General features: G+C 56.9%; 54 protein-coding genes, 1 tRNA gene, 2 pseudogenes and 1 riboswitch (2 of these 58 running past the window's edge). Of the genes and pseudogenes, 37 read left to right on the top strand and 20 right to left on the bottom strand.

The annotated features are described in order from the left end of the window. A protein-coding gene (gene uvrA / locus M3A44_03185; GenBank protein MEQ6340661.1) for an excinuclease ABC subunit UvrA crosses the window boundary here: on the bottom strand, positions 1-1,512 show its 5' portion. Its footprint begins 1,329 nt before the window's first position; only the first 1,512 of its 2,841 coding nucleotides appear in the window; its start codon is at positions 1,510-1,512; its stop codon lies beyond the left edge, outside the window. A gap of 114 nt (positions 1,513-1,626) precedes the next feature. Between uvrA and M3A44_03180 the strand changes: the two genes are divergently transcribed. The 3 genes from M3A44_03180 to M3A44_03170 all read left to right on the top strand — a co-directional run bounded on the left by M3A44_03180 (position 1,627) and on the right by M3A44_03170 (position 6,266). Further along, complete coding sequence (locus M3A44_03180) at positions 1,627-2,988, top strand: MFS transporter (protein ID MEQ6340660.1); 1,362 nt, start codon at positions 1,627-1,629, stop codon at positions 2,986-2,988. Between the two features lie 67 nt (positions 2,989-3,055). Beyond that, positions 3,056-3,577 carry a single-stranded DNA-binding protein gene (gene ssb, locus M3A44_03175; protein ID MEQ6340659.1) on the top strand — a complete coding sequence of 174 codons (522 nt, stop codon included), beginning with the start codon at positions 3,056-3,058 and terminating at the stop codon, positions 3,575-3,577. A 175-nt stretch (positions 3,578-3,752) separates the two neighbouring features. Beyond that, entirely contained in the window at positions 3,753-6,266 is a 2,514-nt protein-coding gene (locus M3A44_03170) for a glycogen/starch/alpha-glucan phosphorylase (GenBank protein ID MEQ6340658.1), read from the top strand. A gap of 90 nt (positions 6,267-6,356) precedes the next feature. Here M3A44_03170 and rho read toward each other — a convergent pair whose 3' ends face one another. Together rho and trxA are read right to left on the bottom strand one after the other, a co-directional pair. Continuing rightward, on the bottom strand, positions 6,357-7,613 hold the full coding sequence (rho, locus tag M3A44_03165) for a transcription termination factor Rho (protein ID MEQ6340657.1): 1,257 nt from the start codon (positions 7,611-7,613) through the stop codon (positions 6,357-6,359). Between the two features lie 253 nt (positions 7,614-7,866). Further along, on the bottom strand, positions 7,867-8,193 hold the full coding sequence (gene trxA, locus M3A44_03160) for a thioredoxin TrxA (protein MEQ6340656.1): 327 nt from the start codon (positions 8,191-8,193) through the stop codon (positions 7,867-7,869). Between the two features lie 170 nt (positions 8,194-8,363). Here trxA and rhlB point away from each other — a divergent pair, with 170 nt between their 5' ends. The 3 genes from rhlB to mtnB are packed head-to-tail and all read left to right on the top strand — an operon-like array spanning position 8,364 to position 10,905. Next, positions 8,364-9,668 carry an ATP-dependent RNA helicase RhlB gene (gene rhlB, locus M3A44_03155; protein MEQ6340655.1) on the top strand — a complete coding sequence of 435 codons (1,305 nt, stop codon included), beginning with the start codon at positions 8,364-8,366 and terminating at the stop codon, positions 9,666-9,668. 37 nt (positions 9,669-9,705) lie between these two features. Beyond that, complete coding sequence (locus tag M3A44_03150) at positions 9,706-10,248, top strand: cupin domain-containing protein (protein ID MEQ6340654.1); 543 nt, start codon at positions 9,706-9,708, stop codon at positions 10,246-10,248. Positions 10,249-10,275: 27 nt separating this feature from the next. After that, entirely contained in the window at positions 10,276-10,905 is a 630-nt protein-coding gene (mtnB, locus tag M3A44_03145) for a methylthioribulose 1-phosphate dehydratase (GenBank protein MEQ6340653.1), read from the top strand. 2 nt (positions 10,906-10,907) lie between these two features. Here mtnB and M3A44_03140 read toward each other — a convergent pair whose 3' ends face one another. Next, a complete protein-coding gene (locus M3A44_03140) occupies positions 10,908-11,144 on the bottom strand; it encodes a DUF2892 domain-containing protein (GenBank protein MEQ6340652.1) in 237 nt (78 codons plus the stop codon). Positions 11,145-11,435: 291 nt separating this feature from the next. Here M3A44_03140 and M3A44_03135 point away from each other — a divergent pair, with 291 nt between their 5' ends. Beyond that, positions 11,436-12,068: a YchE family NAAT transporter gene (locus M3A44_03135; protein MEQ6340651.1), complete on the top strand. Its 633-nt coding sequence runs from the start codon at positions 11,436-11,438 to the stop codon at positions 12,066-12,068. An 87-nt stretch (positions 12,069-12,155) separates the two neighbouring features. Here M3A44_03135 and rsmI read toward each other — a convergent pair whose 3' ends face one another. Then, positions 12,156-13,010, bottom strand: a complete 855-nt coding sequence (gene rsmI, locus M3A44_03130) for a 16S rRNA (cytidine(1402)-2'-O)-methyltransferase (GenBank protein ID MEQ6340650.1) — start codon at positions 13,008-13,010, stop codon at positions 12,156-12,158. A 46-nt stretch (positions 13,011-13,056) separates the two neighbouring features. Between rsmI and M3A44_03125 the strand changes: the two genes are divergently transcribed. The 4 genes from M3A44_03125 to M3A44_03110 all read left to right on the top strand — a co-directional run bounded on the left by M3A44_03125 (position 13,057) and on the right by M3A44_03110 (position 16,719). Beyond that, entirely contained in the window at positions 13,057-14,217 is a 1,161-nt protein-coding gene (locus M3A44_03125; protein MEQ6340649.1) for a penicillin-binding protein activator, read from the top strand. A 5-nt stretch (positions 14,218-14,222) separates the two neighbouring features. Continuing rightward, positions 14,223-14,597 (top strand): YraN family protein, encoded by a 375-nt coding sequence (locus tag M3A44_03120; GenBank protein MEQ6340648.1) that lies wholly within the window; start codon positions 14,223-14,225, stop codon positions 14,595-14,597. A 26-nt stretch (positions 14,598-14,623) separates the two neighbouring features. Next, complete coding sequence (gene dolP, locus M3A44_03115; GenBank protein ID MEQ6340647.1) at positions 14,624-15,205, top strand: division/outer membrane stress-associated lipid-binding lipoprotein; 582 nt, start codon at positions 14,624-14,626, stop codon at positions 15,203-15,205. 131 nt (positions 15,206-15,336) lie between these two features. Continuing rightward, entirely contained in the window at positions 15,337-16,719 is a 1,383-nt protein-coding gene (locus M3A44_03110; protein ID MEQ6340646.1) for an FAD-binding protein, read from the top strand. A gap of 66 nt (positions 16,720-16,785) precedes the next feature. Here M3A44_03110 and M3A44_03105 read toward each other — a convergent pair whose 3' ends face one another. After that, positions 16,786-17,136, bottom strand: coding sequence for a type II toxin-antitoxin system PemK/MazF family toxin (locus tag M3A44_03105; protein ID MEQ6340645.1), 351 nt, complete (start codon positions 17,134-17,136; stop codon positions 16,786-16,788). Further along, on the bottom strand, positions 17,129-17,365 hold the full coding sequence (locus M3A44_03100; protein ID MEQ6340644.1) for a ribbon-helix-helix protein, CopG family: 237 nt from the start codon (positions 17,363-17,365) through the stop codon (positions 17,129-17,131). The genes M3A44_03105 and M3A44_03100 overlap by 8 nt, the downstream gene beginning before the upstream one ends. Positions 17,366-17,691: 326 nt before the next feature. Here M3A44_03100 and M3A44_03095 point away from each other — a divergent pair, with 326 nt between their 5' ends. The 10 genes from M3A44_03095 (at position 17,692) to minE (ending at position 28,528) form a co-directional block, all read left to right on the top strand. Beyond that, positions 17,692-18,753: a sorbosone dehydrogenase family protein gene (locus tag M3A44_03095; GenBank protein MEQ6340643.1), complete on the top strand. Its 1,062-nt coding sequence runs from the start codon at positions 17,692-17,694 to the stop codon at positions 18,751-18,753. A gap of 230 nt (positions 18,754-18,983) precedes the next feature. Beyond that, the gene (tkt, locus tag M3A44_03090) at positions 18,984-20,978 is read left to right on the top strand and encodes a transketolase (GenBank protein ID MEQ6340642.1); all 1,995 of its coding nucleotides are present in this window, start codon (positions 18,984-18,986) and stop codon (positions 20,976-20,978) included. A gap of 176 nt (positions 20,979-21,154) precedes the next feature. Then, a complete protein-coding gene (gap, locus tag M3A44_03085) occupies positions 21,155-22,159 on the top strand; it encodes a type I glyceraldehyde-3-phosphate dehydrogenase (protein MEQ6340641.1) in 1,005 nt (334 codons plus the stop codon). A 115-nt stretch (positions 22,160-22,274) separates the two neighbouring features. After that, positions 22,275-23,456, top strand: coding sequence for a phosphoglycerate kinase (locus tag M3A44_03080; protein ID MEQ6340640.1), 1,182 nt, complete (start codon positions 22,275-22,277; stop codon positions 23,454-23,456). A gap of 136 nt (positions 23,457-23,592) precedes the next feature. Beyond that, positions 23,593-25,038 carry a pyruvate kinase gene (pyk, locus tag M3A44_03075; protein MEQ6340639.1) on the top strand — a complete coding sequence of 482 codons (1,446 nt, stop codon included), beginning with the start codon at positions 23,593-23,595 and terminating at the stop codon, positions 25,036-25,038. Positions 25,039-25,108: 70 nt separating this feature from the next. After that, a complete protein-coding gene (fba, locus tag M3A44_03070) occupies positions 25,109-26,173 on the top strand; it encodes a fructose-bisphosphate aldolase class II (GenBank protein MEQ6340638.1) in 1,065 nt (354 codons plus the stop codon). 129 nt (positions 26,174-26,302) lie between these two features. After that, positions 26,303-26,378 (top strand) — tRNA-Lys (locus M3A44_03065). 241 nt (positions 26,379-26,619) lie between these two features. After that, complete coding sequence (gene minC / locus M3A44_03060; protein MEQ6340637.1) at positions 26,620-27,417, top strand: septum site-determining protein MinC; 798 nt, start codon at positions 26,620-26,622, stop codon at positions 27,415-27,417. 19 nt (positions 27,418-27,436) lie between these two features. Continuing rightward, entirely contained in the window at positions 27,437-28,246 is an 810-nt protein-coding gene (gene minD, locus M3A44_03055) for a septum site-determining protein MinD (protein ID MEQ6340636.1), read from the top strand. A 3-nt stretch (positions 28,247-28,249) separates the two neighbouring features. Further along, on the top strand, positions 28,250-28,528 hold the full coding sequence (gene minE, locus M3A44_03050) for a cell division topological specificity factor MinE (GenBank protein ID MEQ6340635.1): 279 nt from the start codon (positions 28,250-28,252) through the stop codon (positions 28,526-28,528). Between the two features lie 150 nt (positions 28,529-28,678). On the opposite strand, the gene M3A44_03045 is transcribed toward minE, so the two are convergent. Continuing rightward, positions 28,679-29,878, bottom strand: coding sequence for an IS4 family transposase (locus tag M3A44_03045; GenBank protein MEQ6340634.1), 1,200 nt, complete (start codon positions 29,876-29,878; stop codon positions 28,679-28,681). Between the two features lie 612 nt (positions 29,879-30,490). On the opposite strand from M3A44_03045, the gene M3A44_03040 reads away from it, so the two are divergent. Further along, complete coding sequence (locus tag M3A44_03040; protein MEQ6340633.1) at positions 30,491-31,414, top strand: energy transducer TonB; 924 nt, start codon at positions 30,491-30,493, stop codon at positions 31,412-31,414. A gap of 1 nt (position 31,415) precedes the next feature. Here M3A44_03040 and M3A44_03035 read toward each other — a convergent pair whose 3' ends face one another. Beyond that, a complete protein-coding gene (locus M3A44_03035; GenBank protein MEQ6340632.1) occupies positions 31,416-32,582 on the bottom strand; it encodes an IS4 family transposase in 1,167 nt (388 codons plus the stop codon). A gap of 161 nt (positions 32,583-32,743) precedes the next feature. On the opposite strand from M3A44_03035, the gene M3A44_03030 reads away from it, so the two are divergent. The 6 genes from M3A44_03030 (at position 32,744) to clpB (ending at position 40,323) form a co-directional block, all read left to right on the top strand. Continuing rightward, on the top strand, positions 32,744-33,505 hold the full coding sequence (locus M3A44_03030; GenBank protein MEQ6340631.1) for a MotA/TolQ/ExbB proton channel family protein: 762 nt from the start codon (positions 32,744-32,746) through the stop codon (positions 33,503-33,505). A 12-nt stretch (positions 33,506-33,517) separates the two neighbouring features. Further along, positions 33,518-33,937 carry a biopolymer transporter ExbD gene (locus M3A44_03025; protein ID MEQ6340630.1) on the top strand — a complete coding sequence of 140 codons (420 nt, stop codon included), beginning with the start codon at positions 33,518-33,520 and terminating at the stop codon, positions 33,935-33,937. A gap of 226 nt (positions 33,938-34,163) precedes the next feature. Beyond that, complete coding sequence (locus tag M3A44_03020) at positions 34,164-36,401, top strand: TonB-dependent siderophore receptor (GenBank protein MEQ6340629.1); 2,238 nt, start codon at positions 34,164-34,166, stop codon at positions 36,399-36,401. A 155-nt stretch (positions 36,402-36,556) separates the two neighbouring features. Beyond that, positions 36,557-37,237, top strand: a complete 681-nt coding sequence (locus M3A44_03015) for a Fe2+-dependent dioxygenase (GenBank protein MEQ6340628.1) — start codon at positions 36,557-36,559, stop codon at positions 37,235-37,237. A 90-nt stretch (positions 37,238-37,327) separates the two neighbouring features. Continuing rightward, a complete protein-coding gene (locus M3A44_03010) occupies positions 37,328-37,516 on the top strand; it encodes a hemin uptake protein HemP (GenBank protein MEQ6340627.1) in 189 nt (62 codons plus the stop codon). A 206-nt stretch (positions 37,517-37,722) separates the two neighbouring features. Next, positions 37,723-40,323 carry an ATP-dependent chaperone ClpB gene (gene clpB, locus M3A44_03005; GenBank protein ID MEQ6340626.1) on the top strand — a complete coding sequence of 867 codons (2,601 nt, stop codon included), beginning with the start codon at positions 37,723-37,725 and terminating at the stop codon, positions 40,321-40,323. Here clpB and M3A44_03000 read toward each other — a convergent pair. From M3A44_03000 to metK, 8 genes are all read right to left on the bottom strand, one after another. Then, positions 40,320-41,519, bottom strand: a complete 1,200-nt coding sequence (locus M3A44_03000; GenBank protein MEQ6340625.1) for an IS4 family transposase — start codon at positions 41,517-41,519, stop codon at positions 40,320-40,322. The two genes, clpB and M3A44_03000, sit on opposite strands and share 4 nt — an antisense overlap. Before the next feature lie 470 nt (positions 41,520-41,989). Next, complete coding sequence (locus M3A44_02995; protein ID MEQ6340624.1) at positions 41,990-43,069, bottom strand: nucleotidyltransferase family protein; 1,080 nt, start codon at positions 43,067-43,069, stop codon at positions 41,990-41,992. Then, a complete protein-coding gene (locus M3A44_02990) occupies positions 43,066-43,986 on the bottom strand; it encodes an HprK-related kinase A (GenBank protein MEQ6340623.1) in 921 nt (306 codons plus the stop codon). The genes M3A44_02995 and M3A44_02990 overlap by 4 nt, the downstream gene beginning before the upstream one ends. Beyond that, positions 43,974-44,240, bottom strand: a complete 267-nt coding sequence (locus M3A44_02985) for a hypothetical protein (GenBank protein MEQ6340622.1) — start codon at positions 44,238-44,240, stop codon at positions 43,974-43,976. The genes M3A44_02990 and M3A44_02985 overlap by 13 nt, the downstream gene beginning before the upstream one ends. Continuing rightward, positions 44,240-44,854: a hypothetical protein gene (locus tag M3A44_02980; protein MEQ6340621.1), complete on the bottom strand. Its 615-nt coding sequence runs from the start codon at positions 44,852-44,854 to the stop codon at positions 44,240-44,242. Before M3A44_02980 ends, M3A44_02985 begins: the two co-directional genes overlap by 1 nt. 521 nt (positions 44,855-45,375) lie before the next feature. Beyond that, the gene (gene metF / locus M3A44_02975; GenBank protein ID MEQ6340620.1) at positions 45,376-46,239 is read right to left on the bottom strand and encodes a methylenetetrahydrofolate reductase [NAD(P)H]; all 864 of its coding nucleotides are present in this window, start codon (positions 46,237-46,239) and stop codon (positions 45,376-45,378) included. 94 nt (positions 46,240-46,333) lie between these two features. Beyond that, positions 46,334-47,749 carry an adenosylhomocysteinase gene (gene ahcY / locus M3A44_02970; GenBank protein ID MEQ6340619.1) on the bottom strand — a complete coding sequence of 472 codons (1,416 nt, stop codon included), beginning with the start codon at positions 47,747-47,749 and terminating at the stop codon, positions 46,334-46,336. 16 nt (positions 47,750-47,765) lie between these two features. Beyond that, a riboswitch (S-adenosyl-L-homocysteine riboswitch) is annotated at positions 47,766-47,846 on the bottom strand. A 50-nt stretch (positions 47,847-47,896) separates the two neighbouring features. Next, positions 47,897-49,060: a methionine adenosyltransferase gene (gene metK, locus M3A44_02965; GenBank protein ID MEQ6340618.1), complete on the bottom strand. Its 1,164-nt coding sequence runs from the start codon at positions 49,058-49,060 to the stop codon at positions 47,897-47,899. 128 nt (positions 49,061-49,188) lie between these two features. Between metK and M3A44_02960 the strand changes: the two genes are divergently transcribed. Together M3A44_02960 and M3A44_02955 are read left to right on the top strand one after the other, a co-directional pair. Beyond that, positions 49,189-49,746 carry a thioredoxin family protein gene (locus M3A44_02960; protein ID MEQ6340617.1) on the top strand — a complete coding sequence of 186 codons (558 nt, stop codon included), beginning with the start codon at positions 49,189-49,191 and terminating at the stop codon, positions 49,744-49,746. Between the two features lie 7 nt (positions 49,747-49,753). Further along, positions 49,754-50,284 (top strand): gamma carbonic anhydrase family protein, encoded by a 531-nt coding sequence (locus tag M3A44_02955; GenBank protein ID MEQ6340616.1) that lies wholly within the window; start codon positions 49,754-49,756, stop codon positions 50,282-50,284. Positions 50,285-50,355: 71 nt separating this feature from the next. On the opposite strand, the gene M3A44_02950 is transcribed toward M3A44_02955, so the two are convergent. Then, on the bottom strand, positions 50,356-50,502 hold the full coding sequence (locus M3A44_02950) for a hypothetical protein (protein MEQ6340615.1): 147 nt from the start codon (positions 50,500-50,502) through the stop codon (positions 50,356-50,358). Positions 50,503-50,769: 267 nt separating this feature from the next. Here M3A44_02950 and M3A44_02945 point away from each other — a divergent pair, with 267 nt between their 5' ends. From M3A44_02945 to M3A44_02920, 6 genes and pseudogenes are all read left to right on the top strand, one after another. Continuing rightward, positions 50,770-51,651 (top strand): flippase-like domain-containing protein, encoded by an 882-nt coding sequence (locus tag M3A44_02945; protein ID MEQ6340614.1) that lies wholly within the window; start codon positions 50,770-50,772, stop codon positions 51,649-51,651. Then, positions 51,644-52,243 (top strand): phosphatase PAP2 family protein, encoded by a 600-nt coding sequence (locus M3A44_02940; GenBank protein MEQ6340613.1) that lies wholly within the window; start codon positions 51,644-51,646, stop codon positions 52,241-52,243. The genes M3A44_02945 and M3A44_02940 overlap by 8 nt, the downstream gene beginning before the upstream one ends. After that, a complete protein-coding gene (locus tag M3A44_02935) occupies positions 52,230-53,261 on the top strand; it encodes a glycosyltransferase family 2 protein (GenBank protein ID MEQ6340612.1) in 1,032 nt (343 codons plus the stop codon). The genes M3A44_02940 and M3A44_02935 overlap by 14 nt, the downstream gene beginning before the upstream one ends. A 2-nt stretch (positions 53,262-53,263) precedes the next feature. Then, a complete protein-coding gene (locus tag M3A44_02930; protein MEQ6340611.1) occupies positions 53,264-54,721 on the top strand; it encodes a glycosyltransferase family 39 protein in 1,458 nt (485 codons plus the stop codon). A 271-nt stretch (positions 54,722-54,992) separates the two neighbouring features. After that, positions 54,993-55,129 (top strand): annotated as a pseudogene (locus tag M3A44_02925) (hypothetical protein). A gap of 31 nt (positions 55,130-55,160) precedes the next feature. Next, positions 55,161-55,607: pseudogene (locus M3A44_02920) on the top strand (sel1 repeat family protein). A gap of 39 nt (positions 55,608-55,646) precedes the next feature. Here M3A44_02920 and M3A44_02915 read toward each other — a convergent pair. Both M3A44_02915 and M3A44_02910 read right to left on the bottom strand, forming a co-directional pair. Next, a complete protein-coding gene (locus M3A44_02915; GenBank protein MEQ6340610.1) occupies positions 55,647-55,964 on the bottom strand; it encodes a pyrimidine/purine nucleoside phosphorylase in 318 nt (105 codons plus the stop codon). 50 nt (positions 55,965-56,014) lie between these two features. Further along, the gene (locus tag M3A44_02910; GenBank protein MEQ6340609.1) at positions 56,015-57,229 is read right to left on the bottom strand and encodes an argininosuccinate synthase; all 1,215 of its coding nucleotides are present in this window, start codon (positions 57,227-57,229) and stop codon (positions 56,015-56,017) included. Positions 57,230-57,431: 202 nt separating this feature from the next. Here M3A44_02910 and M3A44_02905 point away from each other — a divergent pair, with 202 nt between their 5' ends. Beyond that, positions 57,432-57,671: the start of an AAA family ATPase gene (locus M3A44_02905; protein ID MEQ6340608.1), read on the top strand. 2,193 nt of this gene lie beyond the right edge of the window; only the first 240 of its 2,433 coding nucleotides appear in the window; the start codon lies at positions 57,432-57,434; its stop codon lies off the right edge, out of view.

Genomic DNA, 57,671 nt, shown 5'->3' with positions numbered 1-57,671 from the left:
CCCCGCGCCGATCTGGCTGGCGAGCCGGATGCGCTGTGCCTCACCGCCCGACAGGCTATCGGCGCTGCGGTTCAGCGTCAGGTAGTCCAGCCCGACGTTGACCAGAAAATCCAGCCGCTGGCCGACTTCCTTGACGATCTTGGCGGCGATTTCACCGCGCCAGCCGGGCAGTATCAGCCCGCCGAAAAACTCCCGTGCCCGTCCTACCGGCATGGCGACCGTTTCGGGCAGGGTTTTGCCACCCACAAACACATTACGTGCCTCACGCCGCAGCCGGGCGCCCTGGCAGTCGGGGCAGGGCTGGGTGCTCAGGTATTTGGATAGCTCCTCGCGCACCGCGCCGGATTCGGTCTCGCGGTGGCGGCGTGTCATGTTGGGGATGACACCTTCAAACGGGTGGGCGCGCCGGGCGGGTACGCCGCGATCGTTGTAATAATCAAATTCGATTTCTTCCTTGCCGCTGCCGAACAGAATGATGTCGCGCACGCGTTGCGGCAGCTCCTGGAAGGGAGTCTCGACATCGAATCCGTAATGCCCGGCCAGCGCGCCGATCATCTGAAAGTAGTAGGCATTGCGGCGATCCCAGCCGCGCACCGCCCCGCCCGCCAGGCTCAGTTCGGGATTGGATACTACGCGTGCCGGGTCGAAGAACTGCTTGATCCCTAAACCATCACATCCAGGGCAGGCCCCCGCCGGGTTATTGAACGAGAACAGGCGTGGCTCCAGCTCGGTGATGCTGTAGCCACATTGTGGACAGGCGAATTTGGCGGAAAACACCACGTCATCGTGCTCGGGATCGTCCATGAACGCCACGCGTGCCAGACCGTCGGCCAGGCGCAACGCCGTCTCGAACGATTCCGCCAGGCGCTGCTGCACCTCAGGGCGCACCTTGAAACGGTCCACCACCACCTCGATGGTGTGTTTTTTGCGCAGATCGAGCTTGGGCGCCTGATCCAGCTCCACCACTGTGCCGTCGATGCGTGCCCGCACGTAACCTTGCGCACGCAGCTCCTCCAGCACCTCGGTGTACTCGCCCTTACGCCCCTCCACCACCGGCGCGAGCAGCATCAGCCGCGTTTCGGCGGGCAGCGCCAGCACATGATCGACCATCTGGCTGACGGTCTGGGCATCGAGCACCACACCGTGTTCCGGGCAGCGCGGCTCACCGGCGCGGGCATACAGCAGGCGCAGGTAATCGTAGATTTCGGTAACGGTACCGACCGTGGAACGCGGGTTGTGCGAGGTGGATTTCTGCTCGATGGAGATCGCGGGCGATAGGCCCTCGATGTGGTCCACGTCCGGCTTTTCCATGATCGCCAGAAACTGGCGCGCATAGCTCGACAGCGACTCCACGTAACGCCGCTGTCCCTCGGCATAGATGGTGTCGAAGGCCAGTGATGACTTGCCGGAGCCGGACAGGCCGGTGATCACGATCAGCTTGCCGCGTGGCAGGTCAAGGTCAATATTTTGTAAATTATGAGTACGGGCGCCGCGGATGCGGATGGTTTCCATGCGACTACCTACTACCTGACTAGGTCTGCTAGTATACGCCCTTTTACCCTCATCAGGCAAAGAGCAGAGCACACCGTGGTTCGACGAACAAAACAACACGCAAATCAACAGGGCATGAATCCGGGGGAACGCAAGGCCGCGTTTTCGCTTTCCAGTATCTATGCGCTACGCATGATGGGATTGTTCATGATCCTGCCAGTGTTTTCGCTCTACGCGCACGATCATCTGAGTGGCGCCACGCCCATGCTGATCGGCCTGGCGATTGGGATTTACGGTCTCGCCAATGCCGTTTTCCAGATCCCCTTCGGCATGCTGTCCGACCGTTTCGGGCGCAAGCCCATCATCGCATTCGGCTTGGTGATCTTCGCCATCGGCAGCGTGGTGGCCGCGCTGGCCGACTCAATCACTGGCGTCATCATTGGCCGTGCCTTGCAGGGTGGCGGGGCCATCGCCGCCGCCGTCATGGCGCTGGCCGCCGATCTCACCCGCGAGGAACACCGCCTCAAAATCATGGCCGTGATCGGCATGACCATCGGCCTGTCATTCTCCCTGTCATTCGTCATCGGGCCTGTCCTCAACGGCTGGATCGGCGTGCCCGGCATTTTCTGGCTCACCGCCGTGCTGGCGCTGAGCGGCATCGCCGTGTTGCATTTCGGCGTGCCGCAACCGGAGCACAGCACATTCCATCGCGATGCCGAGGCCGTCCCGGCGCAATTCAAGGATATTCTTGCGGATAAAGAGTTGCTGCGCCTGAATTTCGGCATCTTCGCGCTGCACATGATTTTGATGGCGAGCTTTGTGGTGGTGCCGGTGGCACTGCGTGACCATGCCGGGCTTGATGCCGGTCAGCACTGGATGGTTTATCTGGGCGTGCAACTGATTTCGATGGTGGCGATGGTGCCGCTCATTATCCAGGCCGAAAAGCACCGCCGCATGAAACAGGTGTTCGTAGGATCGGTCATAGCGGTAGCGCTGAGTCAAGCCGGACTGACCTTCGCCCATGATTCGCTGGTAGGCATCTCGTTGTTGCTGGTGCTGTTTTTTATGGCGTTTAATGTGCTGGAAGCCACGCTGCCCTCACTGATCGCAAAGACCGCGCCTTCTCATAAAAAGGGCACGGCGATGGGCGTCTACTCCACCACCCAGTTTTTGGGGGCCTTTTGCGGCGGTACTTTGGGCGGCTGGTTATACGGCGCCTTCGGCCTGGGAAGCGTATTTTTGCTGTGCGCCATTATCGCGGCGGCCTGGGCGGGGCTGGCGGCAACCATGAGATCGCCACGTTACCTGAGCAATCATATGGTGAATGTCGGCATGGTCGACGAGGGGCAGGCGCGCGAACTGGCCGCGCGCATGGCGCAAGTCAAAGGGGTGGCCGAAGTTACGGTCATTGCCGAAGACGGCGTCGCCTACCTCAAGGTTGATCCGCATATTTTGGATAATGACGCACTACGTGAATTTTCGGCGGTGAAGGCGTAAGATAGTTGTTACAAATCTCCAGCTTGTTAAGTACCCCTGAAACCCGAAATCTATTAAGAGGCCCCCTATGGCAAGAGGCATTAACAAAGTCATTCTGATCGGCAACCTCGGCAAAGACCCGGAAGTGCGCTATATGCCCTCCGGATCCGCCGTAGCCAACATAACCGTCGCCACCGCCGATAGCTGGAAGGATAAGCAGACCGGCGAAAAGAAGGAAAGTACCGAGTGGCACAACGTAGTATTTTTCAACCGCCTCGCGGAGATCGCGGGCGAATATCTCAAAAAAGGCTCGAAGGTGTATATCGAGGGCTCGCTCAAGACGGAGAAATACCAGGATAAAACCACGGGCGCTGACCGCTATATCACCAAAATTGTGGCCAGCGAGATGCAAATGCTTGATGGTCGCGCTGGTGGCGGGGGGGATTTCTCCTCTGAAGGATCGCGCGCAGCCTCCTCTCAGGGGGATAGACCGTCTTCGCAGGGAGGTGGGCGCAGCTCAAATACCCAGAACGAAGGACAGAAAGGTTCAGGGTCACAACCGGCACCTGGCGGGAATTTTGATGATTTTGACGATGACATCCCGTTTTGAAGCCTGAGTCCAAAAGGTACAAGTAATAGGCGCCCTTCGGGGTGAAAGATGGCCCCGCTCGATGCGGGGTTTTCTTTTTGTGGGTCAACCCGAATGTTTAGAAATAAATCAGTTGTCCGATAACTAAGGGACACCACTGCTGGAATTTATCACTAAGGGAGAATGGAATATGCCGATGAAAAGTACCATGCGTTCCTTCAAGTACGATTACATGGGTCTGGACGCCGAGTCCATCAAATACTCAATGGCCAATCGACTTGAATACGAAGTAGGCAAGGATCTTCATACCGCCACTGATCGCGACTGGTACAACGTCACGGCCTACGCGGTGCGTGACCGCCTCATGGAGCGCTGGATGGAAACCATGCGCACCTATTACCGCGAAGACGCCAAGCGTGTCTATTACCTCTCCCTGGAATTCCTGATTGGCCGCACACTGAGCAACAGCCTGCTTAACGTAGGGATTCAGGGAGAATGTGAACAGGCCTTGCATGACATCGGGCTTAATCTGGAGGAGATCCGCGAACTGGAGCCGGATGCGGCATTGGGTAATGGCGGTCTGGGGCGGCTGGCGGCGTGTTTTCTTGATTCCATGGCGACGCTTGGCATACCGTCGTATGGCTATGGCATCCGTTATGAATATGGCATGTTCACTCAACGTATCGAGAATGGCCATCAGGTTGAACACCCTGAGAATTGGCTGCGCTACGGCAATCCCTGGGAGTTCTCGCGTCCCGAAGTACTCTATCCCGTGAAATTTCATGGCCGGGTCGTGGAATATCCTGATGAAACAGGCCAGAAGCGCTACCACTGGGTTGATGCAGATGAGGTCATGGCGATGGCCTATGACACACCGATCCCAGGCTATAACACCAACACCGTGAACAATATGCGCCTGTGGTCTGCCAAGGCGACGCGCGATTTTAATTTGAAATATTTCAACGAAGGCAATTACATTAAGGCCCTGGAGGATAAAAATGAATCTGAAAATCTCTCCAAGGTACTCTATCCCGATGACACCACCGCGATGGGCCGAGAGCTGCGGCTAAAACAGCAATATTTCTTTGTCAGCGCATCATTGCAAGACATTCTGCGCCGCTTCCAGAAGGCTCATTTCCACTTCGACAAGCTGCCGGACAAGGTGGCCATTCAGCTTAACGATACCCATCCGGTACTGGCTATTCCCGAATTGATGCGGATATTGATGGATCTCCATGGCCTGTCGTGGGCGCGTGCCTGGAATATCACGGTGCGTACCTTCTCATACACCAATCACACGCTGCTGCCCGAGGCGCTGGAAACCTGGCCGGTGAAGTTGTTTGAGGAAATGTTACCGCGCCATCTGCAGATTATTTATGAAATCAACCACCACTTCCTGAAAGATGTTATGCATCAATATCCCGGCAATTTCGATTTGCTGCGGCACATGTCGATTGTCGATGAGAATAATGGGAAGCGCATTCGCATGGGGCACCTGGCCGTAGTCGGCAGCCATAAAGTGAACGGTGTCGCGGCGCTACATACCCTCTTGATGAAGTCGTCCACCTTTGCCGACTTTGACCGCTTTTACCCCGGCAAGATCGTCAACAAAACCAACGGTATCACGCCACGGCGCTGGTTGCATCATGCCAACCCACTATTGTCCGATCTTATTACCTCGCGTATTGGCGACGCGTGGACAGCAAATCTTGATGAGCTGAAGAAGCTGGCTCCACTGGCCGATGATCCCGTTTTCAGAGATGAGTTTCGTGCTGTCAAGCGCGCCAATAAGGAGCGGGTTACCGGCTTGGTCAAGAAACACCTAGGCATAGACGTGAATCCTGATGCGATGTTTGATGTGCATATTAAACGCATTCATGAATATAAGCGCCAGTTGCTAAACGTGCTGCATATCATTACGGTGTACAACCGCATCCGGTTCAATACCGGCACGCATGTCGTGCCACGCCTGGTGATTTTTGCCGGCAAGGCGGCACCGGGTTATGCCATGGCCAAACTTATTATCAAACTCATCAATGACGTTGCCGACATCGTGAATAACGATCCGGCCATTGGCAGTCGCCTGAAGGTGTTGTTTGTTCCCAACTACAATGTCTCCACGGCGGAAGATCTCATCCCGGCCAGCGATCTCTCGCAACAGATATCCACAGCGGGCACAGAGGCTTCCGGCACAGGCAATATGAAACTCGCGCTTAACGGTGCCCTTACCATCGGCACGCTGGACGGAGCGAATGTTGAAATCCGCGAAGAGGTGGGTGAGGATAATATTTTCATCTTTGGGCTGACGGCCCAGCAGGCCGAGGAAGTGCGCAGAAATGGCTATAACCCGTGGGATTACTACCATGCAAACCACGAGTTGAAGCAAGTGCTCGACATGATCAGCTCGGGCTATTTCTCGCCCGACGAACCTGATCTGTTCAAGCCCATCATTGACGCTTTGACGCATGGTGGCGATCATTACCTGCTGCTTGCCGATTATGCTTCATATATATCTGCGCAAGAACGGGTTGCCGAGCTTTATGCCGATCCTCAGGAATGGACACGCAAGGCCATTCTCAACGTGGCGCACATGGGGAAATTCTCCAGTGACCGCACCATCCGTGAATACGCGGAGGAAATATGGGATGTCAAACCGGTAAAGATCACGCTGGAACAGCGGACGGAGAGTAAGAAGGTTAAGCAGAAATAATAACGGGCGGACATAAAGTCCGCCCGTTATTATTGGCAGCATAGTCTGTAGGCCGGGGTGTTGTTAACGCACCCTGACCTACAAAAACCGTCACCGCCTCATTGAATCAAAAAACTCTGAATTGGTCTTGGTCGCCTTGAGTTTGTCGAGCAAAAACTCCATCGCAGCCAGATCTTCCATGGGGTGCAACAGCTTGCGCAGAATCCACATCTTTTGCAACTCGTCCGGGTGCGTCAGCAGTTCTTCGCGGCGCGTGCCGGAGCGGTTGATGTTGATGGAGGGGTAAATGCGCCGCTCGGCGATCTTCCGGTCCAGGTGGACTTCCATGTTGCCGGTACCTTTGAACTCTTCGTAGATCACGTCGTCCATGCGCGAGCCGGTATCGATCAAGGCGGTGGCGATGATGGTCAGGCTGCCGCCTTCCTCAATGTTGCGTGCCGCGCCAAAGAAGCGCTTCGGGCGGTGCAGTGCGTTGGCATCGACACCACCGGTGAGCACTTTGCCCGACGAAGGGATTACAGTGTTGTAGGCGCGTGCCAGACGGGTAACGGAATCAAGCAGGATCACCACGTCGCGCTTGTGTTCGACCAGGCGCTTGGCTTTTTCAATCACCATTTCAGCGACCTGCACATGGCGGCTGGCAGGCTCATCAAAGGTGCTGGAGACTACCTCGCCACGTACCGAGCGCGCCATCTCTGTCACTTCTTCCGGGCGCTCGTCAATCAGCAGCACGATCAGGTAACATTCGGGGTGCTTGGCGGCGATGGACTGGGCGATATGTTGCAGCATCATGGTCTTACCGGCCTTGGGCGGCGATACGATCATGCCGCGCTGGCCTTTCCCGATGGGCGCTACCAGATCAATGACGCGTGCGGTCAGGTCTTCTGTGCTGCCATTGCCGATTTCCATGGTAAGCCGTTCGTTGGCGAACAGCGGCGTCAGGTTCTCGAACAGCACCTTGTTCTTAGCGTTCTCGGGTGCCTCGAAGTTGATCTCGCTTACCTTCAGCAGCGCGAAGTAACGCTCCCCTTCTTTTGGAGGGCGGATCTTGCCGGAAATGGTGTCGCCGGTGCGCAGATTGAAGCGCCGGATCTGGCTGGGCGAGACATAGATATCATCCGGGCCGGCCAGATAAGAGCTGTCCGCCGAGCGCAGGAAGCCGAAGCCATCCTGCAGGATCTCCAGAACGCCGTCGCCGGAGATGTCTTCGCCTTTGTGCGCATGGCCCTTGAGAATGGCGAAGATCACGTCTTGCTTGCGTGACCGGGCCATGCCCTCGATGCCCATGGATTGCGCGAGGTCGATCAATTCAGAGGGTGATTTTTGTTTAAGTTCAGTCAGGTTCATGATGGATGATCGTCAGGTTTTGGAATGGGTGTGCAGATGAAGTTAAAGAAACGAATGGCCCTGTATGTAGGGACGCCCGTATGTTTCTCGTGCCGCTGATGTGTTGCTGGGGGAGGTTCCGCTGTTGCCAGAAATACTGGCACTGCTCGAATAAATTATTTGCGATTTTTGTAAAGCTACCACTAAAATGGGGCCACGTCTAGCCCCCCGCGGATTAAATTGCGAGAGGCTATTGTAGGGCGCACGATACAGATTAAAGATTGCTATCAATAAACGCCGTCAATTGAGACTTGGATACGGCGCCCACCTTGGTGGCTTCAACATTGCCATTTTTAAACAGCATGAGGGTGGGGATGCCGCGTATGCCGTATTGAGACGGCGTCGCTGGATTTTCGTCAATGTTGAGCTTGGCGACCTTAACTCTGCCCGCATATTCTTCAGATATTTCGTCCAGAATCGGGGCGATCATCTTGCAGGGGCCGCACCATTCGGCCCAGAAATCGACCAGTACCGGCGTATCGCTTTTAAGCACCTCGTTGTCGAAGGTGGCGTCGGTGACATAAATGATGTTTTTGCTCACGTTAATGCGTCTCCGATTGATTGATGTGGGTTTGAGAGCCCTGTTTTTATTGTTATATGGCCTCTTACAGAGGTTTGATATTTATATTAAGGTTTATTTTCTCACATTCAAGCCTAATCTGCTGCATATTTCAAGTCCAATCGCCCGGCAATTCTGTTATTCTTTGATTTATGAACGATCATTTGTCAGATATCTCATTCTCCAGTTTTGATTTTCCCGATTCCTTGAGGCAAGGAATCGAAGACGCGGGGTTTTCCCGTTGTACGCCGATCCAGGCTGCAACCCTGCCGCTGGCGCTGTCGGGCAAGGATGTTGCGGGACAGGCGCAAACCGGCACCGGCAAAACAGCTGCTTTCCTGCTGGCGGTGATGAATCACCTGCTGACGGTGCCCGCCTCTCCAAAGCGGCGGCCCAACCAGCCGCGCGCCGTGATATTGGCGCCGACCCGCGAATTGGCGATCCAGATTCACAAAGACGCACTCCTTTTAGGCAGCCATGCCGGCCTCACTCTAGGATTGGTCTACGGAGGGACAGGCTACGAAGCGCAGCGCGCCATGTTCGATGATGGTGTGGACATCCTGATCGGCACGCCGGGCCGCATCATTGATTACTTCAGGCAGGGCGTGTTTGACTTGAAGGCTGTGCAGGTGGCGGTGCTGGATGAGGCTGACCGTATGCTTGACCTTGGTTTCATCAAGGATATCCGTTTCCTGCTGCGCCAGCTGCCCAAGCCCGACAAGCGTCTCAGCATGTTGTTTTCGGCGACCCTGTCGCTGCGCGTCACCGAGCTTGCCTACGAGCACATGAATAACCCCCAGCTCGTGAAAATCGAGAGCGATAAGGTGACGGCTGACAATGTCTCACAGATCATTTATCACACCGCTAGCGAAGAAAAAATACCTGCGCTGATCGGTCTGCTGAAACATATGGATCCCAAACGCACCATTGTTTTCGTCAACACCAAGCGCGCGGCCGACCAGGTGTGGGCTCATCTTGAAAGTAATGGCTTCAAAGCTGCCATATTGTCGGGCGATGTGCCGCAGAACAAGCGCATGTCGTTGCTGGAGCAATTCCAGCAAGGCGAGCTGCCCGTGCTGGTCGCCACCGATGTCGCGGCGCGCGGCCTGCATATTTCCGAAGTCAGTCATGTGTTCAACTTCGATCTCCCGCAGGATGCCGAGGATTATGTGCATCGCATTGGCCGCACTGCGCGTGCCGGTGCAAGCGGCGATGCGATCAGCTTTGCCTGTGAGGAATATGCCTTTTCGATTCCTGAGATCGAAGAATACATCGGCCACAAAATCCCGGTAGGCCGCCTCAGCGACGACGTGCTGGCTACGCCTGTGACGCCTGCCGTCGTGGCTGGGCGGCATAGCGGGGCGGGGGACCGCATGCGTAGTCGACCCACCCCCTCCGGCCAGAAGCGCCACGGGAGTTCGGCTTCAAGACCGGCGCACAGGCCGAGAAAAGCATAAGTTCAGGAAATCATTTTGTGAAATTAAGGAGCGAAACATGGCGCGCATGATCTTTCCCGACCAGACCGACACGCGGGATTTGTCCGTTATCCAAGCCAAGTTGACGACGATAGGCATCACACTGCGCCATTGGCCGGCGCCTGCTCAGTTACGCAGCCTGGAGTTGATGGGGAAGGCGGTGCTGGATGACACCGAAAAGCAGGAACTGCTCGCTGTCGTGGATGACCGCTTTGAGGAGCTAAAGCGCGAGGCGGGATATGTCACACGCGACATGATCGTGATTCATGAAAACATCCCCGGCCTTGCCGAAATGCTCGCCAAATTTGAAAAAATCCACTACCACACCGACGATGAGGTGCGGTACATCCTGGCAGGCAAGGGGTATTTCGGTTTTGTAGAGCCCGATGGCAAGCAGTTCATGCTTGAAGTGACTGCGGGTGATTATATTAATGTCCCCGCCAACACTGAGCACTGGTTCATTCTGGGTGATTCCAAACGCATCAAGGCGGTGCGTTACTTTATCGACACCAGCGGCTGGACACCCGTTTATACCGGGCGCCCTTTACAATTCACTGCCTGAGCGGCGAACCTTCCCAGGAGAGCGGCTTTGGCAATCACCCTAGACCAGCTTGCGCCACGCGCAGCCCTTGTCGAAATCGCGCGCGACTTTCATGCGCGCGGCTGGATGGCCGGCACGGCGGGTAACCTTAGCATCCGCGCGGACGACAGCAGCTTCTGGATCACCGCCAGTGGCCTACCCAAGGGACGCTTGGAAGAAACGGATTTTCTGCGGATGCGCATTCAGGATGGGGATGTTGTAGAGCGATTACACGCTAACGCCAAACCCTCTGCCGAGTGTTCCATCCATCAAGTGGTCTACCAACATTTTCCCGATGCGGGTGCTTGCCTGCATGTGCATTCCGTGGACGCTTGCCTGGCGTGCGAAGACATCCCTTCAGACGTACAGGAAATGCCATTACCGCCCTTGGAGATGGTGAAGGGCCTAGGGATATGGGAGCAGCTTCCCAGTGTCGCATTGCCGTTGTTCGACAATCTGCTCGATGTTGCGCGCATAGCGGTGGCTATTGACCAGCGCTTCCAGGTTACTGCACCGCGCATCCCCGCGCTGATGATACGCGGGCACGGCATCACCGTGTGGGGCGGCGATGCGCAGGAGGCCTACAACCGCGTAGAGATTGTTGAATTCATCATGAGTTATCTCGCGCGGCGCAGATAAACTTACGCGGTCTTGCGGCCTGATGAGCAGGGGGCCGTGGCGGGCACGCCCAACTTCGTCAGGATCATGTCCATCAGGCACCAGTTGGTGATGCCGCTCTGGAACAAATTCGCCCCGACAAATGCCGTGAACCATAGCCAGTTCACGTTATGAAATACCGGGCTGGCCTCAACACCCAATGCCAAGGACAGCAAGATAAAAAAACCGGCGATGATGCGGACAGTGCGATTGATAGTCATGGCGTGGCCCTTTAGTTTATTAGATAACGCTAATATACATGCGCGCGCAGTATATTTCAATCTGTGAAACGGCGATTGGACATTGTGCCCTTCACCGTAAAGGCATTGCGCTCTTTACGGGTGTGACAATGTCGCGGGTACCGGGTGGGTGTGGGTTTCGGGGTGCAGGGCTTACCCTGGCACTGAAAGTCGTGCAGCTTGCACCATGTCCCGATGAAAAAGGATGACGCTCCTTTTTCTATTTTAAAATTTTCCGAGGGGCGCTGAAAGTGTGTGGAGAAGAGGGCGATCATGACTGACTGGGGCCATTACGCGAAGGTTTTTACTGCCATCTTCGTCATTGTCAACCCGCTTGGCGCTGTCCCTTTATTTCTGAGTCTCACGGCTGACCGCTCTATCAGGGAACGCCATCGTATGCCACGCATCACGGCGCTATCGGTGGCCATCGTGTTGGCCGTGGCATGCCTGGCGGGCGACACGATTTTGGGTTTCTTCGGCATCAGCATCGCCTCGTTTCGCGTGGGCGGCGGCATTCTTATCCTGTTGATGGCCGTTGCCATGATGAATGCCTCCACCGTGGCCGCCAAACATACGCCAGAGGAGGCGGCAGAGGCGGCAGACAGGCAGAGCGCCGCGGTTGTCCCGCTGGCGATCCCGATACTCGCCGGCCCCGGCGCCATCAGTACCGTAATCATATATGCCCATCAGGAAGCAAACTGGCTGGGGGTGGCGTTGGTCATCGTGAGTTGCACGGTTGTCGCGCTCACAGTGTGGGCGGCCCTGCGCATGGCGCTCCCATTGAGCACGATGCTCGGACGAACCGGCATCAATATTGTCACGCGCCTTATGGGGCTGCTGCTTGCCGCTATATCAGTGGAGTTTATCGTGGACGGGTTACGTCAACTGCTTCCAGGGTTAAGTTAGCTGACGTACGCTGTGCGCACGTCAAAGGTAACGAATAGCTAATGACCAGGGTATTCCCCTCCCGTAAAAGCTAACCCTTGCACTCAACTATTCGCTACCGATTATTGTGACCGCCAGATCATATAAAAAGTTCTTTTTCTGCCCAGTAAGTTTTGCAGCCAGCAAGGCGGCCTGCTTTACCGGCAGTTCGCTTAGCAGGATGCGCAGTACTCGTTCCGCTTCGGCGCTGCCTTCCGTTTCGTCGCGTGGCGCGGCGCCATGGACAAGGACGACAAACTCGCCCTTTTGCTGATGAGCGTCGGCGCCCATCCAATCGCACAGCGCCCCCAGCGTATCGCCATGAATAGTCTCGAACATCTTGGTCAGTTCACGTGCCACCACCGCCCTCCGGTCCGCGCCGAACACCTGCGCCATGTCGTTCAGGGAGTCGAGGATGCGGTGGGATGACTCAAAAAACGCTATGGTACGAGTGTCATTGGCAAGTTCAGTCAGCCGGTGGCGGCGGGCCGCCGACTTGGCAGGTAAAAAGCCTTCAAAGATGAAGTGGTCTGTCGGTAGGCCAGAGGCCGATAGCGCGCTGATCAGGGCGCTGGGGCCGGGGATCGGTATGACACGTATCCCCTGTTCGCGTGCCGCGCGTACCAGATGATAGCCGGGGTCGCTAACCAGCGGTGTGCCTGCGTCGCTGATCAGTGCAATTGATTCGCCAGCCTGCAAGCGACCTACCAGTTCGGCACAACGCTCGCGCTCATTGTGTTCGTGGACGGCGATGCACGGTGTTTTGATGCCGAAATGTCGAAGTAGCGGCAGGCTGTGGCGGGTGTCCTCGGCGGCAATCACGTCGGCCGCTGACAGCGCCCCCACCGCGCGCGGTGACATGTCGCCAAGATTGCCGATAGGCGTCGCCACGACGTAAAGCACACCCTTATTGTTGTTTGACACTGCTTGAGATCCTCAAAAACCACCGGACATGGCATATAATCATGCCATGCAACCAAGTTTAGTCATAGCCAAATACATATCCTTCCTGCTGCTCGGTGCAACGCTGGTGTGTGCGGGGCGTGCCTTTGCCATCAATCCAGGTGACGTTGTTGCCGCAATACCGGAGCAGTCGCGCCTGGCCGAGCCGCCCGCCAATATCGCGTTGTTGTTGCCTTCCAGTGGCCCGTTTGCAAAAACAGCGGTTGCGCTGCGTGACGGCTTTTTCGCGGCCTATTATCAGCGTCTCAACAAGCTTTATCAGCCCACCATCCGGCTCTATGACGCAGGCACTCAGCCTGCTGCGGTGCTGGCGGCGTATCGGCAGGCATTGGCGGAAGGTGCGAATGTGGTGATTGGGCCGCTGGACAAGGACGGCGTGAAGGCGCTGGCGCGCAGTGCTGATTTGGCCGTACCCACGCTGACACTTAACTATGCCGAGGACGAAAATGCCAAGCCCGGCAATCTTTTCCAGTTCGGTCTGGCGCCGGAGGATGAGGCGCGCGCGGTGGCGGAGCGCGCGTGGCAGGATGGCCGCCGCCAAGCTGTCGCGTTAATCCCCGTGGGGGAGTGGGGCGCGCGGGTGTTTAACACGTTTAAAGCACGGTTTGAGGAGCTTGGCGGCAGCGTGGTTGCGCAACAGACATACGACCCGGCGGGTAGCGATTTCGCAACCCCTGTGCGCACGCTATTCAATATCAGCAGCAAGGAGCGCCGCCGCCGTCAGGATGTGGATGCCTTGTTCATGGTCGCCTTTCCACGTCAGGCGCGCCAGATCCGCCCCCAGCTGAACTTTAACTTTGCGGGCGATGTGCCGGTTTACGCCACCTCGCATGTTTACACAGGGCGGATTGATAAAAATGCCGATACCGATGTAAATGATGTGCTGTTTTGCGATATGCCCTGGGTGCTGGAGGAGGGGCAACAGGCCCTGTCGCGTATCATTTCTCAGCGCTGGCCTCAATCCGCAGACCAGTTCAAGCGTCTCTATGCATTGGGCGTGGACGCTTATAATCTCTTGCCTTACCTGAGCAGAATGCGTGCAGATCCCAGTGAACGTATGGCGGGAGAGACCGGCAACCTGAGTCTGGATAAAGGGCAGCGTATTCACCGGGCATTGGTGTGTGCACGTTTCGTGGATGGCGAGCCGCGTATCATCGCGCAGCCTTGAACGATATGATCCCGCCAAGCGGAAGGCCGCCGGTGCGCGGGGGCGAGGCGGAAGACCTGGCCTGCCGCTACCTGCTGGAGCGCGGCCTGCAACTGGTGGAGCGCAACTACCATTGTCCGTGCGGCGAAATTGATCTGGTCATGCGCCATGCGGGCAGCCTCGTGTTTGTCGAGGTCCGCTACCGGCGCAGTGCGCGCTTTGGCAGCGGCGCGGAGAGCATCGACCGGCGCAAGCAGGCCAAACTTACCGCCACTGCGTTACACTATCTGCAATCGCACAGGGCTGCGGCCAAGTGCCCGGCGCGTTTTGATGTAATCTCGATTTCGCCTGGCGCGCAGCATGACGAAGTGCTCTGGATACAAAATGCGTTTGGGGCATGATGCCATTAATAAAATAGGAGGTTGACGTGAATAGAAAACTGTCTTTACTGATGATCAATGGATTATTGACGGCTGCATTGTTGCAGGGCTGCGCCGGGGCGATTATTGCGGGTGGTGCAACCGGTGCCGCCGTGGCCAGCGACCGCCGCACGGTAGGGGAAGTAGTGGATGATCAGTCTATTGAATTCAAGGCGATGCGGGCGATATTCTCCGATTCGGAATTGTCGGACAAGGCGCGCATCAGCATCACCAGCTTTAACGGTGTAGTGCTGTTAACCGGACAGGCGCCCACCGAGGAACTCCGTACACGCGCTGCCGACAAGGTCAAAGGCATTACAAAAGTGAAACGGGTACATAGCGAAATTACCGTCGGCCAGCCCATCGCATTTCAGACCGCCAGCCGCGATTCCTGGATCACCACCAAGGTCAAAACCATGTTGCTGGGCGCAAAAGAAATCAGCGCCAATGATATCAAGGTGGTCACCGACAGCAGCGTTGTTTACCTGATGGGCGTAGTGACCCGCAAAGAAGCGGATATTGCCAGTGACATCGCCAGCCGCACCGACGGCGTGGAGCGCGTGGTCAGGATTTTTGAATATCTTGACTGAAGACTTAACAACAGAGAGCGCAGAGAACGCGGAGATTTTCCGACGTTATTCCCCTTAACTCCGATGTCTCTGCGATCTTCGCGTGCTCTGTGGTTAAAACGAAATCCTTTTGCGGTAGATATTAGAAGACCATGATACCGCCCGTCTTTCTGGAGCAGCTCACGGCCATTGCCGGAGCAGAAAATGTGCTGAGCGATGCCGCCGACTGCTGGCCGTATGGCTATGACAACAGCCGGCGCCATGCGTTACCCGATGCAGTGGTCTTCGCCACCACGCACGAACAAGTGCGTGACATTGTGCGACTGTGCAATCGCCATGATGTGCCGCTGGTGCCGCGCGGGCGGGGTACCGGCACCACTGGCGCCACCGTGCCATTGCGCGGTGGTCTCGTGATGGCGTTGGAGCGCATGGATCGTATTCTGCGCGTCGACCCGGACAACCGCGTCATGGTAGTGGAGCCGGGCGTCACCAATCAGCAGGTGCAAGACGCCGCCGCCACGCACGGCTTTTTCTGGCCGCCCGACCCCACCAGTGCCGCTTTCTGTACGGTGGGCGGTAATCTGGCCTATAACTCCGCCGGCCCGCGCGCCGTCAAATATGGTACGCCGCGTGAAAATACCCTGGGTTTGCACGCGGTCACCGGTGCGGGCGAGGAAATTCGCACGGGGGTCTACACCACCAAGGGCGTTGTCGGCTACGACCTCACGCGGCTGATCATTGGCTGCGAGGGCACGCTGGCGATCATTACCGAAGCGACGCTGAAACTCACCCCATTGCCGGAGACCAAGCGCACCCTGCGCGCCGTCTACAGCGACATGCGCGCCGCTGCCGCCGCCGTGTCACGCATCATGGCGCAACCCGTCACACCGTGCGCGCTGGAATTCATCGACGGCCGCGCAATCGAGATGATACGCAGCTATTCCAAGGCCGATCTGCCAACAGGGGCAGGGGCGTTGCTGATGATCGAAGTGGACGGTTCGCAGGCCGCGATGGATGATGCGGTTGCGGCAGTGAGCCGCGCGGCGCAAGGCGAAGGGCTGCTGGATCTATGGGCCGCCCGCACCCCTCAGGAAGTCAGCGATTTGTGGGCAACACGCAAGGCGCTGTCCCCCGCCTTGCGCACGATTGCGCCCAAAAAGATCAATGAAGATGTCGTGGTACCGGTATCGCGCATGGCCGAGCTTATCGACGGCCTGGACGTGCTGGCGCGAGAGCACAACATCACCATCGTCAATTTTGGGCACGCCGGCAATGGCAACATCCACGTCAATCTGCTTGTCGACCCCGATGACCCGGTACAGATGCATAATGCCGAACACTGTCTTGATAAGGTTTTCAGCCTCGTGCTGGCGCTGAATGGCACACTCTCCGGTGAACACGGCGTAGGCATCGAAAAGCGCGATTTCGTCAGCCGTGAGATTGACCCACCCACCCTGGCATTGATGAAACGCATCAAGGACCAGTTCGACCCCAAAGGGATACTTAACCCGGACAAAATGTTTCCGGCAGGCTGAGAGGCTGTGAAAAAATCCCCACCTGCTGCTTGAAACTCTCCGAAACGGGTGACGAGAACCCGGAGACTAAACAGATAGGATATCCAGTACTTCTATCAATGCTTGATCCACCCGTCTCATGAATTCTGGGGTGCATTGAAGCAATGGGCCTTGGATCAACTGTTTGTTATCAATGGCACGTAATTGGTCGAGCAGGAGATCTGATTCCTTGTCGAGATCAGATTGGGCGGTGATACGCAAACGCAGTGGTTCGGCATCTTCTATCAAGTGGGTAGTGAGCGGTACAACGAGGGTAGAAGGATGCTCCGCATCCAGTAAGGCTTGGCTTTGCACGATCAGCACAGGCCGGATTTTACCAGGCTCCGTGCCGCGGCCGGGATTGAGATTGGCGAGCCAGATGCTCCCGCGCTTACGCATTAGGAGCGTCTTCTATTATGCTAAATTCGGCGTTGACACGCATGCTTTCCACCCGCACGCGCTGGGAAGCTTTGATCATGCGGTCACGGCGCTGCTGGGAGGTGACCTCTGCATTCAATGTTTCAATTGCCCGGCGGATGTATTCGGCCCGCGGTATTTGCAATTCGTGGGCGTGTTTGTCAGCCTCATTGAGGAGATCATCTGGTAGGCGAACTGAGACTGTAGTCATATGTGTAATCCATATTGTATTTATAAATCAATATATGTAATTCACATCATGAAAGCAATTAAATTTTTAACTAATTGATTATGTATAATTTTTAATTAATTTCCATGACTCTTGAGAAAACAACAACTGTCTTTAAACCTAGAAACGGTAGTCGATCGCTTCTATTGAGTGACCAAGATAGTTGGCGTCCAGTGCGCCCCGGATTACGTTTCACTTCATCCGGGCTACTTGCTTTCCCGGCTATCCGTGGTGATGGCATGGGTGGCGTTGCCGGCAGGAAAAGCCATCGCCAAGCCCGTTTCATCATTCGCCTTATTTTGCTCCTTATGTTGTCGAATGCCGCCTGCAACGCGGCAGACCCGCCACTAGACAGAATCAAACTGCCCCCCGGATTCAAAATCGGCATCTATGCCCAGAATGTAGACGGGGCGCGCTCGATGGCACTCAGCCCCAACGGAACGCTGTTCGTCGGCACACGCAGCGCGGGCAAAGTCTATGCAATTCTCGACCGCAACAAGGACAACAAGGCCGACGAGATCATCACTCTCGCCAGTGGTCTCAACTCACCCAATGGTGTGGCATTCCGCGACGGTGCGTTGTATGTCGCCGAAATCAACCGCGTGCTGCGTTTCGATAACATCGAGACTCGCCTCAAAAACCCACCCGTCCCCGTTGTGGTCAGCGACAGCTTTCCGACGGAACAGCATCACGGCTGGAAATTCATCCGCTTTGGCCCGGATGGCAAGCTCTACGTGCCGGTCGGGGCACCTTGCAATATCTGCGACGAACCGGGGTATGCAGAAATCACGCGCATGGATGCGGATGGCAAGAATCAGGAAACCTATGCCCGCGGCGTGCGCAATACTGTGGGCTTTGACTGGCACCCGACAACCAAGGAGCTGTGGTTCACCGACAATGGCCGCGACTGGCTGGGCGATAATCAGCCGCCCGATGAGCTGAATCATGCGCCGCGCAAGGACATGCACTTCGGCTATCCCTACTGCCATGGCAAGGATATCGCCGATCCCGAATTCGGCAAAGCACGCAAGTGCGACGAGTTCACCCCGCCCGCCATGTCGCTCGGCCCCCATGCCGCCACCCTCGGCATGCGTTTTTACACCGGCACGATGTTCCCCGAAAAATACCGCAACCAGATCTTTATCGCTGAACATGGCTCATGGAACCGCAGCATCAAGATCGGCTACCGCGTCACCATGGTGTACCTCGAAGGCAGCCGAGCCGTGAAATACCAGCCCTTCGCCGAAGGCTGGCTGCAAGGCAACAGCGCCTGGGGCCGGCCGGTGGATGTGCAGGTCATGCCCGATGGGGCGCTGCTGGTATCGGATGATGCCGCCGATGCGATTTACCGCATCGGCTACTCGCCTTGACCGTAAAGGCAGAATCACTTGCACAAATACTTCTGAGTGAGAAATCCGTGATTTCCGACAGTCATCCTCAATAGGGAATATGCGGTAATACCGTGTGCTTTCCACAGCATTTGGACGCCCGCTATTGCCGAATAGTCCAATCTAAGAGAAAATAACATTCTTTGGGTCCTGAAAAGATCGGGTCAACTTTAGATTTAGCGTTGTTTTTTAAAGAGTTAGAGGAAAAATGCATGTCTGCTTCCCGTAAAGATTTAGCCAATGCCATTCGCGCGCTTGCGATGGACGCCGTACAGAAGGCCAACTCTGGGCACCCCGGCGCGCCCATGGGCATGGCGGAAATCGCGGAAGTTTTGTGGAACCACCATTTGCGCCATAACCCGGCCAACCCCAAATGGCCAGACCGCGACCGCTTCGTGCTCTCGAATGGCCATGGCTCGATGCTGTTGTATGCACTGTTGCACCTCACCGGCTATGACCTGCCGATGGAAGAGATCAAGCGCTTCCGCCAGTTGCACTCCAAGACCCCTGGGCATCCTGAATACGGTTACGCGCCTGGTATCGAGACCACCACCGGCCCGTTGGGCCAGGGCATCACCAATGCCGTCGGCATGGCGATTGCCGAAAAGGTGCTGGCTGCCGAGTTTAACAAGCCCGGCCATGAAATCGTCAACCACCACACCTATGTGTTTCTGGGTGACGGCTGCTTGATGGAGGGTATTTCCCACGAGGCCTGTTCGCTGGCCGGCACGCTGGGTCTGGGCAAGCTGATTGCCTTCTACGACGACAACGGCATTTCCATCGACGGTCATGTCGAAGGCTGGTTTACCGATGACACCCCCAAGCGCTTCGAGGCCTACGGCTGGCACGTGATCCCGAACGTTGACGGCCATAATACAGCGGCGATTGAGGCGGCGATTGAGGCCGCCAAGGCCAATACCGACAAGCCCACGATGATCTGCTGCAAAACGGTGATCGGCATGGGCTCACCCAACAAGTCAGGCAGCCATGATTGCCATGGCGCCGCGCTGGGCGACGCGGAAGTGGCCGCAACTCGCGCCAACATCGGCTGGAACTATCCTCCCTTCGAGATCCCCAAGCATGTTTACGAGGGTTGGGATGCTCGCACCAAAGGTGAAGGCCTTGAGAAGCTGTGGAGCAACAAGCTTGCCGAATATGCTGCGATCTATCCCGCCGAGGCTGCCGAGTTCACGCGCCGCATGAGCGGCGAGCTGCCTGCGAATTGGAGTGAGCACGTTGATGCTTTCATAGCCAATGTCAACACCAAAGGCGAGACTATCGCTACACGCAAGGCCTCGCAAAACAGCATCGAAGGCCTCGCGCCCGCGCTGCCAGAACTGCTCGGCGGTTCCGCGGATCTGGCCAGCTCCAACCTGACACTGTGGTCTGGTTCGCGCGGCGTATCCAAAAAGGATGGCGGCAACTACATCTACTACGGCGTGCGCGAGTTCGGCATGGCCGCCGCCATGAATGGCATGGCGTTGCACGGTGGCGTGATTCCTTACGGCGCGACCTTCCTGATGTTCTCCGAATATGCCCGCAATGCCCTGCGCATGGCGGCGTTGATGAAGATTCGTTCAATCTTTGTGTTCACCCATGACTCCATTGGCCTGGGCGAAGACGGCCCGACCCACCAGCCTGTTGAACAGACTGCCACGTTGCGTCTCATCCCCAATATGGATGTGTGGCGCCCCTGCGATACACTGGAGTCCGCTGTTTCCTGGGCGCGCGCCATTGAGCGCAAGGATGGCCCGAGCAGCCTGATCTTCAGCCGCCAGAATCTGCCTTTCCAGAAGCGCGATGCGGCTACCATTGCCAACGTCAGCAAGGGCGGTTATGTTCTCTCCGAGGCCGCAGGCGGCAAGCCTAAGGTTGTGCTGATTGCCACCGGCTCTGAAGTGGCCCTGGCGACAGGTGCGCAACAAGTCTTGGCGGAGCAAGGCATCGCCGCGCGCGTGGTGTCCATGCCTTCCACCAACGTCTTTGACCGTCAGGACCAGGCCTATAAAGACAGCGTACTGCCCAAGGGTATAGTGCGTGTGGCCGTGGAAGCCGGTGTGACCGAGTGCTGGCATAAATATGTCGGCCTTGAGGGCGCAGTGGTCGGTATCGACACTTTCGGCGAATCAGCCCCGGCGGGCGATCTGTTCAAGGAGTTCGGCTTCACCGTGGACAATGTCGTAAAGACTGTCCTGGGCGTTCTCTGACAAATTAAAAATGTAGGGTGTGCCGTGCGCACCGAGCGATATTGCTGAATGATGTCGTGGCGCGTGAGTCGCACCCTGCGTTCTGAAATCAAGAATTATCAGCTTGGGTTGGCCGCTGGAATTGGCTGACCCGGCGAGAAAGATTTTTTTATTTATTAATCGTTGGAGTTAAACCTATGGCTATCAAAATCGGCATCAACGGCTTTGGCCGTATTGGACGTATGGTGTTCCGCGCGGTCACGCAGGAATCCGAATTTAAAGATATCGAGATCGTCGGCATCAACGACCTGCTCGAGCCGGACTACCTGGCCTATATGCTGCAATATGATTCGGTGCATGGCCGTTTCAAGGGCGACATTTCCGTGGACAACAACACCCTGATCGTGAACGGCAAGAAGATCCGTCTTACCGCCGTCAAGGATCCCTCCGAGCTGAAGTGGAACGAAATCGGCGCCGACATCGTCATCGAATCCACCGGCCTGTTCCTGACCAAGGAAACCTGCCAGAAACATGTCGATGCGGGTGCCAAGAAAGTGGTGCAGAGCGCGCCTTCCAAGGATGACACCCCGATGTTCGTCTATGGTGTCAACCACAAGACCTACACCGGTCAAGCGATCGTCTCGGCGGCTTCCTGCACCACCAACTGCCTGGCGCCGGTGGCCAAGGTGCTGAACGACAATTTCGGCATCAAGCGTGGTCTGATGTCCACCGTACATGCCGCGACCGCCACCCAGAAGACTGTCGACGGTCCTTCCACGAAGGATTGGCGCGGTGGCCGTGGTATCCTGGAAAACATCATTCCGTCCTCGACCGGCGCCGCCAAGGCTGTGGGCGTGGTCTTGCCGGAATTGAAGGGCAAGCTGACCGGCATGGCGTTCCGCGTGCCGACTTCTGATGTTTCGGTGGTCGACCTGACCGTTGAGCTGAACAAAGAGGCGACCTACGCCGACATCTGCGCTGCGATGAAGGCTGCCTCTACAGGTGAGCTGAAGGGTGTCCTGGGCTACACTGATGAGAAAGTGGTGTCTACGGACTTCCGTGGCGTCAGCGCTCCCTCCATCTTTGATGCCGAGGCCGGTATCGCCCTGGATAGCACTTTCGTCAAGGTGGTCTCCTGGTACGATAACGAGTACGGCTACACCTGCAACATGATGCGCATGGTGCAGCACGTCGCCAAGTAAAAAATGTTGGGCGGGTTGGCGTATTTTGCCTAACCCGCCCTGTTTTTTACTAAAGAGCTATCAGCCAAGGCGCCTGCCTTCGCTGATGACTTTTAACTTCAGCCAGGAGTAAACCATGCCTGTTATCAAAATGTCCGATCTCGACCTCGCTGGAAAGCGGGTGTTGATCCGTGAAGATCTCAATGTGCCGCTCAAAAATGGTAAGGTGTCCGATGACACCCGCATTCGCGCCTCCCTGCCGACCATCCAGTTGGCGGTAAAGGCGGGCGCCAAGGTGATGGTCATGTCGCATCTGGGCCGCCCTGAAGAAGGCGTTTACAGCGAAGAGAACTCCATGAAGCCCGTCGCGGAGCATCTGTCCGGCCTGCTCGGCAAGCCGGTAAGGGTCGTCAAGGACTATCTTGGCGGCGTCGATGTCGTCCCCGGCGAGGTGGTGGTCTTCGAGAATGTGCGCTTCAACAAGGGCGAGAAGAAGAACTCTGATGACCTTTCCAGACAATATGCCGCGCTGTGCGACATCTATGTGATGGATGCCTTCGGTACCGCGCACCGCGCCGAGGCATCCACCCACGGCGTTGCCAAATTCGCCCCCACAGCCTGCGCCGGTCCGCTGCTGGCCGCCGAGCTGGAAGCGTTGGGCAAAGCGCTGGACAAGCCCGCGCGCCCCATGGTCGCCATTGTTGGCGGCTCGAAAGTGTCGACCAAGCTTACTGTGCTTAAATCATTGTCGAAAATCGTGGATCAACTGATTGTTGGCGGCGGTATCGCCAATACCTTTATCCTGGCGGAAGGCAATAAAGTGGGTAAATCGCTGGCGGAAGCCGATTTGGTGCAGGAAGCCAAAGACATCATTGCCGAGGCCCGCGCCAAAGGCGGTGATGTGCCTGTTCCGGTGGATGTGGTGTGCGGCAAGGAGTTCTCCGAGTCCGCCGTTGCCACATTGAAGGATGTTAAAGACGTGGCCGATGATGACATGATTTTCGACTTCGGCCCCAAGTCCAGCAAACAATTGGAAGAAATCATCGCCAATGCCGGCACCATTGTATGGAACGGCCCGATTGGCGTTTTTGAATTTGATCAGTTCGGCAACGGTACCAAGGCGCTGTCGCTGGCTATCGCCAATTCCAAGGCCTTCTCCATCGCAGGCGGTGGGGACACGTTGGCAGCGGTGGCCAAGTATAATATTGCTGATAAGATTTCCTATATCTCCACCGGTGGTGGCGCCTTCCTTGAGTTTTTGGAAGGAAAGAAGCTGCCTGCTGTGGCGATTTTAGAAGAACGTGCTGCGAAGAAGTGAAAATGTCGCGCAGAGCCGCAAAGAGTTGATGCACAAAAAACCACTGTGACAGGCAAGTGGAACATATAGCAAAGATATCGCATTAAACTGCGCGGTTTTGCGTGAATAATCTGGATTATGCTACGGAGTTATTGATTTGCTAAGACGAACCAAGATTGTTGCAACACTCGGGCCCGCCACCGATGATCCAAAAGTGCTGGATGGCGTTATCGAGGCGGGTGTCGATGTGGTGCGCCTTAATTTTTCTCACGGTTCCTCCGAGGATCACAAGCGGCGCGCCGAGGCAGTGCGCAACCGAGCGGTTGCTTATGGTCGTCAGGTGGGCGTGCTGGTGGACTTGCAGGGTCCCAAGATCAGGATTGACCGTTTCCGTGATGGCAAGATTATTCTCGTTGAGGGCGCGCGGTTTGTCCTGGATGCAAGCTGCGGTGTCAACGACGGCGATCAGGAACGGGTCGGGCTTACCTACAAAGATTTGCCTAATGATGTGAATCGCGGCGATACCCTGTTGCTTGACGACGGTCGTATCGTGCTTTGGGTGGAACAGGTCACAGGTAAGCAAATTATTTGCCAGGTGGTCGTGGGCGGCGCGCTCTCCAATAACAAAGGAATCAACCGCCAGGGCGGTGGTTTGTCCGCAGCGGCCATCACTGATAAAGACCGCGCTGACATCATAACCGCGGCGGAAATCCAGGCGGATTATGTGGCGGTATCCTTTCCGCGCAGCGCGGCTGATGTTAATTATGCCCGCAGCCTGCTGCGCGCCGCTGGTGGCCATGGCAGCATTGTGGCGAAAATTGAGCGCGCCGAGGCCATTGAAGATCTTGAAGAAATCATTGCCGCCACCGATGCGGTGATGGTTGCGCGCGGTGATCTGGGTGTCGAAATTGGCGATGCCGAGTTGCCCGCCGTGCAAAAGCGCATCATCAAGCTGGCTCGCTCCATGAATCGGGTGGTGATCACCGCTACCCAGATGATGGAGTCGATGATTGAAAACCCGATCCCGACCCGCGCCGAAGTTTTCGACGTGGCTAATGCGGTGCTGGATGGCACGGATGCGGTGATGCTCTCGGCGGAGACCGCGAGCGGCAAATACCCCGCCAAAGCGGTGGCCGCGATGCACCGCATCTGTTTCGAGGCGGAAAAACAGCCCTTGGCGACGACTTCCGACCACCGCCTCAATACCCACTTCGGGCGCATTGACGAGGCTATCGCAATGGCGTGCATGTATACTGCGAATCACCTTGGTGTGAAGGCGATCGCGGCGTTGACCGAATCCGGCTCCACGCCTTTGTGGATGTCACGCATCAGCTCCGGCATCCCGATCTATGCCCTGACGCCGCACGTGGCGACGCGTAGAAAAGTGACCCTGTACCGTGGCGTGTATCCCCTCAGCTTTGATGTCAACTCCACCGATCATCCATTGGTGAACAAGGAGGCCATAGATGAGCTGGTGCGGCGTGGCGCGGTGCGTGATGGTGATCTTGTAATTATCACCAAGGGCGATTTGACCGGAGTAGAGGGCGGAACCAACGCCATGAAAATTGTGCGGGTGGGCGATCTTGTTGCTCCCCAAAGTTGACGGATGCGCTCAACTGGTGAATCATTAACAAAGAATTTTTAACCTTCGATAAATCCTAGAGGAGAATACAATGGCTTTAATATCACTGCGCCAGCTTCTGGACCATGCCGCTGAACACGGCTACGGCGTGCCCGCATTTAATGTGAACAATATGGAGCAGATGCACTCCATCATGCAGGCGGCCGACGAAACCGACAGCCCGGTGATCGTGCAGGCTTCTGCAGGTGCCCGTTCCTACGCCGGCGAACCCTTCCTGCGCCACCTGATGTTCGCTGCGGTGGAAATGTACCCCCATATCCCCATTGTTGTGCACCAGGATCATGGCGCTTCCCCCTCCGTGTGCATGCGCTCCATCCAGAGCGGGTTCACCTCGGTGATGATGGACGGCTCCTTGATGGAAGATGCCAAGACCCCGGCCAGCTATGACTACAATGTTGAAGTGACACGCAAAGTGGTCGAGATGGCCCATGCTTGCGGTGTTTCCGTGGAAGGCGAGCTGGGTTGCTTGGGTTCCCTGGAAACCGGCATGGCCGGTGAGGAAGATGGCAGTGGCGCGGAAGGCGTGCTGGATCACTCCATGCTGTTGACAGACCCCGAAGAAGCGGCTCAATTCGTTAAGGCCAGCAAGGTGGATGCACTGGCCATCGCCATCGGTACCAGCCACGGCGCGTACAAGTTTACCCGCCCACCTACCGGCGACATCCTGGCTATCGGCCGCATCAAAGAGATTCATGCCCGCCTCCCCGACACCCATCTGGTGATGCACGGCTCATCCTCCGTACCCCAGGAATGGCTGAAAATCATTGACCAGTTTGGCGGTGACATTGGCGAAACCTACGGTGTGCCGCTGGAAGAGATCCAGGAAGGCATCAAGCACGGCGTGCGCAAGGTTAATATCGACACCGACCTGCGTTTGGCCGCCACCGGCGCGATGCGCAAGGCTATGGGCGAGAACCCCAAGGAGTTCGACCCACGCAAGTTCTTCAAAGCCGCCACCAAGGCAATGAAGGATATCTGCACGATTCGTTATGAAGCCTTCGGCGCCGCCGGTAATGCCTCCAAGCTCAAGGCGATCAATCTGGAAGAAATGTACAAGCGCTACGCCAACGGCTCGCTTGATCCTCGCGTGAAATAAGCCACGCGCCTAACCTGCCCCTTACCCAGTTAATGGAAAGGGGCAGGAATCGGCATTTTTGTCGTGCCAGCATCTTGTTATTTTTCACAAGATCGGTATCATGCACCACCTTATGTATCACTCCTGAACGGGCCGTTAGCTCAGTCGGTAGAGCAGCGGACTTTTAATCCGTTGGTCCTGCGTTCGAATCGCAGACGGCCCACCAATTTTAAGCAAGGCCTTGGATCGATGGTCCGGGGCCTTTTTTGCGTATAGGCCACCCTGGCCAAGTTTGCCCGCCTCTCAGTGGGATGGCGATTCATGGAATGCCGTCTTATATCGCTTCACCCCTATGTCTTGAAACCTCCGAGTTTCTCAGGGGGCACTTTATATTGTTTTGCTTTGGAGCAGGCGAGTTGCGTAAAATAGGACTATTGTATCTAGTGACAGAGTGGGGCAGTTAAATAGTGCAGAGATCACAGCAGGATGTGCGGCAAGCAGGCGGTGCTGAGAAGGACGCTCTGGATATAAAGGGCTCGGTGTTCACCTTGTCCGTATTGTGTTTGAAAAGTAATGATATAGACGCCATGGCGCGGGCCTTGGGAGCGCGCCTGGCGCAGGCGCCGCGATTCTTCCAGAATGCACCGGTGGTGATCGACGTCAAAGCGGTGCGCGATACTGGGTTGGATTTTCACGCGTTAGTCCGTTTGCTGCGTGACAATCAGTTGGTGCCAGTGGGTGTGCGTCACGCCACGCCGGAACAGCTGGAAGTGGCGATTTCTGCCGGGCTGGCGGTCATGCAAGGCGGTTCCAAACCGGAGTCTGTGGATGCGGCATCGGTTAGCCATTCCCCCCAGCCACAACCATCCATTCAGCAGGCACCCGTGCCAGAGGTCGCTGTAGCCAAACCTGTTGCCCATTCCCCCCAGGCTGTAGCGGCGAGAATCGTGCGTCAGCCGGTACGTTCGGGGCAGCAGATTTACGCGCGCGGTGGCGATCTGGTACTGCTCGCGCCGGTCAATGCCGGGGCGGAGGTGTTGGCTGATGGCAATATTCATGTGTACGCGCCGCTACGAGGCCGTGCCCTGGCGGGCGTGAATGGCGACACAAATGCGCGTGTGTTTACGCAGTCGTTGGAGGCGGAATTGGTGTCTGTGGCGGGTCATTACCGCATTTTTGAACAGCAGCCTGCCGCCGATGTGTTCGGCAAGCCCGTCCAGGTGTATCTGGATGGTGAGCGGCTAATCATCGCACCTTTAATTTAAGTCGTTCAAGGAGACAACATTGGCAAAGATTATCGTCGTTACATCCGGTAAGGGTGGCGTGGGCAAAACCACCACCAGTTCCAGCTTCGCCAGCGGCTTGGCGTTGCGCGGCCACAAGACGGCTGTCATTGACTTTGATGTGGGGTTGCGTAATCTTGATTTGATCATGGGCTGCGAGCGCCGCGTGGTGTATGACTTTGTTAATGTCATTAACGGCGAGGCCACATTAAAGCAGGCAATGATCAAGGACAAGAATTGCGACAACCTGTTCGTGCTTCCCGCCTCCCAGACACGGGACAAGGATGCGCTCACCAAGGAAGGGGTCGGCAAGATTCTGGATGAGCTGCGTGAAAGTTATGATTACATTGTTTGTGACTCCCCGGCGGGCATCGAAAAGGGTGCGCTGATGGCGCTGTACTTTGCCGACGAGGCCCTTATCGTGACTAATCCCGAGGTGTCATCGGTGCGCGACTCCGACCGCATCCTGGGCATCCTGGCCGCCAAATCCAGACGCGCCGAAGAAGGGCAGGAGCCGATCAAAGAGCATTTGCTGATTACCCGCTATTCCGCCAAGCGCGCGGATGCGGGTGAAATGTTGAGCGTGAGCGATGTGCAGGAGATCCTGAGCATTCCCTTGCTTGGCGTTATTCCCGAGGCTGAGGCCGTGCTGCAATCCTCCAATGCCGGTGTTCCGGTGATCCACGATGCGGAAAGCACCGCGGGCCAAGCCTACCGCGATGTAGTAGCGCGCTTTTTGGGTGAAGACCTGCCGATGCGTTTTCTGCAGGCCGAGAGAAAAGGCTTTTTCCACCGCTTGTTTGGAGCCTAGGCCATGTCATTCCTCGATTATCTGCTGGGAACACGCAAAAAAACGGCGCACGTGGCCAAGGATCGCTTGCAAATAATCCTCGCCCGCGAACGCGTCGACCGCAAAGGCCCCGACTTCCTGCCCGAGTTGCGCCAGGAGTTGCTCCAGGTGATTTCAAAGTATGTCCAGATTGACCTGGATCAGGTGAAGGTCAACCTGGAACACGATGGCAACTTCGAGGTGCTGGAGTTGAACGTGGTGTTGCCCGATTCGGTTCATGGCATAAGGAAGGCGACGCAGTAGGGGAGCGCTTACACAGGCTGCCAAGCTGGTTAGAGTCTAATGCATAGTAGCCTGCGCACGTGTGTCGAACGCATGACGGTGGGGCCTTGGCCCCGCCATTGGCCCATTAGCAAATCAAATTCCCTGGGGTAAAGCCCCAATGCCGTTGACTTAAGCCTTCCCCATCCGTTTTTGCTTGGCGTTGCGCCATTTATTCTGAGGTGTTTTTGACACGCGCGGCTGCCCAGGTTTCGAGGTCTTGGGTTGGTAATAACGGTGTCGAGCGAACGATGCGGCGAGTCGCTCCAGCAACGCTATGGCGCTATGCCGGCATGCGGTGGTGAGAACATAGAGTTTCTGCGCGAAGGCGGCGACAGCGTTTTTAGACTGTGCGAAGACAATGCATTTATTGGTGACGCGCGGCGGGGCGGCGATGGCCTTGAGCGTTTGCGCCATCACCATCGTAATGGCGGCGGCGAACAGCTCTTGCTTGACGCCGTTAACACTGCGCGAGTGAAAACATTCGATTTTGCAATCGCGCTTTTCGGCGCGGTAGTGATCTTCGATCTTCCAGCGGCGCAGGTAGAGTTTGACGATGGATTGGCGCGAAAACGTTTTTGGGTCGATGAGATTGGTCAGCAAGACCGAGAGATTGCCGTCGGGCGAGCGCAGCCGGATCGCGCGCACGCGCAAGGTGGGAGTCAACTCGAGCATCGCCGATGACTTCCCGCCGCGGATGAACGCCTCAACAGCCGAGAAAGAATTTTTGGCGGGGCAGCGAAACAAAAAATAGCCGTCATAGGATTGCTGGCACTTCAGCAGCATGTCGTAACTGGGGTAACCCTGGTCGAAGACGAGCACCCCGCCGGGCGGTATGTGCGGCAGCAGCGCTTGTGCTTGAATACGCTCATCGGCGTCGGCAATGGACACCACCGCGCGTGCGACCGGCAGCTGCCGAAACACATCATACGCGGTGGACACCAACGCCATCGGATAGTGGCCGCGCCCTGGATTGTCGGGATGCAGGCCGCTATCAGGGTCAAAATGCGCACGAATAGCTACACTCGCGGGCAGCTGATATTTGGAGCCGTCAATGGCGTACACGCTCATGCCTTTCCATTGGTAACAGTCTGCGGCGGGGAACAATGTTTGCGCCAACGCGGCGGTTTGCTTGAGCAAGGTGTCGAATACGCACCACGAAAGCTTAGCGCGGGCCTTGGTCAACGCCGAGGCATGAACGGCGTCCGCCCGTGGCCATGCACCTTGATCGCAGGCGCGCTCCGCGAACTGTTCAAATAGCATCGCCATGCCCTGCTCAGCGCCCGAGGCGGCCAGCGACAAGACAAACGACATCAGCTTGGGCAAGGGCAGTTTGCGATCGCGAATAAAATGCTGGGAATGGTGGTCGGGATGATCGGGAAGGAGACGAGGGATAAGAGCAGAAAATTGTTTCCAGAATGCGTCGAGTTGGCATGGTTTTTCAAGGCAATGTGTGTGCCATGATGGACTCCTTTGCGTTGGTCTTTGTAGCTGAATTGATAGCCTTTTTCATCGGTTTATTCTAACAGCCACGTCACTTGACGGCTATGAAAAAAATGGCTTGCGATGCTTAAGTCAACGGCATTGGGGTAAAGCCCCCCCGGCTCCAGCCTTTTCCCCCGGACGTTCAACGCAAAGCAGAAATGCCCTGCATTGCATGACGTTTTTCAGATGTTCCCTAAATATCAAATGCACCATTTGCCATGGCAGGTGCGAAAACATCTTGCCTGCTATTGCGTAGTTAATACTCCCTCTATATAATCGGTAATGATTCTCATTTAGATATATTTCGGTGCTGGGCCGTTAGAGGCCGCACCTTGTAGCCAGCCAGAGGCGTCTGCCTCGTTAGCCAGCCAATGATGTTTCGACCGGAATTGCCCTGACAGCCGCATCCAGCGGCTTACAGGTCAACGGTCACGACTTTTTGGACGATTGGCGATGACAATGGCAGACGCTGCTACGGAACCTTTTGATCTTCGGCAGCGCAATCACCTCGGGCACCGCACTGGTGGCGCTGGCGGTTCTTGCACATCCTGCGACGTGCATGGAAGCGCTAGTGTCGCGGGAGACAGGGATGCCGAGAGCGACCGCTCACCGCACTTGGACATCCTCGGCAACGGCGCCCTGCGTTGCCCTACCTCCGATGCACAGGGAGGTGCGAGTGCCGCAGGCGCAGGATGTGCAGGAGTGGCCTGCATCCATGCAGTCGTGCCCGGCGCGCGCCTGCGATTCGTGTCCGCACTCGCTGTTGTGGGCTTGCATATGGTAGCTGGCTATGCGTTGCTACGAATCGAAGCGGTCCGTCAGGTCGTACAAGAAGCAGCGCCGCTCTTCGTGGAGTTCGTCCGCCCTGCCGCTGCGCCGTCTGCGTCACCAGCATTGGTACCCAAGGTGGTTGTGCCGCCTAAACCTAAGGCGCCGCTGCCCCTTATCGCTACCCCGACCCCTGGCTTGACGCCAGCGACCTTCGACGCGCCTCCGCTAGCTCCTGCATCGGTCTCTCCCGCTCTGGAAGCGCCCGTTGCCTCTGTTGCTGCAATTATAATTCCACCTGCGCCACTGGCACCGCCTACTCCGCAACCCAAGCTGGTCTCGGGCGTGGAGTATGTGCGGCCGCCTCAGCCCGGGTATCCGATGATCTCGCGCCGTATGAATGAAGAAGGCAAGGTCATCGTGCGCGTGTTGATCAACCCCCAAGGCAGGCCTGAGCAGGCGCTGGCTCACCTTTCGTCGGGTTCCTCGCGATTGGACCAGGCGGCCATCAACGCGGTGCTCGCCGCCCTCTTCAAACCCTATACCGAAAATGGCATTGCGCTGCATGCATATGCCCTCATCCCAATCATGTTTGAACTCAGAAGTGTCCGGTAATTTAATTGAATAGATTCAATTGGTTATTGTCTTTCTGCATGCTCATTTGCGTCTCCGCATTTTTAAGTAATTGATCGAGTGGCGTTTTCTCGAAAAGAGTCAGGCTCAAAATCTGTAGGATTGTGTAAAGCGAAGCCTCGGTATTGAGCCGCTTTTTCACGATGGCGACCACGACGTAAACCGCGATGGCGATCCATATTTGCGTCTTGACTGCATTCTCGGTGGTGCCATAGAACCGCTTGATTCGAAGATGCTGTTTGATCCACTTGAAGAATAGCTCGACCTGCCAGCGGCAACGATAAAGCTGAGCGATGGTCAGCGCAGGCAGGTCGAAGTTGTTGGTCAGAAAGACCAGAAACCTGTCGTGTTCGGCATCGTAGAACTTGATGCGTCGCAGGTGCTGCGGGTAATCCTTGCTGGCCTTGCGAGCAGTCAATGCAATGGTCTGGTCGCAGCGCAGTCCAGTGGACTTGTCCACGGTGCGAGAGTAGACGCGACGAAAGAGCAGATTGGATTTGCCACGGATGACAAAGAACGCCTGTGCTTGATGCAGGGTGAACCAGCGAGCGAAGTCGGTGAAGCCACGATCCATGATGTAAAAGCTGCCGGCTTCGGGTATCAGGATATCGAGCACATTGACCTCGTGCATCTTGCCATCGCTGATGTGGATGAAGGTTGGAATGTTGCCGCGCAGGTCGAGCAGCGTATGCATCTTGACGGCAGCTTTGGTGGAGCGGAAGCGTGCCCACGGAAAGACGCTCAAGCACAGGTCGATGGTCGTGGTATCGAGTGCGTAGACCGTCTGTTCCAGTTCGACCGCAAAGCTGTCGCTGGCGTAAAGCTTTCTGGCGGTCTGGATTAAGCTCATCGCGAAATCCGCGTAGATGCGACAGTCGCGTTGCTCGTTGGCATCGGCCAGCGTGCTCTTGGCGATGTTGCCTCGTATGCCCAAGTGATAGAGCTTGGCTTGGTGGGCGCGCAGACAGGTTTCGATGTCGCGCAGGCTTTCGCGGTAAGTCAGCTGCGCGAACGCCATGCAGAGAAATTGATCGAGATGCGAAAAAGTCTTGGTGGGATATTTGGAAGGGTAGCGCTGCACGCAGCGACGGAATGTGTGAAGGGGCAAATGCTCCATGAGTTGTGCGAACACCAACTGGCCTGAATACATGACGGAAACTCCTGGGGGGAAAGCCCCAGTTTCCCAAAAAATTCACGTTCAAGTCGGTGACACCCCTAAACACACACTTTCCTATTCAACATCATCATGTTATATAGCCGTCTTTGCGAAATTGCCGGACACTTCTGGTTTGAACTATAAAAGGAGTAGTCATGGAAATTCAGGTTGCGTCCCAAACACTTGGTTTTGCCCACTTCATCTCCCAAGTCGATGGACTGAGCAAGACGCTGTTGGCGATCTTGTTGGTGATGTCGATCGCGTCGTGGTATCTGGTCATCACCAAGGCGCTCGCCCATCTCTTTGTCAAGCGCCGCAGCACCAAATTCATTGATGCTTTTTGGAACGCCTCGTCGCTGGAGGCGGTGGCGCATGAGATCAATGCCTACGGCACCAACGATCCGTTCTCCCACCTGACGAGCCACGCGATGTTCGCACGCGAGCATCACGCCAAGTTCGGCGCAAGCAAGCTGGAAGAGGCCGGCAGTGCAGCCGAGTTTCTAACGCGTGCGATACGCAAGGTCCTAGACGAAGAAACCGCCCGGATGGAACGTGGCCTGACCGTGCTTGCGTCGGTGGGCGCAACCGCCCCCTTCGTTGGGTTGTTCGGCACGGTATGGGGCGTATATCACGCGCTGGTCGCGATCGGCATGAGCGGAGCCGGTACCCTCGACAAAGTGGCAGGTCCAGTGGGCGAGGCCCTGATCATGACTGGCTTGGGGCTGGCAGTCGCGATCCCGGCGGTGCTGGGCTATAACGCACTGGTGCGCAGCAACCGTGTGACTCTCGCGCATTTGGATGCCTTTGCCTATGACCTGTTCGCATTTCTCGTCACCGGCCAGCAGATAAATACCGATGGCAACGTGCGGCCACTGAAACCGGTCGCTCCTATCATAGCCAAGCCGGCAGCAGCCTAAGAGGAGTGAGACATGGCATTTGGGGGATTCAACAACCGATCGAATAATGAACCTATGGCAGAGATCAACATGATCCCGCTGATCGACGTGATGCTGGTACTGCTCGTGATCTTCATCGTGACTGCGCCGTTGCTCACGCATGCGGTCAAGATTGATCTGCCCAAAGTCTCATCATCAATCAGCCTGGACAAGCCAGGCAAGATCGAACTTGCGATTGATGATAGAGGCACGCTCTACTGGAATGGCGAGGCAATTGACAAGGATGCTGTCATTGCGCGTTTTGCTGGTGAAGCCCGCAAAACGCCCCAGCCGGAGTTGCACCTGCGCGTCGACAAGAATACGCGCTACCAGGTGTTGGCCGAAGTGATGGCGGAGGCAACCAAGGTCGGCCTTTCAAAGATCGGGTTCGTGAGTGAACCTGAGAAAAACTGACGACTCTATGCATGCAGGCCACTCCTGCGCATCCTGCTCCTGCGGCACTCGCATATCCCTGTGCATCGGATGTAGGGCAATGCAGGGCAGAGAGAAGTTGCCGAGGATGCCCTGACTATTTAGAAGTTTACTGAGACGAGTACAGCCAGCCAGAGGTCTATCTAATCCGATTAGGATTCTCCAGCCAGCATTAAACATTGATAACAACGACGGAGAATGCCTGATAATGAAGCACCTGATTCGCGACGCTTTTTGCTGTACACAACCAGATGTACAGAAAAAAAACATACTAACCAGCAAGCGCCATCCGCAGCAACTCGGCCGACTTCTGCCACTGGGGGCCGTCATGGCCGGTGTCGGCATCACCATGACACTGGCCGCAAACCCTGTGTTTGCGCAGTCTGAATCCAATGCTGGCCAAGCAGCAGCCGCGCAGTCGAAAGAGGAGAGATTGCCCGAAGTAAAGGTCAAGGCGGAACGCGATAGCGAGGCCAAGGGATACCAGGGCGACACGACCAGCGTCGGCAAGTTGCAACAATTGCCGCGCGATATTCCGCAGTCGGTCACTGTCGTCACGGAGCAATTGATGAAGGACCGCAATGCCACTACATTTAAAGAGGCACTACGCAATGTTGCTGGTCTCACCTTCAACGCCGGTGAAGGCGGGCGCATTGGCGACAATATCACGATACGCGGTTACTCGGCGGTGGGGGATCTGTATCTGGACGGCATGCGTGACGTCGCCCAGTACAACCGCGAAGTGTTTAACCTCCAGCAGCTCGATATCCTGCGTGGCTCCGCATCGATGCTGTTTGGTCGCGGCTCCACCGGCGGCATCATCAATCAGGTCAGCAAGCAGCCTTTCCTGGCTGACCGCAACGAAGCGGCTCTCACGCTGGGTTCGTTCGACTACAAGCGCCTGACTGCTGATTTTAACAAGGTGGTGGGCCAGGATGCCGCGGTACGTCTCAACCTCATGAAGACCGATACCGACAGCTTCCGCGATGCAGTTCACCAAGAGCGCTGGGGCGTTGCACCTTCGGTGCGTTGGGGGATAGGGACCCGCAACGAATTCCAGCTGTCATACTATTATCTGGCGGAGGACAATATCCCGGATTATGGTGTGCCCTATTTCCAGGGCCGGCCTCTCGACGTTCCAGTCACCCGATTCTACGGCATGGCCAATGCCGATTACGAGCGCAACAAAACCGGCATCGCTACTGCAAGTTACATCCACCGGTTTGACCACGACACATCGATTCGCACCGTACTGCGCGTGGCCGATTACGAGCGTGATTTGCGGGCCGTGGCGCCACGGCTGGCGGGTAACCCGAGCGCAATCACCGACGCGACCGTGATCAACCGGAACCGCCAGGCGCGCGGTGGCGACGAAGACACCATCACCAGCCAGACCGACTTCACCACGAAGCTGAATACGGGCGGCATCAAGCATCAATTGCTGGCTGGCCTTGAACTGGTGCAGGAAAAGGCGCATCGCTGGAATTATGTGAACACGGGGGCGAATCCGACCACCACGGTCGGCAATCCCGATCCGAATCCACCGCTCCCTCCCGGATTTCTGGACAGGACGCCCACGGGCGACGTTACCTACAAGGCGCATACCGTCGGACTCTACGCGCAAGATGTCATGGAGCTGATTCCCTCATGGAAACTGGTGCTGGGCGCGCGCCATGATCAGCTCAAGGCAGACTATGCCCGTCCCGCCCCGGCGGGTGACCTGTCGCGCATGGACAATGTGTGGAGTTATCGCGCAGGGCTGATGTACCAGCCCGATCTCACTACTTATTATGTTTCTTACGGCACCTCGTTCAATCCCTCGGCCGAGCTTTACCAGCTTGACGACCGTTCCACCAACACGCCGCCAGAAAAAAGCCGCAATATCGAAGCGGGCGCGAAATGGGATTTGCGAGACGGGAATCTGTCGTTGCGCACCGCCATTTTCCGCTCCGAAAAGACCAACGAGCGCAATACTGATCTGGCCAGCACCCAATATCTGCTTTCGGGTAAACGCCACACGGATGGCGTCGAGTTCGAAGGTGTCGGGCGCATCACCCCCGACTGGGAGGTCTTCGGCGCGCTCGCATTAATGACGGCGAAGATCGATGTCGCCGCTGGGCAGCAGTCCAACACACTCGGCAACACGCCGCTCAATACGCCCAGGCACACGGCCAATCTGTGGAGTACTTATAAGCTGGGCGGTGGCTGGAAGATTGGCGGCGGCGTGGAAGGCGCGGGGCTGCGCTATGCCAACAACACCAATACCAATGCAGTGCCGAGCTACTGGCGATGGGATGCGATGGCCCAATATGGCTGGGACAGATACTCGGTCAAGCTGAACGTCCTGAACCTGCTTGACAAAGACTATTATGAGGGCGTGTATGCAGGGCATACCATACCGGGAACCAAGCGTGCCGTGCAGCTCACGTTCGGGGCGAAGTTTTAATTGGGCGTGGGATGGGAAAAATTCCATGGGTGAGCTGTAAGGCAGCGAACGAGTTTGCCAAGGATGGCAAATCTTGCCATCCAAGCGGAGCAGGGTTGCGCAGCGCAGGATGGAATTTTTTAAGATTTCCCGTAAATTTTCCACAAGGAGGTCTCATGTTAATCCATGTTCCCGAAGTCTTGACGGCCGGCGAGCTTGCGCAAGTACATACCTTGCTCGCATCGGCGCCGTGGGCCGATGGCCGCATCACCGCCGGCACCCAGTCGGCCCAGGCCAAACACAACCTGCAGTTGCCAGAGGACTGCGAAGCCACGCGTATCGCCGGTCGCATCGTGCTGGCGGCGCTCGAACGCAGTGCTCTGTTCTTCACGGCGGCGCTGCCCAAGCATATCTTTCCGCCGCTCTTCAACCGCTACGAGGGCGGCATGAGTTTTGGTAATCACGTCGACAACGCGATCCGTCGCATCGCCGTCAGCGGAACGCGCGTGCGTACCGATCTCTCAGCCACGCTATTTCTGGACGATCCCGAGTCCTATGATGGCGGCGAACTGGTGATCGAAGACACCTTCGGCGAGCAGCGGGTCAAATTGCCTGCTGGAGATCTGATTTTGTATCCGGGCACAAGCGTGCATCGGGTCGAGCCCGTCACGCACGGTACTCGTCTCGCCTCCTTTTTCTGGATTGAAAGCATGGTGCGTGAGGATGACCGGCGGCGCCTGCTGTTTGATCTGGATATGGCAATTCTTCGGGTACGCGAAGTCCAGGGTGACACTGAAGCCTCGGTTGCGCTTGCCGGCTGTTATCACAACCTGTTGCGGATGTGGGCGGACGTGTGACTGAATGAAAACACATTATACTAAAAATCCACTTGACAAAAGTAACAATGAAAATGATAATCATTCGCATTAGAGGGGATGATTATATTCATGGCTGAACACAATCCGAATCCAGGCACAAGAACACCGCCGGCGCGTGAAGTCCCACGCAGATCTGCTTTACAGCGTGTTTCCAGCTGTGATCTGCTCAAGGACGCGCGCGAGATGGTCATTGAGCATGCCGGTGAGGAATACCGCCTGCGTCTGACCAGTAAGGGAAAATTAATTCTGACAAAGTAACGCAGGCCGCGGCCACGATAACAGCGCCGCCGTGTATCCTTCATCCCTCAAACAGTGGATTCCGGCCGCCCCATTGAGGGAATGACGGATATTCAGAGCATGTGCATTATCTATGATCTATAACAGTAGGCCCGCCCCCCGGTTGAATCCCCGCTAGACCATCCCCATCATCTAACCATCAATATCTTCTAACATGAGGTAACCCGATGCGTATGGACAAACTGACCAGCAAGTTCCAGATGGCGCTGGCCGACGCCCAGAGCCTGGCGGTGGGGCGTGATCATCAATTCATTGAGCCGGCGCATGTCATGACCGCCCTGCTCGATCAGCAGGGCGGCGCGGTGCGTTCGTTGCTGACCCAGGCGGATGTCAACGTCAACAGTCTGCGCTCGCAGCTTGGCGAGGCGCTGGAGCGCCTGCCTACGGTGTCGGGTGCGGAGGGCGAGGTGCATGTATCCAATGACTTGAGCCGTCTGTTGAATCTCGCCGACAAGCTGGCCCAGCAGCGCAAGGATCAATATATCTCCAGCGAGTTGTTCGTGCTCGCTGCACTGGAAGACAAGGGCGCGCTGGGGGATCTGCTGCGCAAGGCCGGTGCGGCCAAGGGTTCTCTCCAGCAGGCCATCGAAAAGATGCGCGGTGGTCAGAAGGTGGACGATCCGAATGCCGAGGAGCAGCGCCAGGCGCTGGAAAAATACACTATTGACCTTACCGAGCGCGCCGAGCAGGGCAAGATTGACCCGGTGATTGGGCGCGACGACGAGATCCGCCGCACCATTCAGGTGTTGCAACGCCGTACCAAGAACAATCCGGTGCTGATCGGTGAGCCGGGCGTGGGCAAGACCGCTATCGTGGAGGGCCTGGCGCAGCGTATTGTCAACGGCGAGGTGCCGGAGGGGCTCAAGGGCAGGCGCGTGTTGTCGCTGGATATGGGTGCGTTGATTGCCGGCGCCAAGTTCCGTGGCGAGTTCGAGGAGCGCCTCAAGGCGGTGTTGAACGATCTCGCCAAGCAGGAAGGAAATGTCATCCTGTTTATCGACGAACTGCACACCATGGTCGGCGCGGGCAAGGCGGAAGGCTCGATGGACGCGGGCAACATGCTCAAGCCCGCCCTAGCACGCGGCGAGTTGCACTGCGTGGGCGCCACGACACTGAATGAATACCGTCAATACGTTGAGAAAGACGCCGCGCTGGAACGCCGTTTCCAGAAGGTGCTGGTGGATGAGCCGTCTGTCGAGGATACCATCGCCATCCTGCGTGGCCTGAAGGAAAAATACGAGGCGCACCACGGCGTCGACATCACCGATCCGGCGATTGTCGCAGCGGCCACCCTGTCACACCGCTACATCACCGACCGTAACCTGCCGGACAAGGCCATCGACCTGATTGACGAGGCGGCCAGCCGTATCCGCATGGAAATCGACTCCAAGCCGGAGGAGATGGATCGTCTGGAGCGCCGTCTGATTCAGCTCAAGATCGAACGAGTGGCGTTGAAAAAAGAGGCTGACGAGGCATCCAGAAAGCGTCTGGATACTCTTCAGGTTGAAATCGGCAAACTGGAGCGGGAATTCGCCGACCTGGAGGAGATCTGGAAGGCGGAAAAGGCCGCGATACACGGCACCCAGCATATCAAAGAGGCGCTCGACCAGGCGCGCATCGAACTGGAGACGGCGCGCCGCGCGGGCAACCTCGCGCGCATGTCCGAGCTGCAATATGGACGCATCCCAGAGTTACAGAAGCAGCTCGACATGGCCGCGCAGGCCGAGATGCACGAGATGAAGTTGTTGCGTAACAAGGTGACGGACGAGGAGATCGCCGAGGTGGTCTCCAAATGGACCGGCATCCCGGTGTCGAAGATGCTGGAGGGCGAGCGCGACAAACTGCTGCGTATGGAGGAGGAGCTGGGCAAGCGCGTCGTCGGGCAAACGGAGGCGGTGAAGGCGGTATCCGATGCGATACGTCGTTCGCGCGCTGGCTTGTCCGACCCCAACCGGCCCAATGGTTCGTTCTTGTTCCTCGGCCCTACCGGCGTGGGCAAGACCGAATTGACCAAGGCCTTGGCGGCATTCCTGTTCGACACCGATGATGCCATGGTGCGCATCGACATGTCCGAGTTCATGGAGAAGCATTCCGTGGCACGGCTGATCGGCGCGCCGCCCGGCTACGTGGGTTACGAAGAGGGTGGCTATCTCACCGAGGCGGTGCGCCGCAAGCCTTATTCAGTGATCCTGCTCGATGAGGTGGAAAAGGCCCATCCCGATGTGTTCAACGTGCTGTTGCAGGTGCTCGACGACGGACGTCTCACGGACGGTCAGGGGCGTACTGTGGACTTCCGCAACACCGTGATTGTGATGACCTCCAACCTGGGATCGCAGTTGATCCAGGAGATGGCAGGGGAGGAGAACTATGCGGCGATGAAGAATGCAGTGATGGATATCGTCGGGCAGCATTTCCGCCCCGAATTCATCAATCGTGTCGATGACGTCGTCGTGTTCCACCCGCTGGGGCGCGAGCAGATCCGCTCCATCGCCACGATCCAGGTAGCCTATCTGCGCAAACGTTTGCAGGATCGCGACATGGACATCACCTTCACCGATGCCGCGCTCGACAAACTCGGCGAGGCAGGCTTCGACCCGGTCTACGGTGCCCGACCGCTCAAACGCTCCATCCAGCACCTGCTGGAAAATCCGCTGGCCCAGCAAATTCTCACCGGTCATTTCGGGCCGGGGGATGTGATCAAGGTGGATCTGGAGGAGGGGAAATTGGCGTTTGGGAAGGGGATAGCGGGGGCAATGCCGTTGACTTAAGCCTTCCCCATCCGTTTTTGCTTGGCGTTGCGCCATTTATTCTGAGGTGTTTTTGACACGCGCGGCTGCCCAGGTTTCGAGGTCTTGGGTTGGTAATAACGGTGTCGAGCGAACGATGCGGCGAGTCGCTCCAGCAACGCTATGGCGCTATGCCGGCATGCGGTGGTGAGAACATAGAGTTTCTGCGCGAAGGCGGCGACAGCGTTTTTAGACTGTGCGAAGACAATGCATTTATTGGTGACGCGCGGCGGGGCGGCGATGGCCTTGAGCGTTTGCGCCATCACCATCGTAATGGCGGCGGCGAACAGCTCTTGCTTGACGCCGTTAACACTGCGCGAGTGAAAACATTCGATTTTGCAATCGCGCTTTTCGGCGCGGTAGTGATCTTCGATCTTCCAGCGGCGCAGGTAGAGTTTGACGATGGATTGGCGCGAAAACGTTTTTGGGTCGATGAGATTGGTCAGCAAGACCGAGAGATTGCCGTCGGGCGAGCGCAGCCGGATCGCGCGCACGCGCAAGGTGGGAGTCAACTCGAGCATCGCCGATGACTTCCCGCCGCGGATGAACGCCTCAACAGCCGAGAAAGAATTTTTGGCGGGGCAGCGAAACAAAAAATAGCCGTCATAGGATTGCTGGCACTTCAGCAGCATGTCGTAACTGGGGTAACCCTGGTCGAAGACGAGCACCCCGCCGGGCGGTATGTGCGGCAGCAGCGCTTGTGCTTGAATACGCTCATCGGCGTCGGCAATGGACACCACCGTGCGTGCGACCGGCAGCTGCCGAAACACATCATACGCGGTGGACACCAACGCCATCGGATAGTGGCCGCGCCCTGGATTGTCGGGATGCAGGCCGCTATCAGGGTCAAAATGCGCACGAATAGCTACACTCGCGGGCAGCTGATATTTGGAGCCGTCAATGGCGTACACGCTCATGCCTTTCCATTGGTAACAGTCTGCGGCGGGGAACAATGTTTGCGCCAACGCGGCGGTTTGCTTGAGCAAGGTGTCGAATACGCACCACGAAAGCTTAGCGCGGGCCTTGGTCAACGCCGAGGCATGAACGGCGTCCGCCCGTGGCCATGCACCTTGATCGCAGGCGCGCTCCGCGAACTGTTCAAATAGCATCGCCATGCCCTGCTCAGCGCCCGAGGCGGCCAGCGACAAGACAAACGACATCAGCTTGGGCAAGGGCAGTTTGCGATCGCGAATAAAATGCTGGGAATGGTGGTCGGGATGATCGGGAAGGAGACGAGGGATAAGAGCAGAAAATTGTTTCCAGAATGCGTCGAGTTGGCATGGTTTTTCAAGGCAATGTGTGTGCCATGATGGACTCCTTTGCGTTGGTCTTTGTAGCTGAATTGATAGCCTTTTTCATCGGTTTATTCTAACAGCCACGTCACTTGACGGCTATGAAAAAAATGGCTTGCGATGCTTAAGTCAACGGCATTGGATAGCGGGGGAGGGGTGATCCAACTTTGCTTTGCTTGAGGCGTGGGACTCAATCAACCTAAAAAACTCAGTTATCCACGAAAGTCACAATAAAACACGAAAATATTCAAATACATATCGCGATTTTACTTGCCACCCATCCGGTGAATTGCTAAAGCAATCCATGTTTTTGTTTTATTTCGTGAATTTCGTGGACAAAAAGCGGTTATTTAGGATCAATCCTGCTGCTTCGAGATAAAGGCCTTGTGAAAGAGATGACGCGCTAAAGGTAGCGGTGGCATACGCAACCAGTGCGACCGCACATAGAGCACCTGGCGCGCAAGGCGCGAGCCGGGCAGGGCGCACGTGGGATGGTCAGGACGTAAGCCTCTCGCCAGCAGCCAGTCCATGGCGCGCAAGGTGGATGCACCCGGGTTTGCCGCCGCCCGGACCTTCTCAAGGAACTCCGGCGGCAATGGGGTGCCCAGCACTTTGGCGCAGTAGTGCAAGGCATAAAATAGTGGCCGCACCAGATCGTGTGCGTGGGAGTGGGCCAGCAAGGCGGACCAGAATGCGGTATTTGTTCCGAAGTGACGCAGCAAAGCATCCATATCCGCCAGATCCCGTAGCCCACGAGCGAAATCACCATCGTAGAAAAGATGCACGGCGCTGTGCAGCACCATGTCAGCCGGGGCCAGCACCTTGAGTCCTGGGTGATCTGGAATGCCTATTGCCTCTGCGCGCAGACGATCCGCATCAGGCCGCAGGCGTGCCGTTAGGGGGAGGATGGTGTGGTGCACATCAAGGATCGCCTGACGCTCGATATGCCGCACGGGCGGCAACTCGTGCATCCATTCACGGTAATAACGCTGGTCATAGCGGTCGGAATATACTCCCGCCCAGCCGTGAAAAAGCAGTGTCGACTCAACCTCGTTCAATTGCGCTCGGGGGACGAGAATGTCAACATCCTGAAAGATACGTCCGCGCGCGGGCGCCAAACCTGCCATCACATATGCCGCGCCTTTGAGCAAGATGACCCCATCGACTACATCCGCCAGCGCACGGTGGATGCGATCCACCTCCCAACGCACTTCTCGCCCCACTTTGTCCGCCATCGCTGCAGCCGAACGTAAGTGCTGTCGCGGGCTGTCCGGTATCGCCGACCACAGGCCGTGGTCTTCGACCATGTAAGCAAGTCTGCCCAACAACCCGGCACGCCGCGCTTGGCGTAGCAGAACATCCCACTCACGCAACTTAAGGTCGGCGAGTATGGCCGGCCGCCTCAGCGCGGCCGTCACCCAATCTTGGTAGGTCACGACCTGGGCAACTCCAAGGCATTGAACAGCGCAACCGCCTCTTCGAGACGCCCATAGCGGAAGTCATAGCAGTCACAGCGCTCGATCAGGCCTCCCAGCGCAGTGAAGCCCTGCGCCCCCAACAAGCTGAAATTAAAGGCATTGCTGACTGCTTCCATAAATGCGCGCGCCTTGGGGCGCGGGGTGAGAGTTGCAGGGGCATCCGCCTCCCAATGCGGGAAAACGAGCCATGCCGGGTACGCGGGATCATCCGACCGCGTGATGCTCGGAGCCGTTGGCCGCAAATGGCAGATCGTACCCTTGACGGTGTCGTGCGTGCGACGGGTAAAGCTGGCGCCGGGAGCGAAGGCCGCGATCACATCAATGGACGCATTCTTGAGGCTGACGGGGCGCGGCAGGGGCATGATGGTGCCCTTGGCAAGATCGATCAAGGTCAATTCGTCGGAGAGTAAACGCCAGCCGCTGAGCATCAATCCCGCACACAAGGTGCTCTTGCCCGAGCCCGGTGGGGCTGGCAATACCAGCGCCCTACCATCGCGCTCAAGGACTGCGGCATGCAGGATAAGATAGGTATTGACGTTGCTTGTGACGCACCAATTAAGGCACCACTCCAGCATCGCGTAGGCCTGGTTTAACGGCAGCGGGTTGAACGGCTCGCCGCCATCCAGACTAAAATTCACTTGTGGGCGCAACCAGCTCCGCAAGCCGTGTGGGCTGCGCAGACGGATATGAAAATCGGCGTAATCTTCTTCCCCGAGGCTAAAGTCCGCGTACATGGTGTGCAAGCCCTCGGCAATCAAATGCACCGGGCTTTGTATGCGCGTCGTAAAACGACCTGTGCGCAACCACACGCCGCGATTCCGCAGACGCTGCCGAAGTTGCGCAAGACTAAGATCAGCCAGAATCAAGCAGGACAAGGCTCGATGAGATCCAAGGCCGCGAGTGCATCGAGACACTCTTGCACGGTGCCGCCCTCCGTCTGATCGGTGCCCATGAGCGCCGCTGTCAGATCCGTCGTCGTGACTGGACCTGCCTGGAGCCGAGTCACGATGATTCCGGCCGCGAGACTTAAAAGATGAGTATCCCCTGAGATCGCGTCACTGGCGACCCATTCATCATCCCAGCGGCGCAAGGACAAATCGCGGACAGGCAGCAACCGCCAACACACCATTATGAACGGCTATTGAGCTGGCTGAACATCTCGTACAGGCCCGGAGGATTAGCTTGATAAAGCTTGATGACATCATCCACCGTATAGCCGTATGGAACTTTGTCGTCGGCGGCATTCAGCAATGCAGCGCAAGCCTGAGCGGCGAGGGTTTTCCCAGTCGGATCTTTGTTCAGCACGTCCAACAGCGACGGCGATTCCCTGCTACCATATCCTTGAGGATTACTTCCGAAACATTTTTTGAAGATTAGGGTATTGTCGGAACTATAATAATTTGAACCACCGAAACCAGTAGTGCCCCAACCAGTACCAGCATAACCACCCTGATAACAAGGCGATGGCCAACTACTGGTACTTTTTTTATCGTATTTAGCTGTCCAATAACTGGTGGAAAAACCGCCACATGTCGGTTTGGAGGGGCCGGAGCCGGCGGACATCCATGCCGACAGGGTGCAACCTTGCCCCTGCCCTCCCATGACAGGACGGTTGGCTACTGTCATAAGCACCGCCACCGCCACACCGGCCTTGGCTAAGCGCCGACGGCTAATATCGATATTTTCGTCGGCCTCGGGTTTATGAGGGGTGGCTGAGTCTGGATTTTGCTGGTCTTTTTTCATGGCACCGACCGATAGTATGAAGCTGATGAGTTATTTAAAGTATAAGCAACTTGTATTTCTGCAACAAGCACAGCCTTTTTTGATCTGGTTTAAAGCCCCGTGGTCTTTTCCAAAGACAGATCATCCAATCACGGTTATCGATATGCAATAAATGTACCAATTTTAAAAAAATCATTATCGTCAATATGTTACACGTATTGAAAGCGTTTTGTCCTAAAAAATGTAGAGCCGGGTGTAAAAATTTCCGACGCTTTTTGCCAGGTTAATAAGCTTTTTGAGTCTGCGATAGAGAGTTTCAGGGTTCGTTGATGATGATAGGGGGCGTCCATGGTATGGCGCAACCTACTGAAGTGAAAATATAAATTATATTTTTTGATCTTTGAGAAGTTTTTGAATGCCTTGCAAATTTAAAGTGTAAGGTTTTTCGACAATTTGTAAACTTGCCCGTCAATCGCTGTATATCACATACTCAAAAACACTGGCCGTTCTCACTGAGCGCACCATTGGAAATAGCCTGACGACTATTTTTGAATATCCCCCAGCCCCAAATTCTCCCATATCACTAGTGTCGGCCCCGTCTGGTTCATGGTGTAGAAATGCAGTCCCGGCGCGCCGCCGTCGAGGAGTTTGCGGCACAGTTCGGTGGTGACATCGAGGCCGAAGGCGCGCAGTGACTCTATGTCATCGCCGAAGTCTTCCAGGCGTTTGCGCAGCCAGCGCGGGATTTCGGCGCCGCACATGTCGGAGAAACGGGCGAGCTGGGTGTAGTTGGTGATGGGCATGATGCCGGGGACGATGGGCAGGTCGAGCCCCAGTTGTTCGCAGGCGTCGACGAAGCGAAAGTAGGCGTCGGTGTTGTAGAAATACTGGGTGAGGGCGCTATCCGCTCCGGCGTCAACTTTGCGTTTGAAGTTATGCAGGTCAGCGTGGGCAGAGGGTGCCTGGGGGTGGAATTCGGGGTAGGCGGCGACTTCGATGTGGAAGTGATCGCCGGTTTCGGCGCGGATGAAGGCCACCAGCTCATTGGCGTAGCGGAATTCGCCGATATCGCGCATCCCGGAGGGCATGTCGCCACGTAGCGCGACGATGCGATGGATGCCTTGGGCGATGTAGGCATTAAGCAATGTGCGGATGCTATCGCGGCTGGAGGCGACACAGGACAGATGCGGTGCGGCGTCGATGCCCGTGTCGCGCTGGATCTCTGCGACGGTGTCAAAGGTATGGTCGCGTGTGCTACCACCCGCGCCGAAGGTGACGGAAAAATAGAGCGGCTTTAATTGCGCCAGCGTGTCCCGGACGGCACGCAGTTTGATCGTGCCCTCGGGGGTTTTGGGTGGGAAAAATTCAAAACTGAAAGTCCGTGGGTATTTTTGTTGGGGATTCATGATGGCCGATCAAAAAATCAAATGTAGGGCGGGTTAGGCGCTTTTCGCGCCGTAACCCGCCAGATGTCGCGTAGCGACTCCTCTCATACAAATATCAATACCGGTAATGTTCCGGCTTGTAAGGCCCCTCGGACGGCACGCTGATGTAGGCGGCCTGCTCGGGCGTGAGCTGAGTCAATTCCGCGCCGATCTTCTTCAGGTGCAGACGCGCGACGCGTTCATCCAGGTGTTTGGGCAATACGTACACCTGATTCTCGTATTTTTTCCCATGCACGAACAGTTCGATCTGGGCCAGCACCTGGTTGGTGAACGAGTTGGACATCACGAAACTTGGGTGGCCCGTGCCACAGCCCAGATTTACCAGGCGGCCTTCGGCAAGCATGATGATGCGGCGGCCGTTGGGGAGGATGATGTGATCCACCTGGGGCTTGATGTTGTCCCATTCATAACGGCGCATGGATGCGACGTCGATCTCGGAGTCGAAGTGGCCAATGTTGCACACGATGGTGTTGTTCTTCATGCGCACCATGTGGTCGTGGGTAATGACGCTGAGGTTGCCGGTGGCGGTCACGACGATATCCACTTTGTCGCAGACGTCGTCAGTGGTGACCACGCGGTAACCTTCCATTGCCGCCTGCAGGGCGCAGATTGGATCAATCTCGGTAACCCATACCGTGGCGCCCAAGCCGCGCAGCGACTGAGCACAGCCCTTGCCCACGTCGCCATAGCCGCATACCAGGGCGATCTTGCCGGCGATCATTACGTCGGTGGCGCGCTTGATGCCGTCCACCAATGATTCGCGGCAGCCGTACAGGTTGTCGAACTTGGACTTGGTGACGGAGTCGTTGACGTTAATGGCGGGGAAGGGCAGGCGTCCTTCTTTTTCCATCTGATAAAGGCGATGTACGCCAGTGGTGGTTTCCTCGGTGACACCCTTGATGCCGGCCAGTCGCTTGGAATACCAGCCGGGCTTGGTTTCGAGGCGCTGCTTGATGGCGGCGAATAGGGAGCGTTCTTCGTCATTCGTTGGATTGGCGATGACCGAGGCGTCTTTTTCGGCTTTTGCGCCGAGGATCATCAGCAGGGTGGCATCACCCCCATCATCCAGGATCATGTTAGGTCCGGTGTCGCCCGCCCATTCGAAAATGCGGTGGGTGTATTCCCAATATTCGTCCAGTGTCTCGCCCTTATAGGCAAAGACTGGAATGCCGTCCGCCGCGATGGCTGCAGCGGCGTGGTCCTGGGTAGAGAAGATGTTGCAGGAGGCCCAGCGCACTTCCGCGCCCAGCGCCGTCAGCGTTTCGATCAGCACGGCGGTCTGGATGGTCATATGCAGCGAGCCGGTGATACGTGCGCCCTTGAGAGGCTGCTGCGCGGCGTATTCTTCGCGGGTGGACACCAGACCGGGCATTTCGGTTTCGGCGATGGCGATTTCCTTGCGCCCCCAGCCAGCGAGCGAGAGATCCGCAACTTTGTAATCGGTGAAGCCTGGTTTAACTGCTGCGTTCATCGTTGTTACTCCATACTATGAACGAGCGCCGTTTGTAACGTGATTACTTTGCTTCGAGCCTGGCAGGATTGCTCCTGTCGCAACGCTCCTCGAAGAAAGCTACAAGCCGCCGTGTTTACGGCGGCACCTGGAAAATTATTGTCTCAATCAAACCCCCGCAGCAGCCTGCAAGGCCGCGGCCTTGTCGGTGCGTTCCCAGGTCAGCGCGGCCTCGGTGCGTCCGAAGTGACCATAGGCGGCGGTCTGTGTATAGATCGGGCGCAGCAGGTCGAGCATTTTGATGATGCCTTTGGGGCGCAGGTCGAAATGTTCGCGCACCAGCTTGGTGATCTTTTCATCGGAAATCTTGCCGGTGCCGAAGGTGTCTACCGTGATGGAGGTCGGCTCGGCGACGCCGATGGCGTAGGAGATCTGGATCTCGCAACGCTCGGCCAAGCCGGCGGCGACGATGTTTTTGGCGACATAGCGGCCTGCATAGGCGCCGGAGCGATCCACCTTGGTGGGGTCCTTGCCCGAGAAGCAGCCGCCGCCGTGACGGCCCATGCCGCCGTAGCTGTCCACGATGATCTTGCGCCCGGTCAGGCCGCAATCGCCGACCGGCCCGCCGATCACGAAGCGCCCGGTGGGGTTGATGAAGTAGCGGGTGTTCTTGTCCAACCATTCGGCGGGCAGTACCGGCTTGATAATCTCTTCCATTACGGCCTCTGTGAGGTCGCTGTGCTTGATGTCCGGCGAGTGCTGGGTTGAGAGTACCACGGCGTCGATGCCTACCGGCTTGTGGTTTTCATAGCGGAACGTCACCTGGCTCTTGGCATCCGGGCGCAGCCAGTGCAGCACGCCATTCTTGCGCATCTGCGCCTGGCGCAGTACGAGGCGATGCGCGTAGGTGATGGGGGCGGGCATTAACACATCTGTTTCATTGCTGGCGTAGCCAAACATCAGGCCCTGGTCACCCGCGCCCTGTTCGTGCTCATCCGTTTCATCCACGCCTTGAGCGATATCGACCGACTGTTTACCAATGGCGGTGAGTACCGCGCACGATTCCCAGTCGAAGCCCATTGCGGGGTTGTCGTACCCTATGTTCTTGATGGTCTGGCGCACCACATTTTCCATGTCCACCCAGGCGGACGTGGTGATTTCCCCCGCGATCATCACCATGCCGGTCTTCACCAGTGTCTCGCAGGCCACACGCGCAGTGCGATCCTGGGTGAGAATGGCGTCCAGAATGGCGTCCGAAACCTGATCCGCGACTTTGTCGGGATGACCTTCGGAGACTGATTCAGACGTGAACAAATAGTTATTGTTAGACATGCGTGGCCGTTCCTCTCAAGTAGAGCTAAAATATCCGGTATAGTGTAACTTGGCCTTGGCCGACTAACAATGTGCTTGTATGCGCAAAACGGCAGATTATCCCTGTAAACATGGAGGAATTTCTTCAAATGGTACGTCTCGAAACCCCAGTGTGTGATTTTGACCGGCCTGCGATTGATTTTGCGCTGCCGGGCATTGATGGCAAGATTTGGACGCTTTCAGAGTGCGCGGGCGAGAAGGGGCTGCTGGTGATGTTTATCTGCAACCACTGCCCTTACGTCAAGGCCGTGATGGAGCGTATTGTGCGCGATACCCGGGAGTTATTGGACTACGGTGTGAAGAGCGTCGCGATCATGTCCAACGACGCCACGGAATATCCCGAAGATTCGTTCGAGAATATGCAAAAGGTCGCGAGCGAATACGGTTTTTCGTTTCCCTATCTGGTGGATGAAACTCAGGAAATCGCCAAGGCCTATGGCGCGGTATGCACGCCGGATTTTTTTGGCTATAACGCTGATCTCAAGCTCCAGTACCGTGGCCGTCTCGACGCCAGCCGCAAGGAGACTGCGCCAGATGCCCCGCGTGACCTTTTTGAGGCGATGAAGCAGGTGGCGCTCACCGGCCAAGGCCCGCGCGAGCAGATTCCCAGCATGGGGTGTTCGATCAAGTGGAAAACGGAGGCGTAAGCGCTTAATGGCCATACGTCCCTACCAGAATGTCCACCCAGCCATTGCGGCGGGCGCGTTCGTGGATGATGCCGCGCTGGTTATCGGCGATGTCACCATCGGTGAAGATGCGTCACTGTGGCCAATGGTGGTGGCGCGCGGCGATGTGCACCGCATCGTCATCGGCGCGCGCAGCAATATCCAGGATGGCTCGGTGCTGCATGTCACCCAGCCCAACCGCTTTACGCCGGGCGGACACCCGACCATCATCGGCAGCGATGTCACTGTTGGTCACCGCGTTATCCTGCACGGTTGCACGGTCGAGGATTTCGCGCTGATCGGCATGGGTTCCACGGTGCTGGACGGCGCCATCATCCGTTCGCGTGTGCTGCTGGGCGCAGGCAGCCTGGTGCCGCCCGGCAAGGAGCTGGAGAGCGGCTATCTGTGGCTGGGCAGTCCGGTGAAAAAGGTGCGTCCGCTCACGGAGGACGAACTGGCCTATTTCGAATACTCGGCAGCGCACTATGTGGCGCTTAAAAACCGGCACCAGCAGGGCTAGGTTGGTTTCTTGGGTTACGGCTTCGCCTAACCCAACCTACATATCTTGAAAACCGGGTTGGCGTTCAGGACTCAGAATGTTTCCTGAGTGTCTTCCTGTTGCGAGCTTGAACTTGCCGCCGCTTTCCTTTTGTCGCGCAGGCCAAGGGCGACCAACGCCCCTACAACGCCGCCGAACGCGAATGATATCACTACAGTTTCAGCCAGTAATTCAAACATGATACGTTCCATCCTTTAAGAGATCCCGCTTTTGGTGTCTACGGCCAAGCGATATACCGGCGAGCGGTTGTCCGGTGCTCCTGAAGGGGCAAAGCAAGGCGGCGATCAGGGGGTGCTGGCTGTTCCTAAAGACTTCACAATAGTTGATGCAGAGACTATGCCAACGCTTGGGGCGCTACAGCCCCTATGTTCCGGTATACTGGGCCTGTGAAAGAAAATTCCTTGTCAATTCGCAGATTATGGTCTCAACCTCACGTGCAACGTTTGGTGGGTATCATTGTCTTTGGTGTTTTCCTGGTGTTCGTGGAAGTCTATTTCGGCTGGCGGCGTCTACTCGCGCCGTGGGGGACGTTGCCGCCCAGCCAAATACTTGCCGCCGTGGTTTTGGCATTCGTCAGTTATTGGACGCGGGCGGTGCGACTGTATGACTATTTTCGTGACGAGATGCGGGGTGCATTCGGGCTGTGTTTCAAGGTGATGTTGCAGCATAATCTGCTCAACAACCTGCTGCCGATGCGCACTGGCGAGATCAGCTTCCCGGTGTTGATGGCGCGCCATTTCGATGTGCCTGTGATGCGTTCGGTGCCCGCCCTGTTCTGGTTTCGCCTGCTGGATTTACACACCTTGGGGGCGTGCGCCCTGGTGGCGGCATTTGCGTGGAATATTCCGCTGATGATGGCCCTGCTATTGGCGTGGATGGTATTGCCCATCCTGCTGTTCTGGGGGAGCGGCCGCTGGCAGCGCCTTTTGCATGATCAGCCGGGCCGTATCAAGGAGCTCCTGAAGAAGGCGCTCGCGAGCCTGCCTCAGACCTCGCATGCCTTCTGGCGAGCCTGGGCGTGGACGGTGATCACCTGGGTGGTCAAGCTGGGCGTGTTTGCCTGGGTGTTGTCGCTGTTTATGGACGTATCAGGTGCCGGGGCGCTGATGGGGACGATTGCGGGAGACCTCACCAGTGTGCTGCCCATCCATGGCGTGGCGGGCATGGGCACCTACGAGGCGGGGGTAGTCGCGGGTTTGTTGCCGTATGGCGTCACAGCGCAAAACGCGCTGCCGGCGGCGGTCAATCTGCACCTGTTTTTGTTGGGATCGACACTGATTGGCGGCGCGTTCAGCCTATTAATGGGGAGCAAAAAGGCCCATGGATGAGGTGGTGTTGCTGTGGATCAACCAGGGCTGGGCGCATCCCTGGCTGGATGTTTTTTTTCGCTGGATATCGCAGCGCGCAAGCTTTGCCTTTCCGCTGGCCGGACTGCTGCTGCTGTTTTTCGCGCGGCGTTTTGGGAAGGATGGCGTCAAGCTCTGGCTGGTGCTGGTGCTGGTGGTGGGTATGGGCGATGCCTTGGGAAGTCTCATCAAGCATCTCGCCGAACAGCCGCGCCCGTGTTTCTCGATCCATGAGCTGGTGCGCCAACCGGGTCGTGCGCCTGGCGTTGCCTGCGGCGATAATTTGAGCGGGATGCCCTCCAATCACGCGCTGAATTTCTTCGCGGCGGCGGCCTTTTTGAGTTTCATGATGTGTTCACGGGCGTGGGTGGTTGGGGCGTTCATGGTCGCCCTTATGGTCGGGATTTCGCGCATCTATCTGGGTGTGCATTATCCCAGCCAGGTACTCGCCGGGGCCGCTATCGGCGCCACAATAGGCTGCCTCGGCGCGTGGATTGGGTTAAACTATCTGGTTTTCATTAAACGTATTCAATCCGCCACGCAGAAAGCAAGCGCCTCCAATGACATCCACTGAACAAGTTACTCTGCCACTCAGCCAGCCGCACCGCCTCTCGCTGGTGATACCCATGTACAACGAGGAGCTCAATGTCGCGCCGATGGCGGCGCGCGTGCATGAGGCGCTGCGGGGTTATTCGCACCCCTGGGAGCTGATCCTGGTGAACGACGGCAGCGCCGACAGCACGGATCAGCAGATGCGCAAGGCCCAGGAGCAGTATGGCAGCCATGTGCGGGTGGTGAATTTGCAGCGCAATTTCGGTCAGACCGCTGCCATGCAGGCGGGCATCGACGCGGCGCGCGGCGATGTGATCGCCATGATGGACGGCGACTTGCAAAACGACCCCATCGACATCCCGCGCATGGTGGATCGCCTGCTGGACGAGGATCTGGACCTGGTCGCAGGATGGCGCAAGAATCGCAAGGACGGCTTGTGGCTACGCAAGATCCCTTCCCGCATTGCCAATCGCCTGATCCGGCGCATCACGCAAGTCCACTTGCACGATTACGGTTGCAGCCTGAAGGTGTTCCGCGCCGATCTCCTCAAAACGGTACGTTTGTACGGTGAAATGCACCGCTTCATTCCAGCCTGGCTTGCGGCGAGCACTGCGCCATCTCGCATCAAGGAGGAGGTGGTGCATCACCATGCGCGGCAGTTCGGCGAGTCGAAGTATGGTATTTCCCGCACCTTCCGCGTCATCCTCGATCTGCTGTCGGTGTATTTTTTCATGCGCTACAAAAGCCGCCCCGGCCACTTCTTCGGCCAGTTTGGTTTCATCTTCGGCGCGCTGGGCGCTGTGATCTTGGGCTATCTGTTTATTGTCAAAATTTTCCTCGGGGAGGATATCGGCACGCGGCCCTTGCTCATGGCAGGTGTATTGTTCGTGGTCGTGGCGGTGCAGTTCTTCACCACCGGTGTATTGAGCGAGCTGATTGCGCGTACCTATTTTGAATCCAGCAACACGCGTTCTTATGTTGTGCGCAATGCACAGGCCGTGGCCAGCGCTTCCGATGCGGATTGGATGCGCCCCGTCTGATCATGTCGCCTGACCGGCAATATGACGGCAAGGATGCGTGGCTGCTTGCTGCGCTGGTCTTTGCGCTGATTGGTTTCAAGGCCTGGTTGACTCATGCCGCTGGTTTTGACCTCCACTATGACGAGGCCCAGTATTGGGAGTGGTCGCAGCAGCTCGACTGGAGTTACTACTCCAAGGGGCCGTTGGTCGCATGGCTGATCGCCTTGTCCGAGGCCCTGTTTGGTCACGGTGAATGGCAGACGCGCCTGTTCGGCTGGCTGGCCCACGGTGCGCTGCTGATTCTGGTCTTTGCCTTTGCCCGCGATGTCTGGGGGAGCCGTGCTGCGGCATGGTGGGCGGTGCTGCTCGCGCTGTTCACGCCGCTGTATTTTACCCTTGGCCTGGTGATGACCACCGATGTTTTCCTGTTCGCATGCTGGACCTGGGGGCTGTGGGCCGCCTACCGCGCCTTGTTCAGGGATCGGCCGCGCGCCTGGTATGGGCTGGGGGCGGCGGTGGGCATTGGCGCGCTCACCAAGCTCAGTATCGGCCTGCTGCCGTTTTTCATCGGCCTGATGGTGTTGCTCAGGCCGCGGCTCTGGCAGCATTTAAAAAGCCCGCATCTGTGGCTGGCATTGCTGTTGATGCTGGTGTTGATGAGCCCGGTGCTGCTGTGGAATGCCAGCCACGATTGGGTCATGTTCCGCCATGAGATGGGGCATGTGAAAAATGAGGGATGGTCGGTGAAGTACATTGCCGACTTCAGCGGTGGGCAGGTGCTGGCGTTGTCGCCTATCGTCGTGTTGCTTGCGCTCGGCGTGTTATGGCGTCCACCGGTGGCTGAGGATCAGCGTTTTCTCTGGTGGCTGTCGCTGTGCTGGATTGGTTTTTTTGTCTTCAAGGCACTGAGCGCGAAGGTGCAATTGAATTGGTCTGCTCCCAGCTATATTGGCCTGTTGATACTCTTCGCAGGGCATATTCCCACATTCTCGCTGGTCAAGCGCCGCGTGCTTTATTTCGGCATAGGGCTTGGTGTCGCGCTCACCGTTGTCGCCTACTTTCCATCCACCTTCGGTGTGCCGGAACCGTTTAAAAATGCAAAGTCGTGGCGGCAGCCTATTGAAAAAATCGGCATACAGGCTGGCGACGCCGATTTTATTCTGACCAGCTCTTACGATCTGGCCGCCGAACTGGCTTATTACTGGCCGCGACGCATCCCGGTGTATGTGGCCGGAAATGCCGGGCGGCGCTACAATCAACACGACCTGTGGCCCAGCATCGACCGCGAGGCGGGGCGTAATGGCGTCTTTATTAACACTAACCCATCACTGCCCGCCGAGCTTGCGCAGGCGTTTGAGCGTTGTTCTTCCCTCCCTCCCGTCGAGGCGCGCACGGCGGATGGGCGGGTGCTGCGCACGTTTTATACTAGCGTATGCAGCGGCTATCGCCCTATTGTCTGGCCGAAACCTTCGTCCTATTGAGAGGTTTTGGGATTATCCTGTAAAAGCAGTTAGCCACGGAGGCGCAGAGCTCACAGAGAAAGAACAAGCGGTTATCCATCGGGTCCGGGGAATGGCAATGATCAAATCCATGTTGGCAATGACACTGTTTCTGGTCATTTCACTGAATGCCGCAGCAGATTTTAATGCCGGTGTTGAAGCCTATGAGGCAAATGACTATACACAGGCGTTCAAGGAATTTTCTGCGGTTGCGTTAGAGGGGGATGCCAGGGCGCAAGGGTTGATTGCCGGTATGTATGCCAGTGGTCTGGGGGTCGTCAAGGACGGAGTGCAGGCGGCACGCTGGTATCATAAGGCTGCCGAGGGCGGTGATGCCTATTCCCAGTTTGTCCTGGGCGTCATGTACGCTACTGGCCGCGGAGTCTCCAAGGATGATCTCCAGGCCTTGCGATGGTATCAAAAGGCCGCCGAGCAAGGGCTTGCCGACGCGCAGTACAACCTTGGCGTTATTTATGCCAGGGGCAGGGCTGTGCCGCAGGATGAGGCCGAGGCCGTAAAGTGGTATCTCAAAGCCGCCGAACAGGGGATTGCCGAGGCGCAATACAACCTTGGCAGCAGATACGCCGAAGGCCGCGGCGTGCCCAAGGATGATGCAGAGGCTGTATTTTGGTACCAAAACGCCGCCGAACAAGGGCTGGCGGCGGCCCAAAATAATCTAGGCAGCATGTATGCAAGCGGCCGCGGCGTTCCCAAAGATGACGTGCAGGCTGTTCAGTGGTACCGCAAAGCGGCCGAGCAGGGTGTCGCTGCCGCCCAAATCAATCTTGGTAACATGTATGCCGATGGCCGTGGCGTTCCCAAGGATGACGCGCAGGCCTTGAGTTGGTATCGCAAGGCCGCCGAGTAGGGGCGCCTTTCATCCCCTCGCCATTTTCGTGCGGCCGTATTACGCCGCTTCGAAATGGCAGACATAATCCAGTAAATCATCCACTTCGATTTCGAAATGCGAATTGGCCGGGACATCAAAGCTCTGGCCGGCTTCGTAATCGGTCCACGCTTGGTCATCGGCGAGCTTGACGCGGCAGCGACCCTGGGTGACTTCCATCACCTCCGGCGCCTGGGTGCTGAAACGGTAGGTGCCGGGTAGCATGACGCCCAATGTTTTCATCTCGCCTTCGGGCGTGATGATCGAGCGGCTGGTGACTTTGCCGCCGTGGTAGACGTTGGCCTTCTTGGTAACTTCGACGTTTTTGAAGCTGGTCATATTCTATCCTTTTCTATGGCATAGGGTGCGCACGGCGCACCCTACACTGTTTAGCTCTTTCGCAGCCGCGCAGCAATACGCATGCGTAGTGCATTCAGTTTGATAAACCCGGCTGCATCGGCCTGATTATAGGCCCCCGCGTCGTCCTCGAATGTGGCGATAGTGGGATCGAACAGCGAGTCGCTATCGGACTTGCGGCCTACCACGCTGACGTTACCCTTATAAAGTTTGACCCGCACCACGCCGTTGACGCTGGCCTGCGAGGCGTCGATCATCTGTTGCAGCATCTTGCGCTCCGGGCTCCACCAGTAGCCGGTATAGATCAGGCTGGCGTAGCGCGGCATCAGCTCGTCCTTGAGATGGGCTACTTCGCGATCCAACGTGATGGACTCGATGGCGCGATGCGCCTTGAGCATGATGGTGCCGCCGGGTGTCTCGTAGCAGCCGCGCGACTTCATGCCGACGTAGCGGTTCTCGACGATATCGAGGCGGCCAATGCCATTTTCATTGCCCATACGATTCAGTGTGGCCAGCACGGTTGCTGGACTCATGTTCTCGCCGTTGATGGCGATGATATCGCCGCACGCGTAGGTTAATTCAACATAAGAAGGTTTGTCCGGCGCCTTTTCAGGGGCCACGGACCAACGCCACATATCCTCTTCGGCTTCTGCCCACGGATCTTCCAGAACACCGCCCTCATAAGATATATGCAGCAGGTTGGCATCCATGGAATACGGTGATTTCTTGCCGCGTTTCATTTCAACAGGAATACCGTGTTTTTCCGCATAGGTGAGCAGTTTTTCACGCGAGGTGAGATCCCATTCGCGCCACGGTGCGATAACACGCACATCGGGCTTGAGTGCGTAATAACCGAGCTCGAAACGCACCTGATCGTTGCCTTTGCCGGTTGCGCCGTGGGAGACGGCATCGGCGCCAGTCTCCTTGGCGATTTCAATCTGGCGCTTGGCGATCAGAGGCCGGGCGATGGAGGTGCCGAGCAGATATTCGCCTTCGTAGATGGCGTTGGCGCGGAACATGGGGAACACGAAATCGCGTGCGAACTCTTCGCGCAGGTCATCAATATAAATCTCTTTGACGCCCATTTGCTGCGCCTTGGCGCGTGCCGGCTCAAGTTCCTCGCCCTGGCCGATATCGGCGGTGAATGTCACCACCTCGCAGCCATAGGTATCCTGCAACCATTTGAGAATGACGGAGGTATCGAGTCCTCCGGAATAGGCGAGTACAACCTTTTTGACATCAGACATGTAACGATCCCCGATTTTTTCAGCGCATCACGGCAAATAACTGTAAACGTTAAATTATACCTGAAGTACGCTTCATGGCGGCCAAATATCTAACACGCAGTCTTATCCTGAAAGTCGCGCCAGATAGCGCATCAGCAACGGATGGGTGCAGGACAAAAAAGCGGATATAATCAAATCACAAAAACCAGGCGCCGAGAAAATCATGCAACTTCAACCCGAATTCGCCAACCTGAGCCACTGGGAACTTTCCTCTGCCGAGCTCCGTGCCCGCTTCGATGCCGCGCTGCTCCCCTTCGAAACCACCGCTGAACTTTCCGTCGAGGAGTTCATTATTGGCCAGGAGCGAGCGGTGCGGGCCGTGGACTTTGGCCTGCAGATAAAGGACCATGGCTATAACATCTATGCCTCCGGCATTCCCGGCACAGGCAAGAACACCATCCTC

This window comes from Gammaproteobacteria bacterium, assembly GCA_040183005.1.
Classification (GTDB): domain Bacteria; phylum Pseudomonadota; class Gammaproteobacteria.
This window is presented reverse-complemented; position numbering and strand designations above follow the sequence as displayed.

Bases quoted from the DNA above. Each gene is read 5' to 3' on its own strand.
- M3A44_03180 (MEQ6340660.1), top strand. From the start codon at position 1,627: ATGAATCCGGGGGAACGCAAGGCCGCGTTTTCGCTTTCCAGTATCTAT.
- ssb (MEQ6340659.1), top strand. From the start codon at position 3,056: ATGGCAAGAGGCATTAACAAAGTCATTCTGATCGGCAACCTCGGCAAA.
- M3A44_03170 (MEQ6340658.1), top strand. From the start codon at position 3,753: ATGAAAAGTACCATGCGTTCCTTCAAGTACGATTACATGGGTCTGGAC.
- rho (MEQ6340657.1), bottom strand. From the start codon at position 7,613: ATGAACCTGACTGAACTTAAACAAAAATCACCCTCTGAATTGATCGAC.
- rhlB (MEQ6340655.1), top strand. From the start codon at position 8,364: ATGAACGATCATTTGTCAGATATCTCATTCTCCAGTTTTGATTTTCCC.
- M3A44_03150 (MEQ6340654.1), top strand. From the start codon at position 9,706: ATGGCGCGCATGATCTTTCCCGACCAGACCGACACGCGGGATTTGTCC.
- M3A44_03140 (MEQ6340652.1), bottom strand. From the start codon at position 11,144: ATGACTATCAATCGCACTGTCCGCATCATCGCCGGTTTTTTTATCTTG.
- M3A44_03135 (MEQ6340651.1), top strand. From the start codon at position 11,436: ATGACTGACTGGGGCCATTACGCGAAGGTTTTTACTGCCATCTTCGTC.
- M3A44_03125 (MEQ6340649.1), top strand. From the start codon at position 13,057: ATGCAACCAAGTTTAGTCATAGCCAAATACATATCCTTCCTGCTGCTC.
- M3A44_03120 (MEQ6340648.1), top strand. From the start codon at position 14,223: ATGATCCCGCCAAGCGGAAGGCCGCCGGTGCGCGGGGGCGAGGCGGAA.
- M3A44_03110 (MEQ6340646.1), top strand. From the start codon at position 15,337: ATGATACCGCCCGTCTTTCTGGAGCAGCTCACGGCCATTGCCGGAGCA.
- M3A44_03105 (MEQ6340645.1), bottom strand. From the start codon at position 17,136: ATGCGTAAGCGCGGGAGCATCTGGCTCGCCAATCTCAATCCCGGCCGC.
- M3A44_03100 (MEQ6340644.1), bottom strand. From the start codon at position 17,365: ATGACTACAGTCTCAGTTCGCCTACCAGATGATCTCCTCAATGAGGCT.
- M3A44_03095 (MEQ6340643.1), top strand. From the start codon at position 17,692: ATGTTGTCGAATGCCGCCTGCAACGCGGCAGACCCGCCACTAGACAGA.
- tkt (MEQ6340642.1), top strand. From the start codon at position 18,984: ATGTCTGCTTCCCGTAAAGATTTAGCCAATGCCATTCGCGCGCTTGCG.
- gap (MEQ6340641.1), top strand. From the start codon at position 21,155: ATGGCTATCAAAATCGGCATCAACGGCTTTGGCCGTATTGGACGTATG.
- M3A44_03080 (MEQ6340640.1), top strand. From the start codon at position 22,275: ATGCCTGTTATCAAAATGTCCGATCTCGACCTCGCTGGAAAGCGGGTG.
- fba (MEQ6340638.1), top strand. From the start codon at position 25,109: ATGGCTTTAATATCACTGCGCCAGCTTCTGGACCATGCCGCTGAACAC.
- minE (MEQ6340635.1), top strand. From the start codon at position 28,250: ATGTCATTCCTCGATTATCTGCTGGGAACACGCAAAAAAACGGCGCAC.
- M3A44_03040 (MEQ6340633.1), top strand. From the start codon at position 30,491: ATGGCAGACGCTGCTACGGAACCTTTTGATCTTCGGCAGCGCAATCAC.
- M3A44_03035 (MEQ6340632.1), bottom strand. From the start codon at position 32,582: ATGTATTCAGGCCAGTTGGTGTTCGCACAACTCATGGAGCATTTGCCC.
- M3A44_03030 (MEQ6340631.1), top strand. From the start codon at position 32,744: ATGGAAATTCAGGTTGCGTCCCAAACACTTGGTTTTGCCCACTTCATC.
- M3A44_03025 (MEQ6340630.1), top strand. From the start codon at position 33,518: ATGGCATTTGGGGGATTCAACAACCGATCGAATAATGAACCTATGGCA.
- M3A44_03020 (MEQ6340629.1), top strand. From the start codon at position 34,164: ATGAAGCACCTGATTCGCGACGCTTTTTGCTGTACACAACCAGATGTA.
- M3A44_03015 (MEQ6340628.1), top strand. From the start codon at position 36,557: ATGTTAATCCATGTTCCCGAAGTCTTGACGGCCGGCGAGCTTGCGCAA.
- M3A44_03010 (MEQ6340627.1), top strand. From the start codon at position 37,328: ATGGCTGAACACAATCCGAATCCAGGCACAAGAACACCGCCGGCGCGT.
- clpB (MEQ6340626.1), top strand. From the start codon at position 37,723: ATGCGTATGGACAAACTGACCAGCAAGTTCCAGATGGCGCTGGCCGAC.
- M3A44_02985 (MEQ6340622.1), bottom strand. From the start codon at position 44,240: ATGGTGTGTTGGCGGTTGCTGCCTGTCCGCGATTTGTCCTTGCGCCGC.
- M3A44_02980 (MEQ6340621.1), bottom strand. From the start codon at position 44,854: ATGAAAAAAGACCAGCAAAATCCAGACTCAGCCACCCCTCATAAACCC.
- metF (MEQ6340620.1), bottom strand. From the start codon at position 46,239: ATGAATCCCCAACAAAAATACCCACGGACTTTCAGTTTTGAATTTTTC.
- ahcY (MEQ6340619.1), bottom strand. From the start codon at position 47,749: ATGAACGCAGCAGTTAAACCAGGCTTCACCGATTACAAAGTTGCGGAT.
- metK (MEQ6340618.1), bottom strand. From the start codon at position 49,060: ATGTCTAACAATAACTATTTGTTCACGTCTGAATCAGTCTCCGAAGGT.
- M3A44_02960 (MEQ6340617.1), top strand. From the start codon at position 49,189: ATGGTACGTCTCGAAACCCCAGTGTGTGATTTTGACCGGCCTGCGATT.
- M3A44_02955 (MEQ6340616.1), top strand. From the start codon at position 49,754: ATGGCCATACGTCCCTACCAGAATGTCCACCCAGCCATTGCGGCGGGC.
- M3A44_02950 (MEQ6340615.1), bottom strand. From the start codon at position 50,502: ATGTTTGAATTACTGGCTGAAACTGTAGTGATATCATTCGCGTTCGGC.
- M3A44_02940 (MEQ6340613.1), top strand. From the start codon at position 51,644: ATGGATGAGGTGGTGTTGCTGTGGATCAACCAGGGCTGGGCGCATCCC.
- M3A44_02935 (MEQ6340612.1), top strand. From the start codon at position 52,230: ATGACATCCACTGAACAAGTTACTCTGCCACTCAGCCAGCCGCACCGC.
- M3A44_02930 (MEQ6340611.1), top strand. From the start codon at position 53,264: ATGTCGCCTGACCGGCAATATGACGGCAAGGATGCGTGGCTGCTTGCT.
- M3A44_02915 (MEQ6340610.1), bottom strand. From the start codon at position 55,964: ATGACCAGCTTCAAAAACGTCGAAGTTACCAAGAAGGCCAACGTCTAC.
- M3A44_02910 (MEQ6340609.1), bottom strand. From the start codon at position 57,229: ATGTCTGATGTCAAAAAGGTTGTACTCGCCTATTCCGGAGGACTCGAT.